The organism is Desulfocurvus vexinensis DSM 17965 (genome assembly GCF_000519125.1).
Classification (GTDB): Bacteria; Desulfobacterota; Desulfovibrionia; order Desulfovibrionales; family Desulfovibrionaceae; genus Desulfocurvus; species Desulfocurvus vexinensis.
The window spans coordinates 79,310-133,613 of record NZ_KI912583.1 but is presented as its reverse complement, the minus strand read 5'-3'; the positions used below and the strand labels follow the sequence as shown (position 1 = coordinate 133,613).

Annotated in this window: 47 protein-coding genes, 3 pseudogenes and 1 riboswitch (1 of these 51 only partly in view); of the genes and pseudogenes, 35 read left to right on the top strand and 15 right to left on the bottom strand. The window is 68.6% G+C overall.

Going from position 1 to position 54,304, the window contains the following annotated elements; translation table 11 throughout:
* A pseudogene (locus G495_RS23035) lies at positions 1–488 on the bottom strand (methyl-accepting chemotaxis protein); the annotation flags it as partial.
* 830 nt (positions 489–1,318) lie between these two features.
* On the opposite strand from G495_RS23035, the gene G495_RS19995 reads away from it, so the two are divergent.
* The 6 genes from G495_RS19995 (at position 1,319) to G495_RS22925 (ending at position 9,456) form a co-directional block, all read left to right on the top strand.
* Complete coding sequence (locus G495_RS19995; RefSeq protein WP_035252812.1) at positions 1,319–2,176, top strand: tetratricopeptide repeat protein; 858 nt, start codon at positions 1,319–1,321, stop codon at positions 2,174–2,176.
* Between the two features lie 39 nt (positions 2,177–2,215).
* Entirely contained in the window at positions 2,216–2,593 is a 378-nt protein-coding gene (locus G495_RS0116655) for a hypothetical protein (protein ID WP_028588681.1), read from the top strand.
* Positions 2,594–2,674: 81 nt separating this feature from the next.
* Positions 2,675–5,386, top strand: coding sequence for a TIGR03960 family B12-binding radical SAM protein (locus tag G495_RS0116650; protein ID WP_028588680.1), 2,712 nt, complete (start codon positions 2,675–2,677; stop codon positions 5,384–5,386).
* A gap of 116 nt (positions 5,387–5,502) precedes the next feature.
* Complete coding sequence (locus G495_RS19990) at positions 5,503–6,429, top strand: DMT family transporter (protein ID WP_051445509.1); 927 nt, start codon at positions 5,503–5,505, stop codon at positions 6,427–6,429.
* A complete protein-coding gene (locus G495_RS0116640; RefSeq protein ID WP_051445508.1) occupies positions 6,426–6,710 on the top strand; it encodes a hypothetical protein in 285 nt (94 codons plus the stop codon). Before G495_RS19990 ends, G495_RS0116640 begins: the two co-directional genes overlap by 4 nt.
* 46 nt (positions 6,711–6,756) lie before the next feature.
* Positions 6,757–9,456, top strand: a complete 2,700-nt coding sequence (locus G495_RS22925; protein WP_281171724.1) for a M16 family metallopeptidase — start codon at positions 6,757–6,759, stop codon at positions 9,454–9,456.
* A gap of 341 nt (positions 9,457–9,797) precedes the next feature.
* Here G495_RS22925 and G495_RS0116630 read toward each other — a convergent pair whose 3' ends face one another.
* Positions 9,798–10,778, bottom strand: a complete 981-nt coding sequence (locus G495_RS0116630) for a YheT family hydrolase (RefSeq protein WP_028588677.1) — start codon at positions 10,776–10,778, stop codon at positions 9,798–9,800.
* A 198-nt stretch (positions 10,779–10,976) separates the two neighbouring features.
* Between G495_RS0116630 and G495_RS0116625 the strand changes: the two genes are divergently transcribed.
* Positions 10,977–12,350, top strand: coding sequence for an L-serine ammonia-lyase (locus tag G495_RS0116625; protein WP_342667800.1), 1,374 nt, complete (start codon positions 10,977–10,979; stop codon positions 12,348–12,350).
* A 44-nt stretch (positions 12,351–12,394) separates the two neighbouring features.
* Entirely contained in the window at positions 12,395–12,979 is a 585-nt protein-coding gene (locus G495_RS21960) for a hypothetical protein (RefSeq protein WP_156939758.1), read from the top strand.
* 8 nt (positions 12,980–12,987) lie between these two features.
* Here the strand turns inward: G495_RS21960 and arfB are convergent, their stop codons facing one another.
* Positions 12,988–13,413, bottom strand: coding sequence for an alternative ribosome rescue aminoacyl-tRNA hydrolase ArfB (arfB, locus tag G495_RS0116620; RefSeq protein WP_028588675.1), 426 nt, complete (start codon positions 13,411–13,413; stop codon positions 12,988–12,990).
* 113 nt (positions 13,414–13,526) lie between these two features.
* Between arfB and G495_RS0116615 the strand changes: the two genes are divergently transcribed.
* The 3 genes from G495_RS0116615 (at position 13,527) to G495_RS19985 (ending at position 15,476) form a co-directional block, all read left to right on the top strand.
* Positions 13,527–13,916, top strand: a complete 390-nt coding sequence (locus G495_RS0116615; RefSeq protein WP_028588674.1) for a NifB/NifX family molybdenum-iron cluster-binding protein — start codon at positions 13,527–13,529, stop codon at positions 13,914–13,916.
* Positions 13,917–14,071: 155 nt separating this feature from the next.
* Positions 14,072–14,569 carry a YchJ family protein gene (locus G495_RS0116610; RefSeq protein WP_028588673.1) on the top strand — a complete coding sequence of 166 codons (498 nt, stop codon included), beginning with the start codon at positions 14,072–14,074 and terminating at the stop codon, positions 14,567–14,569.
* Positions 14,570–14,819: 250 nt separating this feature from the next.
* A complete protein-coding gene (locus tag G495_RS19985; RefSeq protein ID WP_051445507.1) occupies positions 14,820–15,476 on the top strand; it encodes a M48 family metallopeptidase in 657 nt (218 codons plus the stop codon).
* Here the strand turns inward: G495_RS19985 and G495_RS19980 are convergent.
* Positions 15,473–15,997: a chemotaxis protein CheX gene (locus tag G495_RS19980; RefSeq protein WP_245588476.1), complete on the bottom strand. Its 525-nt coding sequence runs from the start codon at positions 15,995–15,997 to the stop codon at positions 15,473–15,475. The genes G495_RS19985 and G495_RS19980 overlap by 4 nt on opposite strands.
* A gap of 71 nt (positions 15,998–16,068) precedes the next feature.
* Positions 16,069–16,144, bottom strand: a riboswitch (cyclic di-GMP riboswitch).
* Between the two features lie 123 nt (positions 16,145–16,267).
* On the opposite strand from G495_RS19980, the gene G495_RS0116595 reads away from it, so the two are divergent.
* The 8 genes from G495_RS0116595 to buk all read left to right on the top strand — a co-directional run bounded on the left by G495_RS0116595 (position 16,268) and on the right by buk (position 22,655).
* Complete coding sequence (locus G495_RS0116595) at positions 16,268–16,474, top strand: heavy-metal-associated domain-containing protein (protein ID WP_028588672.1); 207 nt, start codon at positions 16,268–16,270, stop codon at positions 16,472–16,474.
* An 82-nt stretch (positions 16,475–16,556) separates the two neighbouring features.
* A complete protein-coding gene (locus G495_RS0116590) occupies positions 16,557–17,744 on the top strand; it encodes a class I SAM-dependent rRNA methyltransferase (protein WP_028588671.1) in 1,188 nt (395 codons plus the stop codon).
* Positions 17,745–17,857: 113 nt separating this feature from the next.
* On the top strand, positions 17,858–18,304 hold the full coding sequence (locus tag G495_RS0116585; protein ID WP_028588670.1) for a hypothetical protein: 447 nt from the start codon (positions 17,858–17,860) through the stop codon (positions 18,302–18,304).
* A gap of 104 nt (positions 18,305–18,408) precedes the next feature.
* Complete coding sequence (locus tag G495_RS19975) at positions 18,409–19,917, top strand: sodium-dependent transporter (protein ID WP_051445506.1); 1,509 nt, start codon at positions 18,409–18,411, stop codon at positions 19,915–19,917.
* A complete protein-coding gene (locus G495_RS21955; protein WP_156939757.1) occupies positions 19,914–20,012 on the top strand; it encodes a MetS family NSS transporter small subunit in 99 nt (32 codons plus the stop codon). Before G495_RS19975 ends, G495_RS21955 begins: the two co-directional genes overlap by 4 nt.
* A 118-nt stretch (positions 20,013–20,130) precedes the next feature.
* Complete coding sequence (gene ilvN / locus G495_RS0116570) at positions 20,131–20,610, top strand: acetolactate synthase small subunit (RefSeq protein ID WP_028588669.1); 480 nt, start codon at positions 20,131–20,133, stop codon at positions 20,608–20,610.
* 9 nt (positions 20,611–20,619) lie between these two features.
* Positions 20,620–21,540 (top strand): bifunctional enoyl-CoA hydratase/phosphate acetyltransferase, encoded by a 921-nt coding sequence (locus G495_RS0116565; RefSeq protein WP_028588668.1) that lies wholly within the window; start codon positions 20,620–20,622, stop codon positions 21,538–21,540.
* Positions 21,537–22,655 (top strand): butyrate kinase, encoded by a 1,119-nt coding sequence (gene buk / locus G495_RS0116560; protein ID WP_028588667.1) that lies wholly within the window; start codon positions 21,537–21,539, stop codon positions 22,653–22,655. Before G495_RS0116565 ends, buk begins: the two co-directional genes overlap by 4 nt.
* 75 nt (positions 22,656–22,730) lie before the next feature.
* Here buk and G495_RS0116555 read toward each other — a convergent pair whose 3' ends face one another.
* On the bottom strand, positions 22,731–23,084 hold the full coding sequence (locus G495_RS0116555; protein ID WP_028588666.1) for a hypothetical protein: 354 nt from the start codon (positions 23,082–23,084) through the stop codon (positions 22,731–22,733).
* 291 nt (positions 23,085–23,375) lie between these two features.
* Here G495_RS0116555 and G495_RS0116550 point away from each other — a divergent pair, with 291 nt between their 5' ends.
* Entirely contained in the window at positions 23,376–23,789 is a 414-nt protein-coding gene (locus G495_RS0116550; RefSeq protein ID WP_028588665.1) for a hypothetical protein, read from the top strand.
* A 164-nt stretch (positions 23,790–23,953) separates the two neighbouring features.
* Here G495_RS0116550 and G495_RS19970 read toward each other — a convergent pair whose 3' ends face one another.
* Positions 23,954–24,385 (bottom strand): Fur family transcriptional regulator, encoded by a 432-nt coding sequence (locus tag G495_RS19970; RefSeq protein WP_051445505.1) that lies wholly within the window; start codon positions 24,383–24,385, stop codon positions 23,954–23,956.
* Between the two features lie 512 nt (positions 24,386–24,897).
* A complete protein-coding gene (locus G495_RS20735; RefSeq protein ID WP_156939756.1) occupies positions 24,898–26,907 on the bottom strand; it encodes a glycosyltransferase family 2 protein in 2,010 nt (669 codons plus the stop codon).
* Positions 26,908–27,211: 304 nt separating this feature from the next.
* Here G495_RS20735 and G495_RS20730 point away from each other — a divergent pair, with 304 nt between their 5' ends.
* The 4 genes from G495_RS20730 (at position 27,212) to G495_RS0116520 (ending at position 33,306) form a co-directional block, all read left to right on the top strand.
* The gene (locus tag G495_RS20730) at positions 27,212–29,614 is read left to right on the top strand and encodes a diguanylate cyclase (protein WP_051445503.1); all 2,403 of its coding nucleotides are present in this window, start codon (positions 27,212–27,214) and stop codon (positions 29,612–29,614) included.
* Between the two features lie 693 nt (positions 29,615–30,307).
* The gene (locus tag G495_RS0116530) at positions 30,308–31,306 is read left to right on the top strand and encodes a TRAP transporter substrate-binding protein (RefSeq protein WP_035252806.1); all 999 of its coding nucleotides are present in this window, start codon (positions 30,308–30,310) and stop codon (positions 31,304–31,306) included.
* A 12-nt stretch (positions 31,307–31,318) separates the two neighbouring features.
* Positions 31,319–31,909: a TRAP transporter small permease gene (locus G495_RS19960; protein WP_035252803.1), complete on the top strand. Its 591-nt coding sequence runs from the start codon at positions 31,319–31,321 to the stop codon at positions 31,907–31,909.
* The gene (locus tag G495_RS0116520) at positions 31,906–33,306 is read left to right on the top strand and encodes a TRAP transporter large permease (protein WP_028588662.1); all 1,401 of its coding nucleotides are present in this window, start codon (positions 31,906–31,908) and stop codon (positions 33,304–33,306) included. Before G495_RS19960 ends, G495_RS0116520 begins: the two co-directional genes overlap by 4 nt.
* Before the next feature lie 83 nt (positions 33,307–33,389).
* Here the strand turns inward: G495_RS0116520 and G495_RS0116515 are convergent, their stop codons facing one another.
* On the bottom strand, positions 33,390–33,680 hold the full coding sequence (locus G495_RS0116515; protein ID WP_028588661.1) for a peptidylprolyl isomerase: 291 nt from the start codon (positions 33,678–33,680) through the stop codon (positions 33,390–33,392).
* A gap of 192 nt (positions 33,681–33,872) precedes the next feature.
* Here G495_RS0116515 and G495_RS0116510 point away from each other — a divergent pair, with 192 nt between their 5' ends.
* Together G495_RS0116510 and G495_RS20725 are read left to right on the top strand one after the other, a co-directional pair.
* Complete coding sequence (locus G495_RS0116510) at positions 33,873–34,742, top strand: Tim44 domain-containing protein (RefSeq protein WP_035252800.1); 870 nt, start codon at positions 33,873–33,875, stop codon at positions 34,740–34,742.
* A 146-nt stretch (positions 34,743–34,888) separates the two neighbouring features.
* On the top strand, positions 34,889–35,947 hold the full coding sequence (locus tag G495_RS20725) for a radical SAM protein (protein WP_028588659.1): 1,059 nt from the start codon (positions 34,889–34,891) through the stop codon (positions 35,945–35,947).
* Between the two features lie 132 nt (positions 35,948–36,079).
* On the opposite strand, the gene G495_RS20720 is transcribed toward G495_RS20725, so the two are convergent.
* From G495_RS20720 to G495_RS0116480, 4 genes are all read right to left on the bottom strand, one after another.
* Positions 36,080–38,293 (bottom strand): sensor histidine kinase, encoded by a 2,214-nt coding sequence (locus G495_RS20720; RefSeq protein WP_051445502.1) that lies wholly within the window; start codon positions 38,291–38,293, stop codon positions 36,080–36,082.
* Complete coding sequence (locus tag G495_RS19945) at positions 38,290–39,426, bottom strand: ABC transporter substrate-binding protein (RefSeq protein ID WP_035252797.1); 1,137 nt, start codon at positions 39,424–39,426, stop codon at positions 38,290–38,292. The genes G495_RS20720 and G495_RS19945 overlap by 4 nt, the downstream gene beginning before the upstream one ends.
* 142 nt (positions 39,427–39,568) lie before the next feature.
* Positions 39,569–41,503, bottom strand: a complete 1,935-nt coding sequence (gene acs / locus G495_RS0116485; RefSeq protein ID WP_028588658.1) for an acetate--CoA ligase — start codon at positions 41,501–41,503, stop codon at positions 39,569–39,571.
* An 85-nt stretch (positions 41,504–41,588) separates the two neighbouring features.
* Positions 41,589–42,455 carry a LytR/AlgR family response regulator transcription factor gene (locus G495_RS0116480; protein WP_028588657.1) on the bottom strand — a complete coding sequence of 289 codons (867 nt, stop codon included), beginning with the start codon at positions 42,453–42,455 and terminating at the stop codon, positions 41,589–41,591.
* A gap of 221 nt (positions 42,456–42,676) precedes the next feature.
* Here G495_RS0116480 and lepA point away from each other — a divergent pair, with 221 nt between their 5' ends.
* Positions 42,677–44,482 carry a translation elongation factor 4 gene (lepA, locus tag G495_RS0116475; protein ID WP_028588656.1) on the top strand — a complete coding sequence of 602 codons (1,806 nt, stop codon included), beginning with the start codon at positions 42,677–42,679 and terminating at the stop codon, positions 44,480–44,482.
* A gap of 90 nt (positions 44,483–44,572) precedes the next feature.
* Positions 44,573–45,220, top strand: a complete 648-nt coding sequence (gene lepB / locus G495_RS19940; RefSeq protein ID WP_051445501.1) for a signal peptidase I — start codon at positions 44,573–44,575, stop codon at positions 45,218–45,220.
* Positions 45,221–45,310: 90 nt separating this feature from the next.
* On the opposite strand, the gene G495_RS0116465 is transcribed toward lepB, so the two are convergent.
* Complete coding sequence (locus tag G495_RS0116465; RefSeq protein WP_028588655.1) at positions 45,311–46,480, bottom strand: GGDEF domain-containing protein; 1,170 nt, start codon at positions 46,478–46,480, stop codon at positions 45,311–45,313.
* 153 nt (positions 46,481–46,633) lie between these two features.
* On the opposite strand from G495_RS0116465, the gene G495_RS19935 reads away from it, so the two are divergent.
* Complete coding sequence (locus tag G495_RS19935; protein ID WP_035252858.1) at positions 46,634–47,299, top strand: magnesium chelatase domain-containing protein; 666 nt, start codon at positions 46,634–46,636, stop codon at positions 47,297–47,299.
* A gap of 383 nt (positions 47,300–47,682) precedes the next feature.
* Here G495_RS19935 and G495_RS21475 read toward each other — a convergent pair whose 3' ends face one another.
* Positions 47,683–48,639 carry an integrase domain-containing protein gene (locus G495_RS21475; RefSeq protein ID WP_084458424.1) on the bottom strand — a complete coding sequence of 319 codons (957 nt, stop codon included), beginning with the start codon at positions 48,637–48,639 and terminating at the stop codon, positions 47,683–47,685.
* A gap of 464 nt (positions 48,640–49,103) precedes the next feature.
* Here G495_RS21475 and G495_RS22145 point away from each other — a divergent pair, with 464 nt between their 5' ends.
* From G495_RS22145 to tnpC, 5 genes and pseudogenes are all read left to right on the top strand, one after another.
* On the top strand, positions 49,104–49,403 hold the full coding sequence (locus G495_RS22145; protein WP_169734412.1) for a hypothetical protein: 300 nt from the start codon (positions 49,104–49,106) through the stop codon (positions 49,401–49,403).
* A 101-nt stretch (positions 49,404–49,504) separates the two neighbouring features.
* Positions 49,505–49,894, top strand: a pseudogene (locus G495_RS19930) (transposase); the annotation flags it as partial.
* 78 nt (positions 49,895–49,972) lie between these two features.
* On the top strand, positions 49,973–50,317 hold the full coding sequence (tnpA, locus tag G495_RS21950; protein WP_156939755.1) for an IS66 family insertion sequence element accessory protein TnpA: 345 nt from the start codon (positions 49,973–49,975) through the stop codon (positions 50,315–50,317).
* Positions 50,314–50,664, top strand: coding sequence for an IS66 family insertion sequence element accessory protein TnpB (gene tnpB / locus G495_RS0116450; protein WP_028588654.1), 351 nt, complete (start codon positions 50,314–50,316; stop codon positions 50,662–50,664). Before tnpA ends, tnpB begins: the two co-directional genes overlap by 4 nt.
* 43 nt (positions 50,665–50,707) lie before the next feature.
* Entirely contained in the window at positions 50,708–52,246 is a 1,539-nt protein-coding gene (gene tnpC / locus G495_RS0116445) for an IS66 family transposase (protein WP_028588653.1), read from the top strand.
* A 158-nt stretch (positions 52,247–52,404) separates the two neighbouring features.
* On the opposite strand, the gene G495_RS21945 is transcribed toward tnpC, so the two are convergent.
* Positions 52,405–54,024 carry a recombinase family protein gene (locus tag G495_RS21945; protein ID WP_156939754.1) on the bottom strand — a complete coding sequence of 540 codons (1,620 nt, stop codon included), beginning with the start codon at positions 54,022–54,024 and terminating at the stop codon, positions 52,405–52,407.
* 30 nt (positions 54,025–54,054) lie between these two features.
* On the opposite strand from G495_RS21945, the pseudogene G495_RS19925 reads away from it, so the two are divergent.
* Positions 54,055–54,304 (top strand): annotated as a pseudogene (locus G495_RS19925) (YifB family Mg chelatase-like AAA ATPase) (its annotated part continues 650 nt past the right edge of the window); the annotation flags it as partial.

Sequence of the window (54,304 nt, the reverse complement as noted above, 5' to 3'; positions counted from 1 at the left end):
TCGGCCAGCTTGCGCACCTCGTCGGCCACCACGGCGAAGCCCCGGCCCGCGTCGCCCGCGCGCGCGGCCTCGATGGCCGCGTTGAGCGCCAAAAGGTTCGTCTGGTCGGCGATGTCGGTGATCACGCCGGTGATGCGCCCGATCTCGGCGGCCTGGCGGTCCAGCCCGGCCAGGACTTCGGCCAGCTCCCGGGCCGACCCGGCCAGGACGTCCACGCCGCGCACGGCGCGGTGCACCAGGTCCACCCCGTCGCGGGCCACGTCGCGGGCCTGGTCCGCCGCCTGGGAGGTGCCTGCGGCGTTGGAGGCGATGTCCATCACCGCGCCCATCATGCGCTCGATGCTGTCGGTGACGGCCACGGTCTGCTCCTTCTGCCGGGCCGCGCCCTTGGCCTGGTCGTCGGCGTAGGCGCTCATCAGCTCCGAGGCCGAGGCCAGGCGCTGGGCCAGCTCGCCCACGGCCCGGGAGGTTTCGCGCAGGGCGTCCTGGCGCGCGGCGGCCTCGTCGGCCCGGGCGGCGTCGGCCCCCGGGGGCAGGAGCTGGACCACGCGCATGCCTCCCGGCCCCGGCGCGCTGTGCACCAGCACGGCCTGGCCCGGCGCGGGCATCTCGGCCAGGGTCGGGGCGCCGGCGGCGGCACGCGCCACCCCGGGGCCCGCCAGGGCTTCCAGGGGCACGCCCTTGGTGCGCCCGGCGGTGCCCAGGGCCGTCAGGCTGGACGAGGCGGCCAGCACGGTCATGTCCGGCCCGCACAGGGCCGTGGGCACGGGCATGGCCTCCAGGGCGCTGTGGAGCGCGGCCAGCTCGGCCTCGGCCCGCGCCAGCCCCGCCGCCACATGCCCGGCCTGCTGCGCGGCGCGGGCCCGCAGGCTGGCCTCGCGCCGGGCTGCGGCGGCGGTCAGCCCCAGGCCGGCGCCTGCGGCCAGGGCCGCGGCCCACCAGGGGCCCAGGAAGGGGGCGGCCAGGATCAGCGCGCACAGGGCGGCGCCCAGCGGCCAGACGGACGAAACGCCGGACGGGGCGTCTTGGGCGCCCTTGGGCGCGGCGGGAAGCGGCAGGGGCATGGCGGCTCCGGGTGCTGGCGCCCGGGCCGCCCGGAGGCGGGGCGCCGTTGCGTGGGCCAGCGCCCACGGCCCCGGCGTGTCGTGAGGGGATTCTGCGGGCCGGGGCCGCAGGAATCCGCCCATGACACATACGCCAAGACGCGCAACGGCGCAACCGGGCCCGCGCAAAAGGGAAAGCACTTTATTCCCCGGCGCGAATCCTGTATAGCTCCACGATGCGCCCCGCAGGGGCCGGACCAAGGGAGTGGGACTGCATGGCCAATCCGGTGCAGACGGTGATCCAGCATTTGAGCCGCGCCAAGGCGGCCTTCCTCAAGGGCGAGAGCCTGCGGCCTCTGGTATCCGTGGCCGAGGCGCTCAAGATCGTCATCACCACCAGGATCCATTCCCAGGACATGGCCAAGATCGCCAGCCTGCTGCGCGAAAATCTCCAGAACCTGGGCAAGATGGAGGCCGTGGCCTCGCGGCTTGCCGCGCCCCTGACCTACCAGCCCGGGGCCGAGAAGAAGGTCCTGGCCCAGCTCGTGCCGGTCATCAAGGCCATCCACGCCGACGCCCGGCGCGAGGGCATGGGCGCCGTGCGCGAGCGCAAGCTGAAGATCGACCACGCCATCATCCACGGCACCAAGGCCCTGCAGGGGGGCAAGCTCGACGAGGCCCAGGGCTATTTCCGCGAGGCCGTGGACAGCTACGTGGACGAGCACGCCATGTTCCTGATCATCGCCGACCGGCTCCAGGCCGCCGGGGCCTTCAAGGAATCCTTCGAATACCTGCGCAGCGCCCTGGGCGTGAACCCCGACGACCGCAAGGCCTGCGAGATGGTCGTCACCGCCGCCGACAAGGTGGCCAACCCCGACCGGGGCCTGACCCTGCTGCAAAAAATCGCCGAGAAGAAGGGCGCCGGGCCCAACCTGCACTTCGCCCTGGCCCGGCTGCTGGCCGTCAAGAAACAGTGGGCCGAGGCCGAGACCCACGCCCGGGCCGCCGTGCAGGCCAAGGACGACCTGCTGGACGCCCAGAAGTTCCTGCGCCGCCTGCAGGCCCGCGCCGCCAAGGCCGCCAGGGCCCCCCAGGCCGGGCCCGGCCTTGACAGCCAGGGCCCGAGTTCCTAGGTTCCCCTCTCCACACACCGCATCCAAGGAGCAGGTCCCATGGCGTACGATATCCGGCTCGTGAAGCTGGTCAACGGCGAGATGATCATCGGCAAGTACAAGGACGACGACCAGGGCAAGCGCCTGGAGGACGTGGCCGTGCTCCAGACCGTGCCGACCCAGCAGGGCGTGCAGATGATGCTGCTGCCCTTCGGCTACCCCTTCGACAACGAGATCGACGCGGTCATCGCCTACGCCCACGTGCTCTACGAGTACAAGAAGTTCCCCGAGGAACTGAAGACCAAGTACCTGGAGGCCGCCAGCAACCTGACCCTGACCGCCCCCGCCGGGGGCCTGGGCGGGCTGGGCGGCCTGGGCGGCGCCAAGGGCGCGCCCAAGGGCGGCGTGGCCGACCTGTCGCGGCTGCTCAAGAAGTAGCGGCGCCCCGCTTTTGTTCGGGAGGGCGGCCCGCTGGCCGCCCTTTTTTGTCTGCCACCCGTCCGCCCCGCGCGAGGGCCCATGAAAAAGCTTCTGCCCCTGTTCAACGGCCCCAGCCGCTACCTCGGCAACGAGCCGGGCTCGCTGCTCAAGGACCCGTCCGCCGTGGACGTGCGCCTGGCCCTGGCCTTTCCGGACCTCTACGAGGTCGGCATGTCCTACCTCGGGCAGAAGATCCTCTACGGCATCGTCAACGAGCGCCACCGGTTCTGGGCCGAGCGCGTTTTCGCGCCCGACCTGGAGGTGGCCGCCGTGCTGCGCGAACACGGCGAGCCCCTGTGCACCCTGGAGTCGGACACGCCCCTGGCGGCCATGGACGTGGTCGCCTTCCACGTGACCCACGAGCTGTGCTACACCAATATCCTCTATATGCTCGACCTGGGCGGCATCCCCCTGGAGGCCGCCGCGCGCGGCCCGCACGACCCGCTGGTCATGGCCGGGGGCGGTTGCACCTTCAACGCCGAGCCCATCGCCACGTTCATGGACCTGATGGTCCTTGGCGACGGCGAGGAGGTGTTGCCCGAGATATTGGAGCATGTGGCCCGGGCCCGGGCCGAGGGGCTGCCCCGCGCCGCGCTGCTGGAGCGGCTGCGCCATGTGCCGGGGGTCTACGTTCCGGCCCTCTTCGCCGAGGCGCCCGGGGGCGGCCTGCCCCTGGCGCCGCTCCTGGCCGACTATCCGCGCGTGGAAAAGCGCATCGTGCCCGACCTGGCCGACGCCCGGCGCGCGGCCTTCCCCACCGGGCACATCGTGCCCTTTGCCGACACGGTGCACGACCGGCTGGCCGTGGAGATCGCGCGCGGCTGCACCCGGGGCTGCCGCTTCTGCCAGGCGGGCATGGTCTACCGCCCGGCCCGCGAGCGCGGCCCCGAGGCCCTGGACGCGCTCATCGCCAAGGGCCTGGCCGAGACGGGCTTCGAGGACCTGTCCTTTTTGTCCCTGTCCACGGGCGACTATTCGGCCCTGGAAGAGCTGTTCGCCACGAGTTTTTCCCGCTGCCGCGAGGCCCAGGTGTCCATCTCGCTGCCGTCGTTGCGCGTGGGCTCGGTGAGCGAGGGCATCATGGGGCTGATGTCCACCATCCGCCGCACCGGGGCCACCCTGGCCCCCGAGGCGGGCAGCCAGCGCCTGCGCGACGTGATCAACAAGGGCGTGACCGAAGAGGCCCTGGTGGCCCATGTGCGCAAGCTCTTCGACAACGGCTGGCAGAACGTGAAGCTCTATTTCATGATCGGCCTGCCCACAGAAACCGACGCGGACCTGGACGCCATCGTGGACCTGTGCCTGAAGGTGCGCGACTGCGCCGGGCGTCACGTCAAGCGTTTGCAGGTCTCGGCGGCCATTTCGCCCTTCGTGCCCAAGGCGCACACGCCCTTCCAGTGGGAGCGCCAGCTGACCATGGAGGAGGTCCGCGCGCGGGTGGACCGCCTGCGCGCCGGGTTCGCCCCGCACAAGCGCATCAAGATGCGCTGGCACCAGCCGGAGATGAGCTTCCTGGAGGGCGTGTTCTCGCGCGGCGGGCGCGAGCTGGCCCCGGTGGTGCGCGCGGCCTACGCCAAGGGCGCGCTGTTCGCCAGCTGGATCGACCACCTGCGCCTGGGGCCCTGGCTCGAAGCCCTGGCCGAGCACGGGCTGGACCCGCTGCACTTCCTGCGCGAGCGCGCCCAGGACGAGCCCCTGCCCTGGGACCATCTGTCCAGCGGGGTGCACCGCCGTTTCCTGGCCGCCGAGCGCCGCCGGGCCCTGGAGGCCCGCCTGACCGACGACTGCCGCTACAACGCCTGCCGCAACTGCGGGGTCTGCAACTTCGAGGGCCGGACCTCGGAGCTGGCGCTCCAGGGGGCGCGCGAGGACATCCGGCCCCGCGTTGTCCACGCCGTGCGCGACCAGGCCGACGCCACGGGCGGCGCCGCCCACCAGACCGCCCCGCAGCCCCAGGCCCCGCCCGCGCCCTGCGCCGCCCCGGCGGCCCCCGAAGCGGCCCCGGAGAGCCCCCGGCCCGAGGCCCAGGCCGAGGCCCGGCCCGGGCAGGCCAAGGGCGCCCGCCCGCGCCCGCCGGACATCGGCGAGCTGGCCCACAAGGTCGCGCACTACCGCGTCTGGCACACCCGGCTGGCCGAGATGCGCTTCATCAGCCAGATCGAGCTGCAACGGCTCATCGAGCGCGTGCTGCGCCGGGCCGGGGTGCCCGTGAGCTTCTCCGCCGGGTTCCACCCCCTGGCGCGGCTGTCCTTCGGGCGCGCGCTGCCCGTGGGCGTGCAGAGCCGCCGCGAGTGGTTCGACGTGTTCCTGCGCCGCGAGATGGGCCCCGAGGAGCTTGCCCTGCGCCTGACGCCGCACCTGCCCCGGGGCATGGACCTGCTGTGCATCGAAACCCTGGACCTGGGCCGCAAGACGCAGCAGGCCGTGGCCGAGGACTTCCTGCTGACCTGGGAGGGCGACGCCGCCGAGGTGGCCGCGCGCCAGGCCCAGTGGGCCGCGGCCCTGGCCCTGGCCGAGCTGCCCTGGGCCCGCGAGACCAAGAAGGGCCCGCGCACCACCGACGTGCGGCCCTTTCTGGCCGGGGCCTGGCCCCGCGAGGGCGGAGTGGCCCTGCGCCTGGATTGGAGCACCGGCTACGTGAGCCCCCTGCGGCTGGTGGAGCTGGTCAACCCTGGGTTGCGGCCCGACCGCTTCGACCTGTGCAAGACCCGCCAGTGGATGCACGCCCCGGAGCCGGACGCGCCCTGCTGACGCCGCGCCCGCGCCGCCCCTGATTCCCCGCCGCCTGCCGGGCCCGCGCGCGGCCCTTGCGCCGGGCGCGTACTCGCGCTATCCCTGCCGCATTCTTGGGCATCGAAGGGGGCGCCGTGGCGCAGAGTTCCCGCGCGGCGGCGCTGCTGGCGCTGACCGCCCTGCTGTGGAGTTCCGGCGGGCTGGCCGTCAAGGCCATCGACCTGCACCCCATGGCCATCACCGGCGTGCGCAGCGCCCTGTCGGCGCTGACGCTGCTCGTGCTGCTGCGCGGGGCGGCCCGCCCGGCCCTGACCCCGGCGGGCCTGGGCGCGGCCCTGGGCTACGCGGGGCTGCTCGTCACCAACGTGGTGGCCACCAAGCTGACCACGGCGGCCAACGCCATCCTGCTGGCCTACACCGCGCCGCTGTATGTGGCCCTGCTGGCCCCGGCCCTGCTGGGCGAGCCCACCCGCAAGGCCGACTGGGCCCTGCTGGCCGCCGCCTTGGGCGGCATGGTGCTCTTCTTCCTCGACCGGCTCTCGCCCACGGGGCTGTGGGGCAACGTCATCGCCGTGGGCACGGGCCTGTGCTACGCGGCCTTCACCCTGTGCATGCGCGCCCAGAAGGACGCCTCCCCCGTGGGCTCGGTGGTCCTGGGCCACGCCATCGCGGCGGCGGTGGGCCTGCCTTTCCTGGCCCAGGGCCTGCCCGGCGCGGGCGGGGCCCTGGGGCTGGTCTATCTGGGCGTGGTCCAGCAGGGGCTGTCGCTGTTGCTCTACGTCTGGTGCATCCGCCGCCTGCCCGCCCTGACGGCCATCCTGATCATGACCCTGGAGCCGGTGCTCAACCCGCTGTGGGTGGCCCTGGGCGTGGGCGAGCTGCCCGGGCCGTGGGCCCTGGCGGGCGGGGCGGTGGTGCTGTGCGCCGTGACCCTGCGCGCCGTGGCCGGGGCAATGCCGCCCGGCGGTTTGCGGCGCCCGCGCGGCTGTGGTATGCTTGTTCCCAAACCGGCCCTCGGACCCGTCCGGGGCCAGGGCCGCAACAGCGGGAGGAAGCCATGACCACATCCGTGACCACAAACGCGCTGCTGGCGCGCATCAAGGAGTTCTACCCCGAGCTGGGGCGCCATGGCGTGGAGCTGTCCGCGCGGCTGGACGAGGCGTCCGGCGCCTGGATCGTGACCATGACCACGGGGGCCGCGGGCGAGCACAGCCTGTCCACCCATGTGGAGGCCCAGGACGCCGAAAAGTGCATGCAGGGCGTGGAGTGCCTGTACCTGGGCGTCCAGGTGGGCCGGTTCATCGAGAACCACTGCCTGGGCGGCGGGGCCTGCCCCAAGTAGCGGGCTTGCCAAATCCCGTCCGGAACCTATGATTGGAAAGCGGGGCGTGCCCCCGCTTTTTTTCATCCGCGCCGCGCGCGCCACCACCAAGGAGACCACGGAGTGCCTCATGCTGAAACGGATCATCGCCCTGGCGGGAGCCCTGCTCGTGGCCGCCGGGGTTAGCCTGGCCCACGCCGGGGACGCCCCCCCGGTGCTCACGCGCCTGGAAAACGGCCTGGACGTGCTGGTGCAGCCCGACACGCGCTTCCCCCTGGTTTCGCTGCGCCTGTACGTGCGCGCGGGGGCGGCCTACGAAACCCCGGCCCAGGCGGGCATCAGCCACCTGCTGGAGCATATGGTCTTCAAGGGCACCGCGCGCCGCGCCCCGGGGCAGGTGGCCGAGGAGATCGAGGGCGCGGGCGGCTACCTGAATGCCGCCACCAGCTTCGACTACACCGTCTACATCATCGACCTGCCCGCCGAGCGCTTGGAGCTGGGCCTGGACGTGCTGCGCGACATGATCTTCGGCGCGGCCCTGGACCCCGAAGAGCTGGAGCGCGAAAAGCAGGTCGTGCTCGCGGAGCTGGAGCGCGGCGAGGACACCCCCGGCAGCCGCCGCTTCCAGGCCCTGCAACCGCTGCTGTGGGGCGGCACGCCCTACGAGCGGCCCATCATCGGCCTGCGCGAGACCGTGTCGGCCTTCACCCGCCAGGATATCCTGGACTACATCGCCCGGTTCTACCAGCCGCAGTCCATGCTGGCCGTGGTGGTGGGCGACGTGGACCCGGAGCGGGCCCTGGAGCTGGTGCGCGCGCAGTTCGGCGACCTGAAGAACACCGCCCCGGTGGCCCCGCGCGGGCCGCTGCCCGCGCCGCGCTTCGAGGCGCCGCGCGTGGCCGTGCAGGCCGGGCCGTGGAACAAGGTCTATCTTTCCGTGGCCTTCCCGGCCCCGGCCCTGGGCTCGGCCCAGGCCCCGGGGCTGGACCTGCTGGCCCAGGTGCTGGGCGGCGACCGCTCCTCGCGCCTGTACCGCAAGTACCAGTACGAGCTGGGCCTTGTGGACTCCATTTCGGCCTATGCCATGGGCCTGGAGGGCACGGGCCTGTTCACCATCAGCGCCGAGCTGGACCGCGACAAGCTGCCCGCCTTCTGGAGCGCGCTGGCCGCCGACCTGGCCGGGCTGGACCCCGCGTCCTTCACCGACCGCGAGCTGGGCCGCGCCCGGCTGAACATCGAGGACGACCTCTATTCCTCCAAGGAGACCCTGGGCGGGCTGGCCTCCAAGATCGGCTACTTCCAGTTTTTCGAGAACGGCATGCGCGCCGAGGACAATTACCTGCACGCCCTGCGCCACGTGGGCACCGCCGAGCTGGGCGCCCTGGCGCGGGCCACCCTGACCCGCGAGGCCCTGGCCGCCGTGGTCCTGCTGCCCGAGGGCGGCCAGACCGACGCCCCGGCCCTGGAACGCGAGCTGCGCGAGGCCGTGGACGCGGCCTTCGGCCCCGGCGCCGGGGCCACGGCCCAGGCCGGACCCGCCGACGGCGCGGGCGCGCAGGCGCAGACCGTGGACCTGGGCGGGGGCCGGACCCTGGTGCTGCTGCCCGACGCGACCCTGCCCTACGCCTCGGTGACCATGGCCTTCCCCGGCGGCGACGCGCTGCTGTTCCCCGACGAGCAGGGGCTGGCCGAGCTTGCGGCCCGAACCCTGACCCGGGGCACCGCCGGGATGTCGGCCACCGAGTTCCGCGATTTCCTGGCCGACCGCGCCGCGTCCATCGGCGCCCGGGCCACCCGCGACATGTTCACCGTCAGCGCGCGCTTCCCCTCGCGCTTCGCCCCCGAGGTGCTGCCCCTGCTGGGGCAGACCCTGGCCGCCCCGGCCTTCGCCCCCGAGGAAGTCGCCCGCGTCGTCACCGAGCAGCAGGCCGCCATCCGCAGCCGCGAGGACGAGCCCACGGGCCTGGCCTTCCGCCACCTGTTCCCCATGGTCTTCGCCGACACCGGCTACGCCCACCTGCACGAGGGTACCGTGGACGGCGTGGCGGGCCTGGGCCCGGCCCAGGTGCGCGAGTTCTGGGAGCGCCAGCGCCGCCAGCCGTGGACCATGGCCGTGTGCGGCGACTTTGACCCCGGGGCCGTCACGGCCCTGGCCCGCGAGCTGGCCGCCGGGCCGCCCGCCGAGCCCTTCGCCTTCCCCGTGCCTGCCTGGGGCAAGGAGCGCTCCCGGGCCCTGACCCTGGCCGACCGCAACCAGTCGCACATCGTGGTGGCCTTCCCCGTGCCGGGGCTGCGCTCGGACGACAGCGTGGGGCTGGACGTGCTGCGCCAGGCCCTGGCCGGGCAGGGTGGGCTGCTGTTCCGCGAGCTGCGCGACCGCCAGGGCCTGGGCTACTCCGTCACCGCCCTGCTTTGGCAGGCGCCGGAAACGGGTTTTCTGGCCTTCTACATCGGCACCTCGCCCGACAAGACCGCCCAGGCCCTGGAAGGCTTCCGCCAGGCCGTGACCGGCCTGCGCGAGACGCCCCTGGCCCAGGCCGAGGTGGCCCGCGCCGCCAGCCTCATCGCCGGGGACTACCACCGCGACCACCAGAGCCTGTCGGCCCGCAGCGCCGAGGCCGCCGGGCTGCTGGCGCGCGGCTTCCCGGCGGACCACGACCGCCAGGGCGTGGCCCGGGCCGCCCTGGTCAGCCCTGCCGACCTGCAAGCCCTGGCCCGCGACTGGCTGGTCTGGGAGCGCGCCTATGTGCTGACCGTCGCGCCCTAGGCTGCGGCGCGCAACGAGCCTTGCACCGGGGCTGCCCTCGCTTGCGGGGGCAGCCCCGTTCTTTGGCGGGCCGGGCAGGGCGGGGGTGGGGCCGGGCAGGGCAGGGGCGGGTATCCGCTGCGGCGCGCGGGTCCGGGCGGGCTCCGGCCCTGTGCAGGGGGCCGCCGGAGGGGGCCTGTCCGGCGTGGTTCGGCGCGGCCGCTCCCGGGGCGCTGGGCTGCGCATCCGTTTCAGGCCCGCGCGCAGGAATATGCGCGCGGGCCTGCACTTTTTTTGCGCCGCCATGCGGGCGCCCGGGGCTGGCCTGCGGGAGGGGGGAGGCGAGGGCAGCCGGGCGGCCCTCAGGCGTGGCGCGCCAGGAATTCCACGGCCCGCGCCTCGGACCAGTAGGGCCCGCCATCGCCGGGCACGAAGCCCACATGGCCGCCGGTGGCGGGGGTTTCCAGGTGCAGGGTGGCGCTGGCCCGGGCCTGGGCGCGCGGGTAGCACTCCGGGGCCAGGAAGGGGTCATCGGCGGCGGAGAGCACCAGCAGCGGCAGGCCCACGCCCTCCAGCACGCGCACGGCGCCGTTGCGAGCGTAGTAGTCGGCGGCGTCGGCAAAACCGTTGAGCGGCGCGGTGTAGGCGTCGTCGAACTGGCGGAAGGTGCGCATGGCGTCCAGCCCGGCGGTGGACAGCGCCCCGGGCAGCAGGGCGGCCTTGGCGCGCATTTTCGCCTTGAGGCTGCGCATGAGGTAGCCCTGGTAGAGCCGCGCCGCGCCGCGCTCCAGGGCGCGCACCGAGGCCGCCAGGTCCAGCGGCGCGGACACGGCCACCGCCGCGCAGACCTGGGGCGGCACGCGCCCGGGGTCCTCGCCCAGGTACTTGGCCACCTGGTTGCCGCCCATGCTGAAGCCCACCAGGGCCGCGCGGCTGTAGCCCCCGGCGGCCAGGGCCCGGGTCAGGGCCGTGTGCAGGTCGGCGGTCTCGCCGCTGTGGTAGGTGCGCGCCAGGCGGTTGGGCTCGCCCGAGCAGCCGCGGTGGTTCATGGCGCACACGTCCCAGCCCGCGCGGTTCAGGGCCAGGGCCATGCCCGTGACGTATTTGCGCCGCGAGTGGCCCTCCAGGCCGTGGATGACCAGGGCCAGCCGCGAGGACTGCGCGCCGTCCGGCTCCGGGGCCGGGCTCCAGTCCAGGTCCAGGAAGTCGCCGTCGGGCAGCTCCAGGCGCTCGCGGCGGTACTCCACGGGCACGCGCGGGCGCAGGACGAAGGGGTACAGGGTCTGGACGTGCCCGCCGCGCAGCAGCGGCGGGGGGCAGAAGGCGGAAGGGACCAGGGGCACGGGCGTTCTCCTTGTTCGGGCGCGCAGGCTACCCCCGCCAGCCCCGGGGCGCAAGCTCACCGCGCGCCCGCCTGGCGCGGAGCCGGACCCCGGCCCCGGCCCGCCGGGCCGTCTTCCCGCCCGCCGCCGCCCGGCCCCCGGAGCCGGGAGCGGCCCTCCGGCGATCCGCCCTTGCCTCGGGGCGGCCAATGCGGCTACATGGCGCAAATGAGTGCCATCACCACCTCGGTCTTCGACCTCTTCAACATCGGCCCCGGCCCGTCGAGCTCGCACACCATCGGCCCCATGCGCGCGGCCTTCGACTTCCTGGAGCGCGTGCGCGCCCTGCCCGGCGAGGTCCGCGCCCGGGCCGACGGGCTGCGCTGCCACCTCTACGGGTCGCTGTCGGCCACCGGCGACGGCCACGGCACGGACAAGGCCGTGCTGGCCGGGCTGCTCGGCCACAGCCCCGAGACCGTGCCCCAGGCCCTGCTGGACGAGCTGCTGGAGCACCCCGGGCGGCGCCATCCGCTGCCCGTGGACGGCGCGCGGCTGGACCTGGGGCCGGACACGGTGGTCTTCGACGCCGTGGAGCACGGCTTTTCCTGCAACAACACGCTGGTGCTGCGGCTTTTGGCGGGCGGCGAGGCGCTTTTCGAGATGGAGTACCACTCCGTGGGCGGGGGGTTCATCCAGTGGCGCGGCTGGCAGGAGCCGGACCTGGGCCCGCCCCCGCACCCCTACGCGACCATGGCCGAGCTGCGCGCGCAGCTCGCGGCCACGGGCCTGGCCCTGCATGAGCTGATCCTGGCCAACGAGAAGGCGCTCTACCGCCGCAGCACCCGCGAAATCGAGGAGCAGCTCGACCGCGTGATGCGGCACATGGAAAACGCCGTGCGCCGGGGTTGCGAGACCGAGGGTGTGCTCCCGGGCTGCATCGGCCTGCGGCGCAAGGCGCCGACCCTGGTGCGCCGCGCGGGCGAGTCGCGCCACAGCTCCGACCGCTTCCTGATGCTCGTCAACGCCTACGCCATGGCCGCCGCCGAGGAGAACGCCGCCGGGCATGTGGTGGTCACGGCGCCGACCTCGGGCGCGTCGGGGGTCATCCCCAGCCTGCTCTATGTGCTGCACAACCATATGGAGCTGCCGCGCGAGGCCGTGCGCCGGGGCCTGCTGGCCGCCGCCGCCGTGGGCTTCCTGGTCAAGCGCAACGCCTCGCTGGCCGGGGCCGAGGTCGGCTGCCAGGGCGAGATCGGCACGGCCTCGGCCATGGCCGCCGCCATGCTGGCCTACGCCACGGGCCACCCGCTCCAGGTGGCCGAAAACGCGGCGGAAATCGCCCTGGAACACCACCTGGGCCTGACCTGCGACCCCGTGGGCGGCTATGTGCAGATCCCCTGCATCGAGCGCAACGCCATGGGCGCGGTCAAGGCCTACAACGCCTACCTCATGGCCACCCTCGGCGACCCCGCCACCCAGGTCATCGACCTGGACAAGGCCATCTGGACCATGAACCAAACCGGCCGCGACATGCATCGCAAGTACAAGGAAACAGCTTTGGGAGGATTGGCATTGCATATGCCGAGGTGTTGAGGGGGGAGGATATCGTCACCTATACAAGAGGAGGGTGCGTCAAGATGACAAATTTTATCTCAGTGATATCTTTAATTATTGCAATTTTCTCTGTGGTCTACACTGTTCGGTCAAATACAAAAACATATGAGCTGACAGTTAATTATCGAAATGACGTTCTCCGGTGGTATTCGGAAGTGGTCGAGAAAACAGTTTTATTGCGACATATTGTAGATATTCCCCAGTTTAGCGAAACTAAGAAATTAGAAATCCTGGCCTCTCTCTCTGCATTAATTGAAATTGGGAGGTTTTTCTACCCGAATGTAGACCTAGGCGATTCATATGGGAAACATAAGCCAGCAGCGTTCCAAGGATACAGAAATATCGTAATCGAATTCCTCGTCTATTTCTACAGAATAGCGCAGAAAAAGGATGCGGACAAATATACCGCTCACCTCTATTTTCTTGAGCGTCATTTCACATCATCCATATTTAGAGATCTCAACCCAGTAGAGCACAATAAAAATATGTGCAAAGTTACAAAAATGAAGATTGATACAAATAAAACGCTTGAAGATTTCTTGAACCAACAGCCGCTGATGGAAAACATATTTGTCCTGACTACAATGGGCGATACACCTAAATGGTGAGTCCCCCCTCACTCCTCCCCGCCCCCCACGCGCCCCCGGCCCTGCTTGACGGTGGCGCGTTGTTTTTTGGCTGTCAGGCGGCGTTGGCGTGAGGCTTTGGTGGGGCGGGTGGGGCGGCGGGGTTTGGGGCGGGCGAGGGCGGCGCGCAGCAGGGCCGTCAGGCGCTCCACGGCCAGCTCCTTGTTGGCGGCCTGGGAGCGTGTGTCCTGCACGCTGACGCGCAGGACGCCCTCGCGGGTCAGGCGCGGGGCCAGGCGTTCCAGCAGGCGCGCCCGCGCCGCCTCGGGCAGGCAGGGCGCCCCGGCCACGTCGAAGCTCACGGTCACGCAGGTGCTGACCTTGTTGACGTGCTGGCCCCCGGGCCCGGAGCTGCGCGTGGCGCTGAACTCCAGTTCGCTGTCGGGGATCGTTATTGAATCCAAGAGGATAGGCATCGGAAGAAAAAGAATGCCCCGTGGCGGTTGCTGTGCGGGAAGGAAGGCTTATACTCCACCCGGCCAAGGGTGCCAGACGCGGCGCCCGGCGTAAAGCGCACAGGAGAGAGCCCATGAAGATCGCCATCCCCAGCAAGGAGCAGGACGGGGCCCACGTCGTGGACGCCCACTTCGGCCATTGCCAGTTCTTCACCATCCTGACCGTCAACGACCAGACCCGCCAGATCGAGGTGGAAGAGCACATGGTGCCGCCGAGCGAGTGCGGCTGCAAGTCCAACCTGGCGCCGACCCTGGCCGCCAACGGCGTGAGCGTGCTGCTGGCGGGCAACATGGGCCAGGGCGCGGTGGACACCCTGGCGCGCGCGGGCATCCAGGCCCTGCGCGGCTACGAGGGCCAGGTGCGCCATGTGGCCGAGCACTGGCTGGCCGGCGGCGCCGTGCCCGCCTCGCCCATCTGCGACCACCACGGGCACGAGGACGGCTCGTGCGGACACCACCACTGAGCGCCGAGCGGCCCAATCATTCGCAGGCCGCCTGAAAACCGTCGGGCGCGACCCCCGGGCACCCCCGCGCGCAGCCGCGCCGGGGCGCCACGGGCAGGGTGCACGGCGGTTTCCGGACGGCCCGCCAAACGGCGCCCCGCGCCACAGGAGCCTTCGTGACCGAAACGAGCATTTGTCCCTGCGGGTCCGGCCTGGCCTTTGACGCCTGCTGCGGGCCGATCATCTCCGGCGCCACCCCGGCGCCCACCGCCCTGGCCCTGATGCGCTCGCGCTACAGCGCCTACGCCACCGGCGCCATCGAGCACGTTCGCAACACCCTGTGCGCCGCCCAGCGCGGGGACTTCGACCACGAGGCCGCCACAGCCTGGTCGCGCAATTCGCAGTGGCTGGGCCTGGAAATCCACGCCACCGAGGCGGGCGGCGAGGCCGACCAGCGCGGCACGGTGGATTTCACGGCCTCCTTCGCCCTGGACGGCGTGCCCCAGCAGCACCGCGAGCGGGCCGAATTCCGCCGCGAAGACGGGGCCTGGGTCTACGAGGACGGCCAGGTGCGCGGCAACCCCACCGTGCGCCGCGAGTCGCCCAAGGTGGGCCGCAACGATCCCTGCCCCTGCGGCAGCGGCAAGAAGTTCAAGAAATGCTGCGGCCAGTAGCCCCCGGGGGTGGGGGCCGCGCGTGACGCCGGGCCCGCACCCGGGCCCGGGCCAGGGCCAGGGCGAGGCTTCGGCCCACGCTGCGACCCCGGGCCTGGGCGAGGCTTCGGGCTTGGATTCAGGTCCGCACCCGGCCCCGAGGCCGTGCGAGGCTTCGGCCCCCGGCGCGGACGCGCCTCCAGACCTTGCCCCTGGCGCGGCCCCGGCCCTGCCGCCCTACACCGTACGCGAGAGCCCCCGCGCCCGGCGGGTGACGCTGCGCATCTCGCCGCGCGTGGGGTTCGAGGTGGTGGTGCCGCGCGGGTTCGACCATGCGCGCGTCCCGGCCATTGTCCAGGACCGGGCCCAGTGGGCCGCGCGGCACCTGGAGCGCATCGCGGGGCTGGGCTGGAGCCCGCAGGCCGCCCCGGCCCGGCCCGCAGCCCTGGCCCTGCGTGCCCAAGGCCGCGAAGTGGCCCTGCGCACGGCCCACGACGCGCGCAAGCCCCCGGCTCTGCGCCAGCTCGGGCCCGACGCGCTGCTGCTGGCGGGCGACACCGCCGACCAGGACGCCTGCCGGGCCCTGGTGCGCGCCTGGCTCAAGGCCCGGGCCCGCGAGGCCTTCGGCCCCCGGCTGCGCGCGCTGGCCGCCGCCCATGGCCTGCCCTGCGCGCGGCTGCACCTGCGCGCCCAGAAAACGCGCTGGGGCAGCTGCTCGGCCTCGGGCACCATCAGCCTCAACTGCACCCTGCTCTTCCTGCCGCCGGAGCTGGCCGACTACGTGCTGCTCCACGAGCTGTGCCACATCCGGCACCTGGACCACTCCCGCGAATACTGGGCGCTGCTGGAAACCCTGCTGCCCGGGGCCCGCGCCCTGGACGCCGCCCTGAACGCCTCGGCCCACGTGCCCGCCTGGCTGCGGCTCTAGGGCGCCGGGGCGGGCTCCTCGTCGCCGGTGGTCAGGCGGCAGCACTCGCCCTTGCCCGCGAAGCAGACCTCGACCATGATCGGCCCGTAGAGGGTCGAGAAGCTCAGGGCCAGCACCGGGCCGTCGCAGCAGTGGCGGATGTTGTGGCCCCGGCCCGTGATCACCGAGGGCGTGGCCGCGCGGAAGGTGCGCCCCGTGGCCTCCAGCCCCTGGCGGGCCTTGCCGGAGATCATGTTCGTCAGCTCGCCCACGGCGTCCACCACCGTGTCGTCGATGTCCGTCAGGCGCTCGGCGAGCATGTTGCCCACCACCGCCAGGGCGCAGCGCGCGCTGAAGGTCACGGAGATGGTGCCCGTGCATTCGCCGGTCAGGCCGATGATGCCGGAGATGTCGCCGCAGGCGGTGGCGCAGGTCTTGAGGGTGGGTTTGCCGGGCGTGGCGCGCACCTGGGCCATGGTGCCCAGCACCTCGATGACGGCATTGAGGAACGGATTGACGACGGTCACGTCGATGTGGCTCATGGCGGCGCCCCCTCGCGGGCCAGGCGGCTGTGCGGGCGCAGCACCGGCGGGGAACCCCGCCCGGCGTGGTCTGCGGCAACCCGGCTGTCTGCGGCCAGACCCGTGGCTTTCCGTCCCTGCCTCGCGGCAGGTTTGGCTTTATCGCCTGCCTTTGCTGTAGAGCGGTTTTCCCGCGCCAGTCAAGGCTATTTCGGGGCCGCCCGCCCGGGCCTTTTCCATACTCGGGCGGTATGTTATGCTTGGGGCGACACCAGCAGACAGGAGGCCCCCATGACGACCATCCGCGTGCAAGGCATGCGCTGCGAAGGCTGCGCCAAGAGCGTCACCCGGCGCCTGGAAACCACCGAGGGCGTGCGCGACGTGACCGTGAACCTGGCCACCGGCGAAATCACCTACACCGCCGAGGGCGCCGCCAGCTGCGAGCTGGTGCGCCGCCAGATCGAGGACCTGGGCTACCAGGTGGACAGCGCGGGCTAGCCCCGCCACCGCGCGCCCCGGGCCGGATTTTTCCGGGCCCGGGGCGGTTTCCCGGCGCGGGATTTGATGATACCACCTGCCCATGCAAGCCATCCGACTCAAGAAGGGCCGGGAGAAATCCCTGCTGCGCCGCCACCCCTGGATCTTCTCCGGCGCCGTGGACGCCGTGGAGGGCAAGCCCCGCCCCGGCGACACCGTGGACGTGCTGGGGGCCGATGGCCGCTGGCTGGCCCACGCGGGCTATTCCCCCAACTCGCAGATCGTGGCCCGGGCCTGGAGCTTCGCGCGCGAGGACGCCGTGGGTCCGGAGTTCTTCCTGGCCCGGGTGCGCGCCGCCGTGGGCGCCCGCGCGGCCCTGGCTCCGGCGGTGCCCCCGCGCGCCTGCCGCCTGATCCACGCCGAATCCGACGGGTTGCCCGGGGTGGTGGCCGACCGCTACGACGATTGGATCTCCTGCGAATTCCTGACCATGCCCGCCGAGCGCCACAAGCGCGACATCGCCCTGGCCCTGATGGCGGCCACCGGCGCCCGGGGCGTGTGGGAACGCTCGGACTCCGATGTGCGCGCCAAGGAAGGCCTCGTGCCCCTGGCCGGACACCTGACGGGCGAGGAGCCGCCGGACCGGGTAGTCATCGAGGAAGGCCCGGCGCGCCTGCTGGTGGACATCCGCACCGGCCACAAGACCGGCTACTACCTGGACCAGCGCGACAGCCGCCGCGCCGTCATGGAGCTGTGCGCCGGGCGCGACGTGCTCAACTGCTTCAGCTACACCGGCGGCTTCGGGGTCATGGCGCTTCTGGGCGGCGCCGCGCGCTGCACCAACATCGACACCTCCGCCCCGGCCCTGGACATCGCCCGGGCCAACATGGACCTCAACGCCCTGCCCCGCGAGGGCGCCGAGTTCCTCACCGAGGACGTGTTCGCCGCCCTGCGCCGCCTGCGCGACCAGGGCCGCACCTTCGGCGCCATCGTCCTGGACCCGCCGCGCTTCGTGGACTCGCGGGCCAATATCCAGCGCGGCTGCCGGGGCTACAAGGACATCAACCTGCTGGCCCTGCGCCTGCTCGAACCCGGCGGGCTGCTGTTCACCTTCTCCTGCTCCGGGCTCATGGACGAGGATCTTTTCCAGAAGGTCGTGGCCGGGGCGGCCCTGGACTCGGGCCGCGACGCGCGCATCGTGCGCCGCTTCGCCCAGGCCCCCGACCACCCCGTGGCCCTGAACTTCCCCGAGGGGCAGTACCTCAAGGGGTTCCTGGTGCAGGTGGTCTAGCGGGACGCATCCGGCGGGGGCGGAAACCCCCGTTTTCTTGAGGAAGCAAGAGGCCCCCGCGCCCACCCCTTGCCCTCGAAAGATCTTTTCCCTTGGAAGCATTTGGAGACGGCATGAGCACGACAGAAGACCCGCAGGACTACGCCCACAGCATCGCGGCGGACATTTTCACCATGCTGCGCACCGCGGGCGAGCAGGGCCTGAACCTGGACCAGGGCTTCCACAACGAGCCCCTGAGCACGCGCCAGTTCGCCCTGCGCTACCTGTTCTTCAGCAAGAGCCAGCTGCTGCGCATCCCGGGCACGCCCTCGGCCCTCAAGGGCCGCCTGCGCCGGGCCAACGTGCTGGCGGCGGTCATGGTCCAGGGCCGCATGACCGGGCTGCACCTGCTGTGCGCCTTTGCCAAGCCCTTTGGCGCCGTGGCCAGCCAGGACGAGGTGCTGGCGGCCATCGACCAGCGCGCCCTGGCCGCGTACACCGAACAGGTGCGCGCCCTGCTGGCCGACGACCTCGACCGCGCCGTGAACCAGGCCGACCCCGGCCCGGGCGCGGTGAACTGAACCCGCAGGCTGGACAGACCCTCCCCCGGGCGGTATGCAGGGCCCGCCGCGCGTCCGGCAAGGCGCGCGGCGGGAGCAGCAATCCATAACCGAGGGTTTTTTCCATGACACAACGCGAACAGTGGGGCTCGCGCCTGGGCTTCATCCTCGCCGCGGTGGGCTCGGCCATCGGGCTGGGCAACATCTGGCGCTTTCCCTACATGGCCTACGAGAACGGCGGCGGGGCCTTCCTGGTGCCCTACCTTTTCGCCATGCTCACCGCCGGCATCCCGTTCATGATTCTCGAATTCACCCTGGGGCACCGCTTCCGGGGCTCGGCGCCCAAGGCCTTCGCCTGCATCGCGCGCGGCTGGGAGTGGCTGGGCTGGGCCCAGGTCATGGTCGCCGCCGTGATCACCGTCTACTACGTGGCCGTCATCGGCTGGACCATCAGCTACGTGGGCTTCGCCTTCACCGGCGCCTGGGGCGCGGACCCCAAGGCCTTCTTCTTCGAGGACTTCCTGGGCCTGACCTCCGGGGCCCTGGAGCTGGGCGCCCTGCGCCCCACGGTGCTCGGCGCCGTGACCCTGGCCTGGGCCATCACCTGGCTGGCCTGCGTGTCGGGCGTGCGCGCGGGCATCGAGCGCGCGGGCAAGGTGCTCATGCCGGTGCTGTTCCTGCTCGTGCTGGCCTTCACCGCCCGGGTCGTCTGGCTCGAAGGCGCAATGGACGGCGTGAACTGGCTGTTCACCCCCGACTTCTCGCGCCTTGCCGACTACCGGGTCTGGGTGGCTGCCTACGGGCAGATCTTCTTCACCCTCTCGGTGGGCTTTGCCATCATGATCGCCTATTCCAGCTACCTGCCCGCCCGGTCGGACATCAGCAACAACGCCTTCATGACCGTGTTCATCAACTGCGGCTTCTCCATGCTCGCGGGCGTGATGGTCTTCTCCGTGCTGGGCTACATGGCCGCGCGGCAGGGCGTGCCCATCGCCGAGGTGGCCGGGGGCGGCGTGGGCCTGGCCTTCGTGACCATCCCCATGGCCATCAACCTCATGCCCATGCCCGTGTTCTTCGGCACGCTGTTCTTCCTGTCCCTGACCATGGCCGGGGTCAGCTCGCACATCTCCATCGTCGAGGCCTGCGTCAGCTCGTTCATGGACAAGTTCGGCTGGAGCCGCCGGGCCACGGCCAGCGCGCTGTGCGCCGGGGGCTTCGCGGTCTCGCTGGTCTTCTGCACGGGCGGCGGGCTCTACGTGCTGGACATCGTCGATCACTTCATCAACAACTTCGGGGTGCTCGGCGCGGCCCTGGCCGAGATCGTCCTCTTGGCCTGGCTGTGCCGCCTGGAGGTGGTGCGCGAGCACGCCAACGAGGTGTCCGAATTCGCCGTGGGCCGGTGGTGGTCCGTGTGCCTGCGCTATCTTACGCCGGGCATCCTGACGCTGCTGGTGGGCCTGAACCTGTACGGCGACCTGGGCACGCCCTACGGCGGCTACGGCACCGTCGAACTGCTGGCCTACGGCTGGGCCGTGGTCCTTGGCTGCGCGCTGCTGGGCCTGGCCCTGCGCGCGGCCCCGGGCCGGCCCGGCTTTGCCGCCCGGCCCGACACGACCCTGCGGAGGACCACATGAACACCAGCGCCATCATCATGCTGTGCATCGGCTTCGGCATCACCTGGGGCGGCGCGGCCCTGTGCCTGCGCATCGCCCTGCGCTCCCGGGGCTGAGGCCCTGCCGGGCGTTGCCCGGGCCCCGGGAACCGGCTATGCTCATCCCGGGGCCCGGACCGTCCGCGGCCCCCGCGAGCCCGCATCCAGGAGCCGCCAGGAGTCACCAGGAGCCACCATGACGCATACCATCTCCGCCCTGACCAGGAACCGCCCCGGCGTCCTGGCCGACATGGCCCAGGCCATCCGCAAGTACAACGTGAACATCCGGAGCCTCTCCGCCGGGGAGACCGAAGACCCGGAAATCTCGCGCCTGACCATCGGCCTGGACGGCTCCGAGGAGGACATCGGGCGCATCACCGCCGAGATGCAGGGCATGGACTGCATCATCGGTGTGGACGACCTGCGCCGCCGCGATTTCGTGGACCGCGAGCTGGTGCTCATCAAGGTCGCCATGGAGCCCGCCGCCACCACCCAGATCATGCAGGTCTTCGAGGTCTTCCGCGCCAACGTGGTGGGCATGGGCCAGAAAAGCATCACCGTGGAGATGAGCGGCGACAGCGGCAAGGTCGATGCCTTCATCGGCATGCTCAAGCCCCATGGCATCAAGAGCCTGTGCCGCTCGGGCATGATCGCCCTCAAGCGCGGCGACGAGTAGGAGGGCCCCATGCCCGTGGACAGCCTCCGGGCCCTGGTGCGCGAGGCCCTGCCTGAGGGGCCGCCGCCGCGCGTGGCCATCGCCCGCTCGGCCAACGGCTTCGTGCTCGCCGCCGCCGTGGCCGCCTGGCAGGCCGGGCTGGCCGAGCCCGTGCTCATCGGCGACATGGACGCCACCGCCCGCGTGGCCGCCGAGCGCGGGCTGGACATCACGCCCTTCGAGCAGATCGAAACCCCTGACGACGAAACCGCCGTGCGCCAGGCCGTGGACCTCTTCCGCCAGGGCCGCGCCGCGCTGATCATGAAAGGCCTGGTGCCCACGGCCACGCTCTTGCGCGCCGTGCTGGACAAGGAGCACGGCGCCGCGCCCAAGGGCATCCTGTCCCACGTCACGCTCTTCGAGGAGCCGCACTCGGGCCGCCTGATGCTGCTCACCGACCCCGCCGTGAACATCCGCCCCAACCTCCAGCGCAAGGTGGAGATCGTGCGCAACGCCGTGGGCGTGGCCCGGCGCCTGGGCATCCCCCGGCCCCGGGTGGCCATGCTCGCCGCCACCGAAAAGGTCAATTTTCCGGCCATGCCCGCCACCCTGGACGCCGACCTGCTGGCCAAGATGGGCGAGCAGGGCGAATTCGGCGACGCCCGCGTGGCCGGGCCCATGGCCCTGGACGTGGCCCTCTCGCCCCAGGCCGCGAGCCTCAAGCGCGTGCAGGGCGACGTGGCCGGGCAGGCCGACATCCTCGTCGCGCCGGACATCGAGAGCGGCAACGTGCTCTACAAGTGCCTGAACACCCTGCTGGACCTGGACATGGCCGGGGTGGTGGTGGGCAGCCGCGTGCCCATCGTCGTGCCCTCGCGGGGCGACTCGCCGCGCACCAAGTTCCTGTCCATCGCCCTGGCCGCCTTCCTGGCCCGCGAGGAGCCCGCGTGAGCCACCGCGTGCTGACCGTGAACCCCGGGTCCACCACCACCAAGGTCGTGCTGCTGGACGGCGACACCGCGCTGCTGGACCGCGAGCTGGAGCACCCGCGCGCCGAGCTGCGCGGCCTGCCCACGGTGTGGGACCAACTGCCCCTGCGCCGCCGGGCCGTGCACTCCGCCCTGGACGCAGCCCGGCCCCTGCTGGCCGGGCTGCATGCCGTGGTCGGGCGCGGCGGGTTGCTGGCCCCGCTGCCCGGGGGCACCTACGCCATCGGGGCGGCCATGCTCGCCGACCTGCGCGCCGCGCGCCACGGCGAGCACGCCTGCAACCTGGGCGCGCCCCTGGCCCGCGAGCTGGCCGACGAGCTGGGCGTGCCCGCCTTCGTGGTCGATCCCGTGGTCACCGACGAACTGTTGCCCGAGGCGCGGCCCACGGGCCTGCCCCAGGTCAGCCGCCGCAGCACATTCCACGCCCTGTCCCAGCGCGGGGCCGCCCGCGAGGCCGCCGCGCGCCACGGGCTGGACTACGCCGCCGCCAAGCTCCTGGTGGCCCACCTGGGCGGGGGCATCAGCGTCGGCGCCCACCTGCGCGGCCGCGTGGTGGACGTGACCAACGCCCTGGACGGCGAGGGGCCCTTCTCGCCGGAGCGCACCGGCACCCTGCCCGTGCTGGAGGTGCTGCGGCTGCTGGAGTCCGGGCAGTTCGACATCCCCGGGCTGCGCACCGCCGTGCTGCGCCGGGGCGGGCTGTTCGCCCACCTGGGCACCAACGATTTCCGCGAGGTGCAGCGCCGCGTGGCGGCGGACGACGAGGCCGCCCGCGCCCTGGCCGAGGCCCTGGCCTACAACGTGGCCAAGCACGCGGCCTCGCTGCTGCCCGCCCTGACAACCGCCGACGACCCCGCGCCCCTGGACCTGGTGGTGCTCACCGGCGGCCTGGCCCGCAGCCCGCTGCTGGTGGCCGGGCTGACCCGCCGCCTGGCGCCCCTGGCCCCGGTGGAGGTCGTTCTCGGGCTGACCGAGGCCCTGGTCATGGCCCGGGGCGCCGCCGCCGCCCTGGACGGGCGCTGCCCCGTGCAGGACTACCACGGCGCGGGCGGGCCGGGCGGCGTTTCCGGCCCCTGAAACGACAGAAACCGCCACGACGGCGGTTTCTGCGACACGGCGCAACCCCGGGAGGGCTGCGAAAAGGGGGCGGCGTCAGTTGACGCTGCGCGTGGGCGTGGGGGCGATGGCCAGCATGGCCTGCTCGTCCACGCTGGCGGACTCCTCGATAAGCAGGCGGCAGCGCTGGGCGCCGGTGCTCAGGCGGGCCAGGATGTGCTCGTAGGCCGAGGCGTCGGTATCGGCCAGGCTGGTGGCAAAGCCGTTTTTCCGCAACAGGTTCAGCAGGTCGTTGGTGGCGGTGGCCAGGGCGCCGTACTCCTCGATCATGGCGTCGCGGAAGCCGCCGCTGTGCAGCTCGCAGAGCACGTCCGGGCGCAGGCTTTCACGCAGCTTTTCGAACGTGGCGCGGATTTCTTCGGGGCTCGGGTCCATGTCGAGAACGCGCATCGGGGCCTCCTTGCGGCCCGCGCTGCGGGCCGGTGTGATCGTTTGCTTCGCGGAAGCAATGATCGGGCCAAAGCGCGGAAAATCTGAAAGCTCCTTTGATTGCGGTGTGTTGCCGTCTTAACTTGTCTTTACAGGGCAGGGATTGCCGCCCGTGGGGTCAAGGATTTGGCGCCGAAGAAGACAGGGCGGCACGGTAAGGTTTTCCGTCAGCTGGCCGATGAGAAGGTCAACGCCGCGCCGCACCGGGCCGGCGCGCTTCAAGGACCGCATCGCACCACGCAGGAGGCCGGCATGGGCACAGTCATCGCCCTGGACCAGTACCGCATGCGCAAAGACCCCGGCAGGGAGCTGCACACGCTGCTCGCCCCGCCGCCGCGCATCAACGACGGGCAGATATTCTCGCGCGACTACTCCAAGCTCGACGGCATCGTCTTCGCCGTGCTCAAGATCCGCGAAATCCTGCGCTACCACGTGCAGACCAACGAGGAATGGCAGTACCTGGCCTTGCAGGTGCTGGACGCGGCCTATCATTTCGACGCCGGGCACAGCGCGCTGCTGCGCGAGGCCACCGGCTCGCTCAAGGACTACATCCTCGAAGAAATGGACCAGGACAACGGCAAGGACATGACCGCCGCGCTGTTGCTGCTGGACCTCATCGAGAAGGCGCCGCGCTTTCGCGAGCGCCAGCCCGCCCAGGACGGCTGAGGCCGGGCGCGGCGGGCTCGTGGCCCGCAGGCGGCAGACAGGGGAACGCCCCCGGCGGGGAGCCGGGGGCGTTCTTGCGCGCCCGTGATGCGGATGGGGTTCTGCGGAGGGTCGTGTGGGACACCGGGCGCGCCGGGCCCGGCGGGTCGGGTCCGAAGCCGGGGCTACTGCCTTCCGGCGGGGCCCTGGGGTCTCGCCGGGGCCGCCTGTTCCTGGCAGCGGTCGCAGAGGCCGAAAAATTCGATGGTCCCCCCGGTGATCTCGAACCCGGGGGCGCTCAGGCCGCGCACGTCCACGTCCTGCACCTCGGCCATCACGTCGCCGACCCTGCCGCAGCGCAGGCAGCGCACATGGTAATGGGGGCTGATGTCCCCGTCGAAGCGCTTCTGGCTTCCGGCGGATTCGAGCTTGAGCACCTCGCCGTTTTCCTGGAGCACGTCCAGATTGCGGTACACCGTGCCCAGGCTGATGCGCGGCAGGCGCGCGCGCACGGCCTCGTACAGCTCGTCGGCGGTGGGGTGGGTCTTGAGCTTGCGCAGCTCTTCCAGGATGATCTTGCGCTGGCGGGTCATGCGCTGGGGGCGTTGCTCGGCCATAATGTCCTCCGTTTCCATTGATAACTATTACTGATAAGCAGAAAGGTCAAGGGGAACCCGGAAGTTTCCCTTGACCGGGCTTGCCGTTCTGCCCGCCTGCCCGTTCTGTCTGCCTATCTGCCTATCTGCCTATCTGCCTATCGGCCTGGCTGTGGGGTTACGCCTGCGGCGGGGGCAGGGCTGTGGCCGGTTGCGGACCCCGGGCTTCAGGCGGGACGGAAATGCCCGGCGGCTTGCGGCGTATCCTTTCCGGCGCCTTGTCCGTCTTGCACCCGCAAGTCCGGCGCTGCCTTCGCCTTCATGGCATCACTGCGGAAGAGGTGTTTCGGCCTCGTGGCGTGGCCTGCGCTGCGGGGCTGCGTTGTTTGCTGTTTGCCGAAGGAATCAAGGGGCTGCTGATCTGGTGCCGCGAGCCAAAATGCGCAGGCCGTTCCAAAACGGTGCGCTGCGCTGCGCAGGCCCAGGCGGTCCGGGCTTTTCCGCCGGTGCGGCGGGCCGCTTGGGGCGGCCTGCTAGCCCAGCAGGCGGTCCAGGTCGGCGGTCAGGGCGCTCGCCCCCAGGCGCGGGCGGTGGGCGGCGTAGAAGCGGCGGGCGGCTTCGCGGCCTTCGAGGGCGATGGTCGCGTCCAGCTCGGCCAGCAGGTTGTTGAGCACGGCCAGGGCCGCGCCGTCGGCGGCGTAGGCCGCGCGGTGGCGCTCGCGCAGGGTGCGCAGCTCGCCCTGGGTGTGCGACTCGTCGGACAGGGCCGAGGGCGACAGCCAGGCCAGCCCGGTGAACGCGGGGATGTGCCGCACGCGGCCCAGGCGGCCCAGGCGCATGAAGAAATCCTGGTCGGCCAGGGCCTTGTGGCGCTCGTCGAACAGGCCGTGGGCCTCGATGGCGCTGCGGCGCAGCATGGGGTGCGGCCCGCCGGTGCACGAGGCGAGGTTGTACTCGAAGGAGTATTGCGGCCAGACCCAGGCCCCGCCGGAGTGGGCCGAGGGCGTGTGCGCGGCGAAGGTCTGGTGCGGGGTGTCGGTGAGCCGGGTGTCGCCGAAGACCAGGTCGGCCCCCGGGGTGTTGTCCAGGGCGGCGGCCAGGGTGGCGTAGGCGTCGGGGGCCAGGCGGTCGTTGGTGCTGAAGGGCGTGAGGTAGCGGCCCGAGGCCAGCAGGGCCGCGTGGTTCCATGCGCGGTAGATGCCGATGCGCGCGGGCGTGCGCAGGAAGCGGATGCCGTGGTGGCGCTGCTGGAAGCGGCGGACCACGGCGGCTTCGTTTTCGGGCGAGGCCGCGTCGATGACGATGATCTCCAGGCGCTCGGCCACGGTCTGGGCCAGCAGGTCGGTCAGGCATTCCTCCATGAAGGCCTCGGAGGCGTAGGTGGAGACCAGGGCGCTGACCAGGAAGTCCCCGGGGCGGTAGCCGGTATCGTCGCGCAGGCTGGCGGCGGCCTCGCGGCCCAGGTCGCGCAGCCGGGCGGCGTGGAGCAGGGCGGCCACCTCGGCGTCGTCGGGGTACGAGTCCAGGTGGTGCTGGGCGGCGGCGATGCAGGCCGGATCGTCGCCCGCCCCGGCCAGGGCCTCCAGCAGGCCGAGCAGGGCCTCGCGGTGGTGGCGGTTGGCCCCCAGCGCGGCGTCGAAGGCGGCCACGGCCTGGCGCGGGCGCCCGGCGCGCAGGGCGGCCCGGGCCGGGGCCAGGTCCGGCGCCGGAGCGCCGGGGCGCACGGGCCAGGGCTGCCCGGCGCGGTGGGCCGTCAGGGCCTGGTCCGCCCCGGGCATGCCGGGCGGCAGGTAGAGCACGACGCCCTCCAGGACCAGGGGCAGTTGTGGGATGGCCAGCAGCGGGGCCGGGGCCGCGTCGGCGGCGAACAGGGCGTGGTGCGGCCCGAGCCACGCGGGTGCGGCGGGGGCCGGGTCGTGGTCGGGGTCGGCCTGGCGCAGGGCGCGGGCCATGCCCAGCACGGTGCGGGCGAAGGGCGCCAGGCGCCCGGCGAGCAGGTTGCGCGTGAGCGGCGCCGTGGCCTGGGCCTCGGGCACGAGGAAGCGTTGCATGATGAGCCGCGCCCCGGTGCAGTCCACGGCCTGGCCGGGCTGGGCCAGCCAGGGCTTGGCCGCCGGGGGCGGGGCCGTGGCCGCGCCGGGCACGGGGCGCCCCGCGGCCAGGGCCTCCAGGGCCGCGCGGCCCGCGGGGCCGGGGGCGAAGGCCGCGCGCACGGGCCCGCCGCCGCCGCCGAAGAGCAGGGCCGGGGCGCCGGAGGGCACGGCCAGCAGGGGCCGGGGGTCGTCGGGCACGATCACGCGCGGGTCGAGCAGCAGCACGGGAGCGTCCGCCGCCGCGCCCTCCAGGGCGGCCACGGCCTCGGCCAGGGGCTGGGGGCCCGTGGCGGGCAGGGCGTGCAGCCCGGGGTGCGACACGGCCCCCAGGGCGCGCAGGGCCGCGGGGTCCAGGCAGCCGCAGGCCACGGTCCAGCGCAGGCCCAGTTCGTCCAGGCGCTGGCGCAGGGCCAGGACAAAGGCCAGGTCGTCGCGGGCGGCGAGGGTCAAGAGGCAGAGGGGCGCTTGGGCGGGCATGGCTCTCTTGGGTTGCGGGTCGCGGGCTGGGGCGCCTTGGCAGCCATAGCGCAAATCGGCGCGCCTGCATACCGCCCGCGCGGGGCGGCGGCCGCAACCCGGGGGCTGGATGTGGGAAAAATCCTTCCGGGCCAAGGCGTTCCGGGGATGCGCTCCATCGCGCAAGAAGGGGTTGTCAAATTTTGCACAATCGTAATATAGCCCGGGAGTAAGGAAAAGAGGGGCAGGCCGTAGCGGGCGGTCGGCCCGGGGGAACGTTTCGCACGGGGAGGGGGGCATGGAAGAATCCAAGGCCGCGAACGGGCTCAAGGCCGCGCCCAAGGCCGAGAGGCGGCGGGGCGCAGGCTCTGCGGTGCAGCGGGCGCTGCGCATGGTGGACCCGGGGCGCTGGTCGCTCAAGGGGCGGTTCCTGTACGTCACCGGGGCGCTGCTGATCCTGGGCAACTTCATCCTCATCGGCTACCTGCATGTCATCCTGGAGGACAACATCGCGCGCACGGCGGCGGACCGGCTGCACCTGCTGCGCGAGGTGACCACGGGCGAGGTGCGCCGGATGCAGGACACCCTGCACGCCCAGGCCCTGGCCCTGGCCGAGGTCCAGCCGGTGCAGCGGGCCCTGGAGGAATACGACCAGGCCGCCCTGCGCGCCTTCCTGGTGCCCTACGAGAACAAGATCCGCCACGGGCTGCGCGCGGCCTCGGTGGAATTCCGCCTGTCGCCCGCCGATGCCCGGGGCGAGGGCGTGGACCCCGTCGCGGAGCGCGTGGGCCGGGAGCGGGCCCTGGTGGCCGGGGTGCGTGTGGAGCACGGGCAGCCCGTGGTCTACACCGCCGTGCCGGTGCTGGCTGGGTCGCGCGTGGCGGGCGTGGTGGTGGCCCTGGCTTCCCTGCGCGAGGCCCTGGCCGGGACGATCCTGCCCCCGGAGTACGGCTTGGCCCTGGTGGTGCCCGAGGGCGGCGACGCCCCCGCGCCGGACCAGGGGCTGGCCGTGACGGCCACCCTGGGCGGGGCCGGGCGCGACCTGCCCGCGCCCCAGGCCCTGCGCGCCCACGGCGTGGCGCGCAAGGGCCAGGTCTACGCCACCCTGGTGGAGCTGGCCGACTCGGAAGGCCAGCCCACGGCGGGGGTCGTGGTCAGCTACAACGCCTCGCTGCTCGGCCAGTCCAAGTGGAACCGCATCAACCTCTTCGCCTGGTTCTTCATCGGCGGCGCGCTGGTGCTGTGGTTCGTGCTCTATGCCAACGTCACGCGCATCGAGCGGTTTTTCAACCGCCTGAAGAAGATTATCATCTCCTCGCACTCCAACTACTTCGGGGAGCGCTTCGAGGCGGACCATCTGCACTGCCTCGACGTGATGCACTGCCACAACGAGGAGTGCCCCGTGTACCAGAACCCGTCCCTGGTCTGCTACCTGGAGACGGGCTCCGAGGCCATTTCGCCGCGCTGGCGCGACACCTGCATCTTCCTCAACAAGTACGACAGCTGCAAGGCCTGCCCGGTGTACGCCATGCGCCGGGGCGACGAGCTGACGGAGATGCGCAACGTGGTCAACACCAAGATGCGCCTGTGGAGCAACTTCCTGGGCCGCGTGGGGCACCTGATGGCCTACGTGCTGCGCAGCCAGGAGCACACCGGGCGCATGCCCTCCCTGGACGAGATCTCCGACCGCCTGGAGGAGATGGCCAAGCTGACCTTCTTCAGCCGCGACCTGCAGGGCGTGCTGGACAAGGAGGAGGTCCACGCCCAGCTCGGGCACGTGTTCGCCGACCATTTCAACCTGCGCCGGCTCATGCTCTACGAGGTGCGCGCCGACGACGGCACGGTGGAGGTGGTGCTCGACACCATGCCCGACCAGCCCCTGTGCCGCGAGGCCGTGCTGCGCAACGTCGAGGCCTGCCGCGCCTGTCGCACCGCCGAGGACGTGGTCTCCTTCTACAACCCCGTGCTGTGCCCGCACTTCAACTGCGACCAGGACAAGGACGTGCGCTGCTGCCTGCCCATGGTCATGGGCGGCAAGGTGGGCGGCGTGGCCACCTTCCTGGCGCCCCGGCGTGAGTGGGAGGGGCTGCGTAAGCAACTGCCCATCCTGCGCAAGTATCTGGACGAGGCCGCCCCGGTGCTCTCGTCGCTGCGCCTGCTGATGCTCTCCAAGGAGCAGGCCCTGCACGACCCGCTCACGCGCTGCCACAACCGGCGCTTCCTGGACGAGTTCATCACCACCTTCGAGCCCTTGGCCGACCGCGAGAACCGCACCACCGGCCTGCTGATGTGTGACATCGACTACTTCAAGCAGGTCAACGACGAATACGGCCACGAGGCGGGCGACGCGGTGCTCAAGCAACTGGTGACCATCATCCAGGCCACCATCCGCAAGACCGACCTGCTGGTGCGCTACGGGGGCGAGGAGTTCCTGGCGCTGCTGCAGAACGTGGAGCCCGGCACCTCCGAGCGCGTGGCCGAGAAGATCCGCGCCACCGTGGAGCAGACGGCCCTGCGCCTGCCCGGGGGCACGACCATCCGCAAGACCGTCAGCGTGGGCGTGGCCGAGTTTCCCCAGGACGCGCCGGGCATGTACAAGGCCATCAAGTTCGCCGACGTGGCCCTGTACGAGGCCAAGCGCAGCGGGCGCAACAAGGTCATGCGCTTCGCGCCGGGGATGTGGACGGAGCAGGAGTACTAGCGCCGCGTTCACGACGCGAAGGGGGCAGATGTCTGCCCCGCAGGGCCGCGCGCCGGGCGGCCGGAGGCACGATCTGGCGGCGCCAGCGGGAGCACCCGTGGTGCCGCCGTTTTTTGCGGACACCGCCGTGTGATATATTTTTCACAATCGGCGATTTCCTCCTGCGGCGGGGCGGGTGGATTTCGGGGGCTGTCCGGGTCCGTTCCGGCTCCCGGCCCTGGGGCTGCGCCGGAAGGCTTCCGGTGCTTCCAAGGTAATACCCTTTTATTCCAGTATGATAATCTTTTCGTCTTGGGCTTTCCTTTGGCCAGGGGCAGGCCTGGCGGCACAAAAACTCTTCGGTTTCCGCCAGTGGGCAGAAGGGGCCAGGGTCTCCCGGGGCGGAGCGCGGCAGCCCTCCGGGCGGCCCAGAGCGTTGTTTTTCGTCTTGGAAGGTGCGAAGGCGAAAAAACACTTTAAGGACCTTGAATAGCTAAATTTTATTACGAAAATAATCGGTCTGGACCAGCCTTGGGGAGGTCAAAGGCCCGGCCAGGATTTTTTGGCTTATCTTGATGAAATATAATTGATTTTTAGTTCAACGTGGCCAGGGCTGGCTATTGCGTGAAATCAGTAACGAACGTTGCAGTCCATTGCGGACTCCCCTAAGACGAAAAAGCTGGTTGAATACCCCTACCTTGGAGGACTGTACTCATGGAACTGCTGCGCAAAGTGCTGGTTGCCTGCTTCGTCATGGCGTTCGTGATCGCCCTGGCGGGCGCGGCCCAGGCCGGGCCCATCGTCATCAAGTATTCCCACGTCGTTGCCGAAAACACGCCCAAGGGCCAGATGGCCATCAAGCTCAAGGAGCTTGTGGATGAGCGCCTGGCCGGGAAGGTCGTGGTGGAAGTGTTCCCCAACTCCCAGCTCTTCGACGACGACAAGGTGCTCTCGGCCATGCTGCTGGGCGACGTGCAGCTGGCGGCCCCGGCCCTGTCCAAGTTCGAGAAGTTCACCAAGCGGCTGCAGATCTACGACCTGCCCTTCCTGTTCCGCGACATGGAAGCCATCGACCGCTTCCAGCAGGGCCCCCAGGGCCAGGAGCTGCTGAACTCCATGGCCGACAAGGGCCTCGTCGGCCTGGGCTACCTGCACAACGGCCTCAAGCAGATCAGCTCCAACATGCCCCTGCGCGTGCCTGCCGACGCCAAGGGCCGCAAGTTCCGCATCATGCAGTCCGACGTTCTGGCCGCGCAGTTCGAGGTCCTGGACGCCGTGCCCCTCAAGGCGCCCTTCTCCGAGGTCTTCACTCTGCTGCAGACCAAGGCCATCGACGGGCAGGAGAACTCCTGGTCGAACATCTATTCCAAGAAGTTCTACGAGGTGCAGCCCTATATCACCGAGACCGACCACGGCGTGCTGGACTACATGCTGGTGACCTCCGCCGAATTCTGGAACAGTCTGCCCGAAGACGTGCGCACCGTGCTCAAGGAGTGCATCGACGAAGCCATCGTGCACAACAACGTCGTCTCCGACGCCAAGTCCATCGAGGACAAGCAGAAGATCGCCGAGTCGGGCCGCACCGAGATCATCGAGCTGACCGACGCCGAGCGTGAGCAGTGGGTCGAGGCCATGAAGCCGGTGTGGAAGCAGTTCGAGGGCGACATCGGCACCGAAATGCTGGAGGCCGCCGTTGCCTCCAACAAGAAGTAGCCGGACCGGTCCATGGCCACCATACGCATGATTCTCAACCGCTTCGAGGAGGGGGTCATCTCCCTGCTGCTCGCGGCCATGACCCTGGAAGTCTTCGTCGAGGTCATCCTGCGCTACGGGTTCAACACGGGCCTGCTCTGGGGAACGGAGCTGACCCTGCACCTGGGCGCGTGGATGGTGCTCTTCGGGGCGTCCTACGGCATCAAGGTCGGCTCGCACATCGGGGTGGACGCGTTCTTGCGCGTCCAGCCCCCGGCGGCGCGCCGGGTGATCAGCACCCTGGCCGTGCTGGGTGCCATGTGCTACTGCGTCCTGGTGATGATCGGCGCCTGGGCCTATCTCGCCAAGATGTACGCCATCGGCATCGAGTTGCAGGATATCCCCGTCCCGCGCTGGATGGCCCACAGCATCCTGTTCATCGGCTACGTGATGCTGTTCGCGCGGCTGCTCGAGCTGCTGGTGCGTGTGGTCACGGGCAAGGCCGACGGCTTCAAGCTGCCCGACGAGGCCAAAGAGGGCATCAAGATGTACGTCAAGCGCGGCGCCGGGGGTGCAACTGCTCCCGGTGCCACGCCTGACGGCGGGGAGGTGCCCAGGCCATGACCACCGTCGCCCTGTTCCTCATCCTCTTCCTGTGCCTGCTCTCGGGCATGCCCATCGCCATGGGCCTGGGCCTGGCGAGCATCTCGACCATCCTGTTCTTCTCCAACGATTCGCTGGCGTCCGTCTCCCTGAAGCTCATGGCCAACCTGGGCGAACACTACACCCTGTTGGCCATTCCGTTCTTCATCCTCTCCTCGTCCTTCCTGTCCACGGGCGGGGTGGCCAACCGGCTGATCCGTTTTGCGGTGGACTGCGTGGGCTCCATCCGGGGCGGCCTGGCCATGGCCTCGGTGCTGGCCTGCATGCTCTTCGCCGCCGTGTCGGGCTCCTCGCCCGCCACCGTGGCGGCCATCGGCAGCATCGTCATCGCGGGCATGGTCCGCTCCGGGTATCCGGAGTCCATGGCTGCGGGCGTCATCTGCAACGCGGGCACCCTGGGCATCCTCATCCCGCCGTCCATCGTCATGCTCGTCTACGCGGCGGCCACCGAAGAGTCCGCCGCGCGGCTGTTCATGGCCGGTGTCGTGCCCGGGCTGATGATGGGCCTTATGCTCATGGCCGTGATCTACGTGGTGGCGCGGGTGAAGAATCTGCCCGCCCAGCCCTGGCCGGGCGTGCGGGCGCTGCTGCTCTCGTTCATCTCGGCCTCGGGCGGGCTGTTCCTGATCTTCATCGTGCTCGGGTCCATCTACCTCGGCGTGGCCAGCCCCACCGAGGCGGCGGCCCTGTCGGCGGTGTACGCCTATGTGGTGGCGGTGTTCATCTACCGCGACATGGGCCCGCTCAAGGGCGTGCCCTGGCGCACGTCCGGCGAGAGCCTGGGGGCGGCGGCCCTGCGCAACGTGGGCGGCATGCTCCTGGCCTTCCCCAGGAGCCTCTACCACCCCGAGGTGCGCAAGGTCGTGCTGGACGCCTCCAAGGTGTCCATCATGCTGCTGTTCATCATCGGCAACGCCATGCTCTTCGCCCACGTGCTGACCACCGAGCGCATCCCGCACCACATCGCCGAGCTCATCGTGCACTGGAACCTGCCCTCCTGGGGGTTCCTCATTGTCGTCAACATCCTGCTGCTCATCGCGGGCAACTTCATGGAGCCGTCGGCCATCCTGCTGATCATGGCGCCCATCCTGTTCCCCATCTCGCAGCAGCTGGGCATCGACGGCACCCACCTGGGCATCATCATGGTCGTGAACATGGAGATCGGCATGATCACGCCACCGGTGGGCCTGAACCTGTTCGTGACCTCGGGTATCACCGGCAAACCGCTGACCTGGGTGCTGCGCGCGGCGCTGCCCTGGCTCATGGTCCTGCTGGTCTTCCTGGTGCTGGTCACCTACATCCCGGAGATATCCCTGACCCTGCCCGACTACATCGACAAGATGCGCGGCTACAAGTAGCCCGGGCGGCCCCACCCGAAACCAAGGCCCCCGCCGGAGCGTTCCGGCGGGGGCCTTTCGTTGCGCGCAGGGGGCGGGCGCGGCTATTCGGCCTTGCCCTCGCGGCTGGTGATCAGGATCAGGTGGTAGCCGAACTGGGTGCGCACCGGGCCGTGGACCGTGCCCACCGCCTCGGTGAAACAGACCTTGTCGAATGCCTCGACCATCATCCCGGGGCGGAAGGTGCCCAGGTCACCGCCCTGGCGGCCCGAAGGGCACTTGGAATGCTCGCGGGCCATGGCCTCGAACTCGGCCCCGGCCTCGATCTTCTGCTTCAGCTCCAGGCAGGCTTCTTCCGTGGGCACCAGGATGTGCTTGGCGGTACAGGTCAGCATGGGGGGATCTCCTTGCGTTTGCGCGGTGATTTGGACGCCCGGCCCGGACGGGGCCACGGCGGGAGGGGCAGGGTCGCACAAGGGGCCGTCCTTGGCAAGGCCGGGCCCGCCCGCCCGGTCCGACTTTTCTTGACAGACGCTGCGGCGCACGGTACGGCTATGCTCCCAATCCCTTGAAGTCACGGAGAAGCGATGAGAATCATTGTGCAATTTTTTGCAGTTGCCCTCCTGGCCCTGGCCGTATGCGCCGTGGACGCAAGCCCCGCCGACGCAGCCCGCTTTGGCGGCGGCAAGTCCTTTGGCGGCAACAAATCCTTCAACCAGAACTATTCCAAGCCCGCGCCGACCCAGCGCCAGACCGGGCAGCAGCAGATGGGCGCCCCGGCCCGCCCGGGCATGGGCGCCATGGGCGGCATGCTCGGCGGCCTGCTGGCCGGCACCCTGCTGGGCTCGCTGTTCTTCGGCCAGCCCTTTGCCGGGGGCGGGATGCTCGACATCCTGCTCATCGGCGGAGTGTTGTTCCTGCTCTTCCGCCTGCTGCGCGGGCGCAGGCCCATGGCCCAGCCCGCCGGGGCGGGCATGGGCTACGGCGGGCCGCCCTCCGGCCCCATGACCCGCGACGCTGGGCCCGGCGCGGCCTGGGGCGGGCTGGCCAGCGCCGCCGATGCCCGGCCCGAGGTCAGCACTCCCCCGGGCTTCGACGAGGCTGAGTTCCTGCAGGGCGCCAAGGCCGCCTATGGCCGCCTGCAAACCTCGTGGGACGCCCGCGACCTGGACGACATCCGCCAGTTCACCACCGACGCTGTGTTCTCGGAAATCGGCGCCCAGGCCCAGGCCGACCCCGGCCCCTCGCGCACCGAGGTGCTGATGGTCGATGCCCGGCTGCTCGAAGCCCGCGCCGAGGGCCCGGCCACCCTGGCCACCGTGTACTTCGACGCCCTGCTGCGCGAAAACCAGGGCGGCACCACCGCCCAGGTCCGCGAGGTCTGGCATTTCCGCCGCCAGGACGACGTGTCCGGCGGCATGTGGCTGCTCGACGGCATCCAGCAGCTCGAGCAGTAGCCGGGGCGGCGCTCCGGTATTTCCGGCAGGCGGCGCGGGGCAGCCCCTGCGCCGCCTGCTGTGCTTGGCCCAGGCTCCGGAGCGGGCCATTGACAGGGCGTGGCGCAGTCGCTACCCGGGAAGCATCCGCCAAAAGAGGGGGGCGCATGGCCTGGCATTGGGTGAAGCGGCTGCTGGACCGGCTTGGCGCGCCGGAACTGGCCTGGGTGCAGGTGGAGATCACCACCCGCTGCAACGCGCGCTGCGGCTATTGCCCGCGCACGGCCCTGGGGCCGCGCTGGTCCAGCCGGGACATGCCGCTCGAACTCTTCCGCGAGTTGCTGCGCTGCCTTGGCCAGACCAGGCAGGCGCACCTGCAAGGCTGGGGCGAACCCCTGCTGCACCCGCAGTTTTTCGAAATGGTCCGGCTGTGCAAGGCCAGGGGCCTGGCCGTGAGCACCACCACCAACGGCATCGCCCTGGATGACGCCAGCCTGCTGCGCCTCGTCGAGCTGGAGGTGGACGTGCTGGGGGTCAGCCTCGCGGGCACCAGCCCGCAGGCCAACGACGCCCTGCGGGCCGGGACGAGCATGGAACGGCTCGCGCAGCGGCTGGGTCGCCTGGCCGAGCTGAAGGCGCGCCTGGGTAAGCCTCGCCCCGAGGTGCACTTGGCCTACCTGAACGTGGCGGACGGCCCGCAGGATCTGGCCTTGCTCCCGGAGCTGGCCCGCGACATGGGCGCCACCAAGATCATGGTCAGCGAACTGTCCCCGGTGGCGACGCCGGAAATGCCCGGCTTGGCCCAGGATCCACGCCGCCTGGGGCTGGACGGGGGTGAGGCGGCGTATCAGGCGCTGGCCGAGCGCGGCGCGGCCCTGGGGCTGGAGGTCTTCTGGGCCTCGCGCCTGCGCCGCGTGACGGGGCTGCCCTGCACGGAGAACCCCGAGACGGCCTGCGTGGTGGGGGTGCAGGGCCAGGTCACGCCCTGTGTCTCCTGCTGCCCCGTCCTGGCGGGCGAAGGAGAGGGGACCGGGCCCGCAGCGTTGCCCGCCGTCCGGCCCATGGTCTTTGGCGACCTGCGCCGCGACTCCCTGACCGACATCTGGCACAGCGAACCCTACGCCCGTTTCCGGGCCTTGTTCGACCCCCAGGCGCAGGAGCCCTTGTGGCCGCCGCAGTGCGCGAACTGCCCGCAACGCGGCGAGGTGCGGCCCCTGGAGAGCTGACGCAACGGCACGGCCTCTGCCCCTTGCATCTTCTTTTGCCCCTGTTCCGTTCCCTCCGGGCCCAGGCCCTTACGCCGAGGCGCCAGAAGGCGCGCGTCCCCTGGCCTGCGGGCCTTGCCGGGCCGGGCGGCCTCAGCCGGCCCGCTGCGCGGGCGGCGCCGTGCCCACAGGCAGGCGGATGATGAATTCGGCGCCGTGGCCGGGCTCGGAGTCCAGGGTGAAGGAGCCTTTGTGGTTGTTGGTGATGATGAAGTAGGACACGGACAGCCCCAGGCCCGTGCCTTCGCCCGGGGCCTTGGTGGTGAAGAAGGGCTCGAAGATGCGCTTGCGGTTTTCCGGGCCGATGCCCGGGCCGTTGTCGCGGATGCGGATCTCGGCGTAGCCCGCCTCGGCGCGGGTGGTGACGGTCAGGGTGGGCCGTGCGGGGGGCGGCCGCATGCCGCTCATGGCCTGGGCGGCGTTCTTGAAGACGTTGAGCAGCACCTGCTCGATCTCCGTGGGCGTGCAGGGCACCTGGGGCAGGGCGGGGTCGAAGGTGCGCTGGATGTGGATCTTGCGGAAATCGTAGCGCTTTTTCAGGTCGTAGTCGCTGGCGGCCAGGGCCAGCACGCGTTCGATGAGGGCGTGCAGGTCGGTGGGGACGTGGCGCGAGGAGCTGCGGCGGCTGAAGTTGAGCATGTTGGCGACGATGGCCGCCGCGCGCTGGCCCGATTCGCTGATGCCGTCGAGCATGCGCAGGACGCCGCGCTCGCGCATGTAGGCCTGGATGGTGTCCATGCTCGTGCCCAGGGCGGCGGCGGCCTCGCGGTTGGCGGGCAGCTCGGGGCTGGTGCGGCGACGGATGTTCTGGGCGCTTTGCAGGATGCCGCCCAGGGGGTTGTTGATCTCGTGGGCCATGCCCGCGGCCAGCCCGCCCACGCTCATCATCTTCTCGGTCTGGATCATGATCTCTTCGAGCTGGACGCGGGTGGTCACATCCTCGATGCGGATGACGGCGCCGCCGTCGCCCTCGCCGGACAGGGGGGCGAAGGCTAGGTCGTAGAAGGCGCTGCGCGCGTCGCTGGGCCCCGGCTGGTGCTCCAGCTTGCCCGCGCGGCCCATGGTCAGCGCGGCACTCAGGTGCTTGCGCGCGCCCTGCAGGATGGGGAAGAGCCGGTAGGCGTCCTGGCCCCGGGCCTGCGCGGGGTCCAGGCCGCACAGCCGGGCGGCGCCCGCGTTCATGAGCGTGACACGGGCCTGGGCGTCCACGGCGAGCACGGCGCTGGCCAGGGAATCGACGATGCTGCCCAGGTGCGCACGGCTGTGGCGCAGGTCGCGCTCGCGCCCGGCGATCATGGCGGCCATGGAGGTGAACTCGCGCTCCATGACGCCCAGCTCGGCGAAGGTGTCGGGCCCGGCGATGGCCGAGTCGCGGTAGTCGCCGCGTGCGGCGTGTTGCAGGGTGCCCGCGAAGGCCGACAGCGGGGCCACCACGCGGCGGTGCAGCTCGTAGCGGAAGCTGGCGGCGATGATGGTGAAAAAGGCCAGCAGGAAGACGATCAGCCCGGCCACGGTGCGCGACACCGGCACGAGAATCTCGCCCAGGGGGGTGAACAGGGCCAGGCGCCAGCCCAGCTCGGGCAGCACCTCCACGGCCCCGGCGTGCAGGACGCCCTCCTGGCGGAACACGGCGGCCAGTCGCTCCTGGTCGCCCAGCCTGGAAAACAGCTCCCAGCCGCCGACATTGGTCTGCTGGCGGACCTGGGTGTCGTCGGGATGCACGATGAGGTTGCCGTGGGCGTCGGTGAGCAGCAGCCGGGTGGCCTCGCCGGGCGGGGCGAAGTCGTTGAGGTGCGCGCGCAGGGCCTCCAGGCTCAGCTCGGCGACGATGCTCCAGCCGCCCCGGGCGGGGTGGGCGAGGTAGATGGTTAGGCCTCCGGCGCCGGGGGCGTAGACGGGCCGGGAGATGCCCTGGCCCTCGCCCGCCGGGTTGAACAGGAAGGGGAAGTCCTGCCCGACCATGCCCGAGGGGTAGGCCGCGGTGATGTCGCCGTCCTGGTTGAGCCACAGCAGGCGCTCGAAATGCGGGAATGAGGCATAGAGGTTGGCCAGCTCGGCGGTGAGCGCCCGCTCGGAAGCGGCGGGGACGTCCAGCGAAGCGTGGCGCAGGGCGTGGCGGGTGTCGTCCATGTAGGCCGCCACATAGCGCGCCAGGGACTGGGTCAGCATGGCGTTGCGTTCGACGAGCCCGGTGTACTGGCGGTAGGCGATGGCCGAGCCCAGCACCAGGGTGAAGACCAGGCTCGGAGCCAGGACCAGCACCAGGAGCTTGCGGTGGATGATGGCGTTGAGGGACGGGGCGTTCATGGCTCGGCGACGGTGGCGATGGTTGTGAACTCGCGCCCGGCCACGGCCACGATGAACGCGGGGCGCTGCACGTCGCCGAACTCGTCGAGGCGCAGGGGAGCGACGATGCCGGGCAGCTCGGTCAGCCCCGCCAGGGCGGCGGGCAGCCGGGCGGGGTCGCCGCCCGCGCCGCGCAGGGCCGCGGCCAGCACCAGGCCGCATTCGTAGCCGAAGGCGGCGGCGAAATTGGGCTCCCAGCCGAAGCGTTCGCGGTAGCGCGCGACGAAGCGCTGGAACTCGGGCCGGGGGGTGTCCGCGCTGTGGCTGACGGCGAACAGGATGCCCTCGGCGGCCTTGCCCCCGGCCTGGAGCAGCTCGCTGGTGCAGGCCCACATGGAGCTGTAGATGCGCAGGGTCTGGCCCTGGTGGCGGAGCTGGCGGGCCAGGGCGGCCAGGTCGCGGGCCGAGGTGGTGGCGTGCACCGCCGGGGCGCCCAGGGCGCGCAGCTGGCGGGCGGCGTCCTCCCAGTCCCCGGCCTGGGAGGAGTGGACCCGCAGGTCGGCCAGCACCGTGCCGCCTCCGGCGGTGAAGCGCTCGGCGAAGGCTGCGGTGTAGGGTGCGGCGTAGGGTTCGTTGTCCAGGTCGGTGATGGTGACCACGGCGCGCAGGCCGTCCTGCTCCAGGCAGTATCGGGCCATGGCGCGGGCCCAGGTGGTCGAGGCGGGGATGACGCGGAAGAAGCCGTCCTTTTTGCCCGAGAGCAGGGGCGTGGAGGTGGTGGGCGAGAGCAGCGGCACCCCGGCCTCTTCGGCCACGGGCAGGGCGGCCAGGGTCTGCACGCTGGTCATGGGGCCGACGATGGCGGCCACGCCCTCCTTGGCCAGGTCCAGCACGGCGGCCTGGGCCGTTTCGGGGGTCGGGCCATCGTCGCGGGCCAGCAGCAGGAGCGGGCGGCCCAGCACGCCGCCTGCGGCGTTGATGTCCTCCAGGGCCATGGTCAGGCCGTTGCGGCCCTGCACGCCCAAGTCGGAGAAGCGGCCCTCCAGGGGTCCGGCGAAGCCCACGCGCAGGGGCTCGGGCTCGCCGCATGTCGCCAGGGCGACACACAGCAGGATCGCGGAAAGGATCCTGGCGGCGGTGCGGGCGTGGCGCATGGGCGGGCCTCCGGCTGCGGTGGAAGGCCCGGTGATCCAGGGCCATCAGCCCCAGGCTAGCACAAGCGGCGGCAATGGCAAACGGGCAATGTCGTCCGGGCCGGGTTTGTCCGGCTGGTGTCCGCCCGGGTCCGGCCCGGGCTCAGTCCGGGTCCTCCAAGGCGGAGGTGTCGCCTGCGTCCTGGCCCAGCTCTTCGGCGCGCAGGATGCGGCGCATGATCTTGCCGCTTCTGGTGTGCGGCAGCGATTCGCGGAACTCGATGGACTTGACCACGGCCACGGGCCCCAGCTCGCGCCGGACGTGGGCACGCAGGGCGGCCACAAGGTCCTCGGCGGTCTCGAATTCCTTCTGCCAGCCGTCGTGCAGCACCAAAAAGGCTTTGGCCACCTCGCCCTTGATCTTGTCGGGGATGCCGATGACGGCGGCCTCGGCCACGCAGCGGTGGGCCACCAGGGCGCTTTCCACCTCGGCGGTGCCGATGCGGTGCCCGGCGATGTTCATCACGTCGTCGGCGCGGCCCTGGATCCAGTAGTAGCCGTCCTCGTCGCGCCGGGCCACGTCGCCCGCGTAGTACACGCCGGGGATCTTCTCCCAGTAGGATTTCTTGTAGCGCTCGGGGTCCTTGTAGATGGTGGTCATCATGGCCGGCCAGGGCCGCTTGAGCACCAGGAACCCGCCCTTGCCCGGGGGCACGGGGTTGCCGTGGGCGTCCACCACGTCGGCCTCGATGCCCGGCAGGGGCTTGTTCACCGAGCCGGGCTTGAGCAGCGAGATGGGCAGCGGGCTGATCATGAACATGCCCGTCTCGGTCTGCCACCAGGTGTCCATGATTGGGCACTCCGAGCGGCCGATGTACTTGTAGAGCCAGACCCAGGCCTCGGGGTTCATGGGCTCGCCCACGCTGCCCAGCAGGCGCAGGGTGCTGAGGTCCTTCTTGCGCGGGTACTGCACGCCAAAGCGCATGAGCATGCGCACCAGGGTCGGCGAGGTGTACAGGATGGTCACGCCGAAGCGGGCCACCACGTCCCACAGCCGGTCGGCCTGGGGGTAGAGGGGGTGGCCCTCGTACATCACCGTGGTCGTACCCGCCACCAGCGGGCCGTAGATGACGTAGCTGTGCCCGGTGATCCAGCCCGCGTCGGCGGTGCACCAGAAGATGTCCGTGGGCTTGATGTCGAAGACCCAGTCCAGGGTGCGGGCGATGCCGACCATGTAGCCGCCGTGGGCGTGCACGATGCCCTTGGGCTTGCCCGTGGCCCCCGAGGAGTAGAGCAGGAACAGCGGGTCCGTGGCCTCCATGACCTCGGTGGCGCACACGGGGCGCTCCTGGCGCACCAGGTCGTCGTACCACAGGTCGCGCGGCTCGTGCATCTCGGTGTCCACGTTCACGCGGTGGACCACCACGCACGTTTCCACGCACTCGGCCCCGGCCCCGGCCAGGGCCTCGTCCACCAGGGCCTTCAGGTTGATGATCCGTCCGTTGCGGTAGAAGCCGTCGGCGGTGATGACCACCTTGGCCTGGGCGTCGGCCACGCGCTCGCGCAGCACCTTGGCCGAAAAGCCGCCGTAGACCATGCTGTGGATGGCCCCGAGCTTGGCCACGGCGAGCATGGCGATGGCCGTTTCGGGCAGGATGGGCATGTAGAGCACCACGCGGTCGCCCTTGGCCACGCCCAGGGTGCGCAGGGCGTTGGCGAAGCGGTTCACCTCGCGGTAGAGCTCGTAGTAGGTGTATTTGCGCTGGTCGCCGGGCTCGCCCTCCCAGATGAGCGCCAGCTTGTTCTTGTTGGCGGTCTCGATGTGGCGGTCCAGGGCGTTGTAGACGATGTTGCAGCGCGCGCCGGGGAACCAGCGGTAGAACGGCGGGTTGGAGTCGTCGAGCACGCGGTCCCACTTCTTGAACCAGTCCAGCTCGTGGGCGGCGTCCTCCCAGTAGGCCAGGGGGTCCTGCTCGGCGCGGCGCTGGGCCTGTTCGAGCTGGTGGGGGTTGATGTTGGCCTCGATCACCAGTTGGGGCAGGGGGCGGAAAACCCGCTCCTCCTGCAAAAGGGCGTCCAGGGCTCCTGTCTGGTCCATGCTCGGGCTCCTTGCTTGTGGCCGCCGCGCGGGGCGGCGGGCCGTCGGTGCGCCCCGGGGGGCGCGGCGGACGCGGGCGCGTCCGCTACAATCCGAGAATGCGTTTGAGTTCGGTGATGCGCCGCCTGCTGATGGGCAGTTCGATGCGCGTCTTGCCCTGGGTGCGCAGCATGAAGTTGCTGCCGGGCAGCGAGGCGATCTCGGTGACCATCTCCAGGTTCACCAGGTACTTGCGGTGCACGCGGAAGAACCTGTACTGGCGCAGGCGGTCTTCCAGGACTTTGAGCCGGTAGGAGGTCAGGAACTTTTGCCCGGCGGTGTGCACATAGGAATAGTCCTCGTAGGCCTCGACGAAGATGATCTGGGTGTAGGGGATGAGCACCGTGCGCCCGTCCAGGGTGATGGGCAGCTTTTCGATCTCCACCGGGCGCGGGGTGGTGCCGTATGCCCAGGCCTGGGAGAGGGCCTTCATGAAGCGGTCCTCCTCCTCCTCGCCCAGGGGCAGCTGCACGGTCTGCTCGTCCTCGTCGGGGTCGTCCCCGTCGCCCCAGGGGGCGGGCGCCGGGATTTCCTTGAAATGCGCGCGGAACTGCGAGAGCCGGGCCACGGTGCGCGCAAAGCGCTCGCCCGAGGGCGGCCACAGCAGGTAGTCCGTGGCGCCCAGCTCGAAGGCAGCGAAGGCCTTGGACTCGTCCGCGGCCAGGAACACCAGGGCGGGCTTGTGCCTGCGCCCGGAGAGCATCTGGGCCAGCTCGAAGCCCGAGGCGTCGCCGGGCAGGTCCAGCCCGAGGAAGAAGATGCCGTAGGGCACGTGCTCCAAAAGCTCCAGGGCCTCGAAGGCCGTGACGGCCTCGCCCAGCACGCGCACGAAATCCACGCCCGCCAGGTGCTCGCGCAGGGCGGCGCGCACGGCGGGGTCGGGGTGCAGGAGCAGGGTGTTCAGGTAGCGCATGGGCCTGGCCGTGGTTGCTGTGGTTTTTGGGCCTCTTGGCGGAGCCTCTTCCGGACTACCGCGAAACGGGGGCCCGCGCAAGGGCGCCTTCGGCAGGCGGCGCCCAGCGCCCGGCGGACGGCGGCGCGAAGCATTAGACTTCCGGTCGCAAATGCCTTACAAGGTGCCCACGTCCCGGCCCGGCCCCCGGAGGCGAAGACTCCCCTGGCGGGTTCAAGCACATGACCAAGATCACCACCATTCGCAACTTCAGCATCATCGCGCACATCGACCACGGCAAGTCCACCCTGGCCGACCGCATCCTGGAGCTGACGGGCCTGGTGTCCGAGCGGGAGCGGCGCGAGCAGTACCTGGACCGCATGGAGCTCGAGCGCGAGCGCGGCATCACCATCAAGGCCCAGACCGTGCGCATCCCCTACCGCGCGGCGGACGGGCGCCAGTATATTTTGAACCTCATCGACACCCCCGGGCACGTGGACTTCTCCTACGAGGTCTCGCGGTCCCTGGCGGCCTGCGAGGGCGCGCTTTTGGTGGTGGACGCCACCCAGGGCGTGGAGGCCCAGACCCTGGCCAACGTGTACCTGGCCCTGGACCACAACCTGGAGATCGTCCCGGTCCTGAACAAGATCGACCTGCCCAGCGCGGACCCCGACGGCGTCAAGGCCCAGATCGAGGAGATCGTGGGCCTGGACTGCAAGGACGCCCTGGCCGTTTCGGCCAAGACGGGCCTGGGCGTGGACCAGGTGCTCGAAGCCATCGTCGCGCGCCTGCCCGCCCCCGAGGGCGACCCCGAGGCGCCCCTCAAGGCGTTGATCTTCGACTCGTGGTACGACACCTACCGCGGGGTCACGGTGCTCTTCCGCGTGCTCGACGGCGAGGTCTTCGTGGGCCAGAAGATCCAGATCTTCTCCACGGGCCGCCGCTTCGAGGTCACCAACGTCGGCGTGTTCTCCCCCGATGCCAAGGACGTGCAGCGCCTGGGCCCCGGGGAGGTCGGCTTCCTGTGCGCGAGCATGAAGGAGCTGTCCGACGCGCCCGTGGGCGACACCATCACCGACGCCAAGCGCCCCTGCGCCGAGCGCTTCCCGGGCTTCAAGACCATCAAGCCCATGGTCTTCTGCGGGCTGTACCCCGTGGAGCCCGCCGAATACGAAACCCTCAAGGCCGCCCTGGAGAAGCTCCAGCTGAACGACGCGGCCTTCTGGTACGAGCCCGAGACCTCCCAGGCCCTGGGCTTCGGCTTCCGGGCCGGGTTCCTGGGCCTTTTGCACATGGAGATCATCCAGGAGCGCCTGGAGCGCGAGTTCGAGGCCCGGTTGATCACCACCGCGCCGTCGGTGGCCTACAAGGTGACGACCCTCGCCGGCGAGGAGCTGCTCATCGACAACCCGAGCAAGCTGCCCGACGTGCAGAAGATCGCCAGCCTGGCCGAGCCCTACGCGCGCATGGAGATCCACGTGCCCAACGAATACGTGGGCGGCGTGCTCAAACTGTGCGAGGAGAAGCGCGGCATCCAGAAGGACATGCGCTACCTGACGGCCACGCGGGTGATGATCACCTACGAGCTGCCCTTTGCCGAGGTGGTCTTCGACTTTTTCGACAAGCTCAAGTCCATCACCAAGGGCTACGCCTCGCTGGACTACGAGGTCATCGACTTCCGCGAGGCGGACCTGGTGAAGCTGGACATGATGATCAACGGCGACCCCGTGGACGCCCTGTCGATCATCGTGCACCGCGAGCGGGCCACGCGCTATGGCCGCGCCGTGGCCCTCAAGCTCAAGCACGCCATTCCGCGCCAGTTGTTCGAGGTCATCGTGCAGGCCGCCATCGGCCAGCGCATCATCGCCCGCGAGCGCAACCCCCCCCTGCGCAAGAACGTCACCGCCAAGTGCTACGGCGGCGACATCACCAGAAAGCGCAAGCTGCTGGAAAAGCAGAAAGAGGGCAAGAAGCGCATGAAGCGCATGGGCAACGTGGAAATCCCCCAGGAAGCCTTCCTGGCGGCCCTGAAGGCCGGGGAAGACTAGAAACCGGAACCCTCCGCCCGGCGGTGCGTGCCGCCGGACGTGTTTGCGGGGCCGCCCGTCTGGGGCGCGCCCGGCATGGAGAAAGGACGCATGGAACCCAAATGGTCCAAAGTGTTGCGCGAGTGGGTTGAGGCACTGCTCTTTGCCCTGATCCTGGCCCTGTTCATCCGCTCCTTCGTGGTCCAGGCCTTCAAGATCCCGTCGGGCTCCATGCTGCAGACGTTGCAGATCGGCGACCACCTGCTGGTGAACAAGTTCATCTACGGCATCAAGGTGCCCTTCACGGACTGGACCCTGGTGCCCCTGTCCGACCCCGAGTTCGGCGACGTCATCGTCTTCGAGTACCCCAAGGACCCCAGCAAGGACTTCATCAAGCGCTGCATCGGCCTGCCCGGCGACACCATCGAGGTGCGCGACAACCACGTCATCCGCAACGGCCAGCCCGTGGACGAGCCCTACCTCTCCGGCCTGCCGGGCTCGGGGGGCTTCATGGCCCGCGACTTCGGGCCCGTCACCGTGCCCGAGGGCAAGTACTTCATGCTCGGCGACAACCGTAACAACTCGCAGGACTCGCGCTTCTGGGGCTTCGTGGACCGTCAGGCCATGGTCGGCAAGGCCTGGCGCATCTACTGGTCGTGGAAAACCAAGCCCGACCCGCGCCGCCCCGGCAGCTACGTCACCGACTGGAGCGGCTTCCCGCCCGTGCGCCTGGAGCGCCTGGGCAGGGCCGTGGAGTAGCGCGCCCCGCGCCGCGCGGCCCCGGCCAACGCAGGCGGCCTGCCTCCCCCGGGGGAGGCGGGCCGCCTGGCGTTGCGGGCCGGGGGCGGCTCAGGCCGGGGCGGCCCCGGCGCGGACCACGCGGTTCTTGCCGGCCTGCTTGGCCCGGTACAGGGCCCGGTCGGCGGCGACCACCAGCCCGTCCCAGTCCTCCTCGGGCTCGCCCAGGGAGGCCACCCCGCAGCTGGCCGCCACGGGCACGGGCTGCCCGCTCTCGGCCAGCCCCAGCCCGCGCAGGGCGCGGCGCAGGCGTTCGGCCAGCTCCGCAGCCCGGTCGCCGTCGGTGTCGGGCAGCAGCACCAGGAATTCCTCGCCCCCGTAGCGGGCCACGATGTCGTGGCCGCGCACGCCCTGGCCGATGGCCCGGGCCAGGGCCTGGAGCACCCGGTCCCCGGCCTTGTGGCCGTGGGTATCGTTGATGGCCTTGAAGTCGTCCACGTCGAAAAGCACGAGGGACAGGGGCCGCCCGGTGCGCTGGGCCAGGAGCACCTCGCGCCGGGCGCGCTCTTCCAGGGCCCGGCGGTTGAAGAGCCCGGTCAGCGGGTCGCGCTCGGCCAGCTCCAGCAGCCGGGCCTCGTAGCGCTGCACGCTCATCCAGGCGATGCCGAAGGCGCAGCCGAGCAGGAAGATCAGGTAGGCCAGGACGCTCAGGGTCTGGATGGGGCCCGCCAGCAGCAGGGAGTCGCCCGGGTGGTACAGCATGGTCAGCCCCGCGCGCAGCAGCGAACTCGCCGCAGTCAGCGTGCAGACCAGGGCCGTGAACCACTGCGAGGGCAGGCGGGGCCTGCCCCCGGAGTCGAGCACGCTGCGGGCGCACAGGACGCCCAGCACGGCCATGGCCAGGCTGAAGCTGACGATGCGGGCCTGCAGGTCGGGCTGGACGGCGCTGTAGTGATGGCTGATGGCCGCAGCCAGCAGGACGACCACGAGCCCGGTCCGGCGGTGCCCGGCGCGGCCCCGCACGAACTGCGACAGCCCTTCGTCCATGCAGGCCAGCCCGGCCACCAGCATGGCGTTGGGCAGGATGATGGAGGCCCAGTCCGGCACGGTTCCGCGCAGGGCCACCAGGGCCGAGCCGATGCCGAAGGCCAGGAACGACGCCCCGCAGCAGGGCAGGCCCCGGAAGGTCCGCTGTGCCGTCTGGAACAGGAACAGCCCCAGCCCGAACAGGGTGGCGGCGGACGCGGAGACGGCGATGAGGGTGTAGATATCCAGGCGCATGGGGCCTCTTGGGGGAGGAGATTGGTTCCCCATACGGCAACGGGGCCGTAAATGCAAAGCCCGCGCGGGCGCCGGGCGCGCAACCCTTGCGCCCGGGCCGCTTTGCGGATACACGGGTCGATACCAACCTGACGATATGCCCGGAGATTTCTCGTGCTCGCCGCCATCGCCACCGCCGCCCTGCACGGCATCGACGCCTACCGCGTGGACCTGGAAGTGGACTTCTCGCGCCAGGGCATGCCCGCCTTCAGCATGGTCGGGCTCGCTGAGGGCGCGGTGCGCGAGTCCAAGGAGCGCGTGTTCTCGGCGCTCAAGAACTCGGGCTTCCGCCTGCCGCCCGCGCGCATCACCGTGAACCTCGCCCCGGCGGACGTGCGCAAGGCGGGCAGCGGCTACGACCTGCCCCTGGCCGTGGGCCTGCTGGCGGGCGCCGGGGTGCTGGACGCGGCGCGCGCCTCGGGCTGGTTCCTGGCCGGGGAGCTTTCCCTGGCCGGGGAGCTCAAGGCCGTGCCCGGGGTGCTGCCCCTGGCGACCCTGGCCCGCGACGAGGGCGCGCGCGGCATCATCGTGCCCCGGGCCAACGCCGCCGAGGCCGCCGTGGTCGAGGGCGTGGCGGTCTACGGCCTGGGCACCCTGGCCGAGGCCGTGCGCTTTTTGGCTGGCGAGCAGCAGGCCGAGCCCGAGCCCGGCAACCTCGCCGCCCTGTGGGCCGCGCGCGAGGCCTTCCCCCTGGATTTCGCCGAGGTCAAGGGCCAGGAGCACGCCAAGCGGGCCATCGAGATCGCCGCCGCCGGGGGCCACAACCTGCTTTTGTTGTGATACATTTATTTTTTTAGTCCGATGAGAAATCCCCCAGCTTTGCTGGGGGATTTCAAAGAAAATGCAGGGCGACCCATTCGAACAAACCTTTGGGCACAAGCTCAAGAAAATGTCGGCTGAACGATACGGTAGCCGTTTCCCGGCTTCCATGTGCTTCGATGAGGTCATATCCCAACTCGACTACGGGGTGGACCTGTCTCACTTGGTAAAATCCAAATACGTTCCCCAATAAGCCTTGCTCATCTATCGCATAAGCCTTCCCGCTTGTCGGCCCCAAGCCGACGAGTGGGAAGGCGGTTCCAGGCAGGGCATAAATCAACGAGTTGATTTATGCCCTGCCTGGAACCTCATGACCCAAAAAACCCCGCCGAAGCGGGGTCTATTCACTGACTGCTGCCTAGGTAGGCATCGGATACATCACGCCGTCCGGCGGAATTCCCTGCGGTCACTTCGATTTCATCACGGGCTTCGGCATCGAGCCGGGGCCATTCTTCCCCTGCCGCGTTGTAGGCGGCTTGCTGGAAGGCTGCCACGGATTCATGCTGATTCGGTGGCTGGAAACCCGTATGGGCAACGTACATGGTGTAGAATCGTTCATGACGATTGCTGTGCAGGGTCCACCCGCTTTCCTTTTTGGTGAAACCGCACAACCTGGCCGCGTAGGACAACTTTTCTTGCCACTTGTCCCCCATACCTTCAGGCATCAGGTTGTGGATCCCCGGCCTGTCCGACAGGCTGACAAACAGTAATGCGCTCTGCAGAGCAGCCTGCTGCCTGTCTGACAAGTTGACCAACGTCCGTGGCCTTCCCCCCTTCGTCCCATACTGGACATGAAGGGTGCGCCCTTGGCGATCCCAATCGCTGACCAGATCGACCTTGGCCGATTCTTCCCGGCGCAACCCCAGTTCCCATTGCAAACGGATCTGAGCGGCGCACCGGGGGCCGTATTCATAACCATGCTCGTTTTCCAGCTTGTCGATTGCCCCCTGCACGAAACCGGGGGCAACCGCTTTGCTGTTGGCATTGGCTATGGTTCCACGGCGCACCCCGAACACGTCATTGGTCGGGCTGATGCTATCGTTGCCATAGGTCTCACACAGGGTACGGGCCGCCGAAAAGACTTCGGCAATGCGCCCGTCCCCTACGTTTTCGTCTTTCATCTGCGCGGCGACCGCTGCAAAATGTTTGTTAGAAATCTTGGACCATTTCTGAACACCAAAGCCCGCACGGCGAAGCCGCTTGGCAAAGGCTCGGGCATTCTGTCTGACCCGATGTTGTTTCGAGCGCGGACCGGACAATGTTGCCTTGTTCGTGCCCCATACCAGACTGATGGATTTCATATGGATCTCCTTCATGAAGTTCGGGGCAGTGCCCCGGGACAAAGCAGGTCGGACCTTTCCCGTTCGCCGGGAAATGACCTGCCCATGGCGCGAACGCGCCACACAACAACCGACACGGGACAAATCAATGTCCGTTTCCCACAGAAGGAAAAATCCTGAGAATCCATTCAATAAAGGGTGCCACCACGCAGGCTCGTTCGTCCTGCGCATAAGCGGTGGCCGTGGGGGAATTGCGACAACGACAGATTTCTAGATACCTGTCGTTTGTCCGGCGGGGGTGCTGTGTTCCAGCCTGGTGTTTGGATGTGAAAGCGTGCCGTTTGGAAATGAACGGCGAAGAAGTGTTTGGTGTTACGGCATGTTAGTGCCACTATAAGCGTTCATCAGTTTAGACTTCGTCAAAACTTATGAACGCGCCCTGGTTGCGTCATACCTCCTTTTGATTACCAAATTATCCAACGGATATGACCTACCATACGACGCCCCCAGATCAACGCGCAAGCTCCGGCGAAGGGATTTCTTCACCTCCCGCCGTTTTTTCCGCGAGCGTGACGCAAGCAGCCGAGACAGCAAGGCCAAGCCCTTCGGGCGACCGGCTTTGGCCGGTCGGCCTTGCCATCTCGACTTTGCTTGCGTCGTCATCCACACAGGCGACGGCGAGAGGGATGGCGGAGGCGGCTCCGGCTCAAGGGATTGAGGGCATGCTCGATCTGAATTGGCTGCACATAAATCTAGTCGGCCCTGAAAAACTCGCAATGCACTGAAAGAAATTGACAAAATGTCCTTATCAATGCAACATAGTCGACCAGAAACTGCAGTGATTCTGCAAGAAACCGGTCGCGCTGTCGCCGGGTCGGGAAGGATGATGAAGGCCAAACCCGCCAGAAAGGACAAGGGCAATTTCCTCTACGAAGACCTCATCGATCAGCTCAACCCCAAGCATCCGCTGCTTCAGTTGGGCAAGCGCATCCCCTGGGAGCGATTCGAGCAAGAGTTTTCCGGTCTCTACAGCGAGCATGGTCGCCCCGCAAAGCCCATCCGGCTCATGGTCGGCCTCATGATCCTCAAGCAACTCGAGAACCTGAGTGACGAACGCGTCATCGAGGCTTGGGTTCAGAATCCCTACTACCAGGCGTTCTGCGGCGAGACGCATTTCCAGTGGAAGTTTCCCTGCGACCCCACAGACTTGGTCTATTTCCGCAAGCGCATCGGCGAGGAAGGCGCACGGCTGATCTTTGAAGCTTCGGTCACATTGGTAAGCGCACGATAAACCCCTTCTTACAGCACCACTCCATCAATGCCATGATGCCCTTCAGATCAAGGAGGAGAATTCATGGCCAAGGCATCCCGACAACAGAAGAAGCACCGTTCAGCCGATTTTTGGCGTAAGCATGTCGATGGTTGGCGTGCGAGCAAGCTGACGCAAGCCGAATACTGCCGCAGACATAAGCTTTCGGCAGGCGCGTTTTATCACTGGAAGCGGCGTTTCCTAGAGCAAAGCGAAGATGTTTCCGGCAACACGCCGGACATCGTTGCGATTCCGGTTCAGCAGATCACGGTCAAGGAAATCCAGCAACCGATCATTTTGCATGCTTCAGGCTACCAGGTAGAGCTGGCAGGCGACTTTTGCCAGGGCACCCTCGTCAAGCTCCTTGAAACCCTTGGCCGGTTCGCATGATCCTGCATTCAAACACACGGGTCTACCTCGTGCTGGGCTCAACTGATTTGCGCAAGGCCGTCAACGGCCTGTCCCTCCTTGTCGCCGGTCTTCCAGAGATGGATGTTTTCAGCGGGCAGCTGTTCGTCTTTTGCAACAAAAGCCGGACGCTCATCAAAATCCTCTACTGGGATCGCAACGGGTTTTGTCTGTGGCAGAAGCGGTTGGAGAAGCATCGCTTCTTTTGGCCCGAGTCCAGGGAGCAGGCCCTGGAGCTTGGGGCACGTGAGCTTTCGTGGCTCCTTGAAGGACTCGACCCCACGCGGATGCAGGGCCATCCGAGTCTGAAATATTCGACTATTTTTTGACTATTATCTTTACATTTCAGTATATTATATGTAAAAAACCTCTATGAGCAACGCAGTCCTGCCAAATGATCCCAAGGCTTTGAAAGCCATCCTTGCCGACCGGGACGAATACATTTCCGAGTTGCAGGAGCAGGTCCGGTGGCTCAAGGCCGTCATTCATGCGGCGACTTCGGAACGTCGAGCCAAGCCCAATGCCAATGAACGGCAGTATTCGTTGTTTGACGAGGCGGAGGCTGTTGCTGCTGAGTTTCTGAAAGCCGACGACAGCACCGTCGCCGTGCCCAGCCATACCCGCAGGAAGAGAGGTCGGCGTCCCATTCCGCCAACTTTCCCCCGTGTGGAAGTTGTTCACGACCTGCCTGAAGAGGACAAGACGTGCCCCTGCGGCTCTCCTTTGACCCGCATCGGTGAAGAGGTCAGCGAAAAGGTGGACTTCATTCCGGCAAAGATTCAGGTGGTGCGCCACGTCCGGCCCAAGTACGCCTGCCGCGAGTGCGAGGGCGTGGAGGACGACAGCCCCACCGTGAAGATAGCCCCTATGCCGCCGCAGGTAATTCCCAAGGGCATCGCCACACCTGGTCTCCTGGCCTATGTCCTGGCTTCCAAGTTTGTGGACGGGCTGCCGTTTTATCGCCAAGAGCGCATGTTCGCCAGGTTGGGCCTGGATGTTTCCCGGAGCACCATGTGCGGCTGGGCTCTGCGGGTCGCCGAGGCTTGTGAGCCGATCATGGGCCTTCTGCACGAAGAGATTCTGTCTGGGCCGGTCTTGAATCTGGATGAAACCACGGTGCAGGTGTTGAAAGAACCTGGCCGGAAGAACACGAGCAAATCGTATATGTGGCTCGCCCGAGGCGGACCTCCTGGAAAACCCGGCGTACTCTTTCATTATTCGCCCTCGCGTTCCGGCAAGATTGCCGAGGAGTTGGTGCGCGATTTTTCAGGCTACCTGCAAACCGACGGTTATGCGGGGTACAACGCACTGGGAGAGCGGGAGGGCATCATCCATGTGGGCTGCATGGCGCACGTGCGACGCAAATTCATGGACGTGCTCAAGGCCGGGACAAAGAAACGCGGCACGGCTCAGGAGGTGGTCGATCTTATTGCTCAACTCTACGGCCTGGAAAAACAGGCCCGGCAAGCGGGCTTTGATGCGGATCGCATCCAGGCCATGCGTCAGAACCAGTCCCGTCAGATCATGGACACCATAAAGGCCTTGCTTCTGGAGCGGGGACAGCCCACGCCGCCCAAAAGCCTTCTCGGGCGGGCTATAGCCTATGCCTTGGGACAGTGGGAACGAGTTGAAACGTATCTTGAAGACGGAATCTTGCTGCCAGATAACAATTTGGCCGAAAACGCCATCCGTCCCTTTGCGGTTGGTCGGAAGAACTGGCTCTTTTCAGGTTCACCCAGAGGCGCTGCAGCAAGCGCGGCCTTGTACAGCTTGGTCGAGACGGCGAAGGCCAATGGACTGGAACCATTGCGATATCTGCACTTTCTCTTTGAAGAGCTGCCGGGCGTGAAGTCGGATGATGAGAGAAGAAGCTTGTTGCCGCAGTATCTTGCCCCTGAAGAACTGGTGTGATAGCTAGATGGTGAAGATTGGAAGAGGCTAAGAAAAGCCATTTCCCGCACAGGGCAAGGAGGGTTGAACGCCTCAAGGGCCTTTCTGCGGAAAATTTAGCCGGTTTTTACAGATAGGCCTACCACATTGGTGGTCAGCAGAACAAGTCAAGTTGCACACTAGTCATTTTTTAACGCAAATCGCATCCATTCCTTTCGGCCTTTTCGAACATCATATGCATACATAGCCCCATCTGCATCAGGTATACATGTTCCCTCACCGCCGATATATGCCGTCAAGGAGCCGTCTGGCTTGAAGACAATCCGTTGAACAACTTGCCGGATTTCTTGAGCAATGGCTGCGCGGATTTTATATAGTTCATTGTCATTTGAGGATGCCATTTTATGGCGTAACTTTTCAATGTGATTTAGTCTTTCTTCTATTGGTGTATGATGTTCTTGTTCACGGATACTTTTTGAAAGTTGTAACTTACGTTTTTTTAGTTCAGATATTTCTAAATGAAGAGCAGTTATTTTTTCTTTTACAACTTCAATCGAGTCTGCATCAAATGACTCTAATAGTAGTTCCGCTTGTGTTGTTTTTTCCTTTATCTTAAATGAAACTAAATCACGTTCAATTTTCAAGTCCGGGCGTAGTTCATTTTCTCTTACAATACTTGCTAAGTCAATTTCACGAAAAAGCCCATTCAACATATTTTTTTCTAAAAAACCATATCGATGATAGGTGTTGTGAGTGCAGCCCAGACCACGGAGTTTTCCATCACAGACAAGATATTTTTGCCCTTTTGGAGGGGTGCCCTTATCACGGAAACGCATTCTACCGCCACACACTGCGCAAAAAACAACTTTTGAAAAAAGATTTCCGAACGTTGCACCCCTTCTGCCCGCCACGCCTTGGACCCGCCGTTTGTCGATAATCACTTGAGCCAAATCAAAAGTTTCCCGGTTGATCGCAGGAGGGAAGTAACCGTCAATCGGCTCACCGAGAGGCACACGGTTAGGGTGCTTCCCAGTCATTGGCTGATAACGACCATATGTGGCTGGATTAGTTAAAATTTTAGCAATGTAGCTAGGTTGCCACCCGTTTGATTTTCCCCAAGGTTTTACCCCAGCTTCGTTAAGCTGAATAGCGATCCTTCTTTTGCCCAAACCGGAAATAGCATCATCAAAAACCTGTTGTATGACTTCTGAACGAGTAGGCATTAGCACATAATGAAGTTTATCATCAGACAACGAAAGCCATGCGGGAGCCTTGCTTGTCACCGGTTTTTTGTTTTCACGAGCCTGACGCTGCTTTTCACGCCATACTCGGGTTAACCTTTCAGATTTTATTGCCGACTCTTCATGGGCGCGGATCATTGATCCTAGTGAAACAAATAAAGACCCGTGGTCCCTGTTCAGGCTTTCTTCAGTGTATTCTTGTTTGTCATGGAGTGTAACAATGGTTAATCCATGTTCGACTATTTCACTGAACAACCGAAAAGCCGAAAGCGGTTTTGCCCGGGACAGCCGGTCAAGGCTTTCAATAATCAAAAATGAGCCAGCAGGTATTTCCCCGATGCGGACGAGTTCCATGAACTTGCCCAATGCGCCTGTTTCAAGGTTGTCTTGCGTGTATCCTGATTTACCAATGTCGGTGAGTTCTTCGTCTAGTTCCAACCCCCGCCCTTGAGCGTATGTGCGGGTTGCTTCAAGTTGACGTCTTAAACTATCGCCCTTTAGCTGGATTTCAGTCGACATTCGTATGTAGCTGTAAGCTTGGGGTTTTTTGTTCTTCATGAGCAGACTATAGTTGAAAAATAAATGTAACACAACCTGCTGTTCATCGGCCCGCCCGGCTCGGGCAAGACCATGCTCGCCAGCCGCATCCCCTCGGTGCTGCCGCCGCTGTGCTTCGAGGAGGCCCTGGAGGTGACCAAGGTCTACTCCGTGGCCGGGCTGCTGGACGGCGAGGCCCTGAAGGTGGCGCGGCCCTTCCGCAGCCCGCATCATACCATTTCCGACGCCGGGCTCATCGGCGGCGGGGCCTACCCGCGCCCGGGCGAGGTCAGCCTGGCCC

What these genes read in the sequence shown, in the direction of transcription:
- G495_RS19995 (WP_035252812.1), top strand. Translation starts at nt 1,319, where the DNA reads ATGGCCAATCCGGTGCAGACGGTGATCCAGCATTTGAGCCGCGCCAAG.
- G495_RS0116655 (WP_028588681.1), top strand. Translation starts at nt 2,216, where the DNA reads ATGGCGTACGATATCCGGCTCGTGAAGCTGGTCAACGGCGAGATGATC.
- G495_RS0116650 (WP_028588680.1), top strand. Translation starts at nt 2,675, where the DNA reads ATGAAAAAGCTTCTGCCCCTGTTCAACGGCCCCAGCCGCTACCTCGGC.
- G495_RS0116640 (WP_051445508.1), top strand. Translation starts at nt 6,426, where the DNA reads ATGACCACATCCGTGACCACAAACGCGCTGCTGGCGCGCATCAAGGAG.
- G495_RS0116625 (WP_342667800.1), top strand. Translation starts at nt 10,977, where the DNA reads ATGGCGCAAATGAGTGCCATCACCACCTCGGTCTTCGACCTCTTCAAC.
- G495_RS21960 (WP_156939758.1), top strand. Translation starts at nt 12,395, where the DNA reads ATGACAAATTTTATCTCAGTGATATCTTTAATTATTGCAATTTTCTCT.
- arfB (WP_028588675.1), bottom strand. Translation starts at nt 13,413, where the DNA reads ATGCCTATCCTCTTGGATTCAATAACGATCCCCGACAGCGAACTGGAG.
- G495_RS0116615 (WP_028588674.1), top strand. Translation starts at nt 13,527, where the DNA reads ATGAAGATCGCCATCCCCAGCAAGGAGCAGGACGGGGCCCACGTCGTG.
- G495_RS19980 (WP_245588476.1), bottom strand. Translation starts at nt 15,997, where the DNA reads ATGAGCCACATCGACGTGACCGTCGTCAATCCGTTCCTCAATGCCGTC.
- G495_RS0116595 (WP_028588672.1), top strand. Translation starts at nt 16,268, where the DNA reads ATGACGACCATCCGCGTGCAAGGCATGCGCTGCGAAGGCTGCGCCAAG.
- G495_RS0116590 (WP_028588671.1), top strand. Translation starts at nt 16,557, where the DNA reads ATGCAAGCCATCCGACTCAAGAAGGGCCGGGAGAAATCCCTGCTGCGC.
- G495_RS0116585 (WP_028588670.1), top strand. Translation starts at nt 17,858, where the DNA reads ATGAGCACGACAGAAGACCCGCAGGACTACGCCCACAGCATCGCGGCG.
- G495_RS19975 (WP_051445506.1), top strand. Translation starts at nt 18,409, where the DNA reads ATGACACAACGCGAACAGTGGGGCTCGCGCCTGGGCTTCATCCTCGCC.
- G495_RS21955 (WP_156939757.1), top strand. Translation starts at nt 19,914, where the DNA reads ATGAACACCAGCGCCATCATCATGCTGTGCATCGGCTTCGGCATCACC.
- ilvN (WP_028588669.1), top strand. Translation starts at nt 20,131, where the DNA reads ATGACGCATACCATCTCCGCCCTGACCAGGAACCGCCCCGGCGTCCTG.
- G495_RS0116565 (WP_028588668.1), top strand. Translation starts at nt 20,620, where the DNA reads ATGCCCGTGGACAGCCTCCGGGCCCTGGTGCGCGAGGCCCTGCCTGAG.
- G495_RS0116555 (WP_028588666.1), bottom strand. Translation starts at nt 23,084, where the DNA reads ATGCGCGTTCTCGACATGGACCCGAGCCCCGAAGAAATCCGCGCCACG.
- G495_RS0116550 (WP_028588665.1), top strand. Translation starts at nt 23,376, where the DNA reads ATGGGCACAGTCATCGCCCTGGACCAGTACCGCATGCGCAAAGACCCC.
- G495_RS19970 (WP_051445505.1), bottom strand. Translation starts at nt 24,385, where the DNA reads ATGGCCGAGCAACGCCCCCAGCGCATGACCCGCCAGCGCAAGATCATC.
- G495_RS20730 (WP_051445503.1), top strand. Translation starts at nt 27,212, where the DNA reads ATGGAAGAATCCAAGGCCGCGAACGGGCTCAAGGCCGCGCCCAAGGCC.
- G495_RS0116530 (WP_035252806.1), top strand. Translation starts at nt 30,308, where the DNA reads ATGGAACTGCTGCGCAAAGTGCTGGTTGCCTGCTTCGTCATGGCGTTC.
- G495_RS19960 (WP_035252803.1), top strand. Translation starts at nt 31,319, where the DNA reads ATGGCCACCATACGCATGATTCTCAACCGCTTCGAGGAGGGGGTCATC.
- G495_RS0116520 (WP_028588662.1), top strand. Translation starts at nt 31,906, where the DNA reads ATGACCACCGTCGCCCTGTTCCTCATCCTCTTCCTGTGCCTGCTCTCG.
- G495_RS0116515 (WP_028588661.1), bottom strand. Translation starts at nt 33,680, where the DNA reads ATGCTGACCTGTACCGCCAAGCACATCCTGGTGCCCACGGAAGAAGCC.
- G495_RS0116510 (WP_035252800.1), top strand. Translation starts at nt 33,873, where the DNA reads ATGAGAATCATTGTGCAATTTTTTGCAGTTGCCCTCCTGGCCCTGGCC.
- G495_RS20725 (WP_028588659.1), top strand. Translation starts at nt 34,889, where the DNA reads ATGGCCTGGCATTGGGTGAAGCGGCTGCTGGACCGGCTTGGCGCGCCG.
- G495_RS20720 (WP_051445502.1), bottom strand. Translation starts at nt 38,293, where the DNA reads ATGAACGCCCCGTCCCTCAACGCCATCATCCACCGCAAGCTCCTGGTG.
- G495_RS19945 (WP_035252797.1), bottom strand. Translation starts at nt 39,426, where the DNA reads ATGCGCCACGCCCGCACCGCCGCCAGGATCCTTTCCGCGATCCTGCTG.
- acs (WP_028588658.1), bottom strand. Translation starts at nt 41,503, where the DNA reads ATGGACCAGACAGGAGCCCTGGACGCCCTTTTGCAGGAGGAGCGGGTT.
- G495_RS0116480 (WP_028588657.1), bottom strand. Translation starts at nt 42,455, where the DNA reads ATGCGCTACCTGAACACCCTGCTCCTGCACCCCGACCCCGCCGTGCGC.
- lepA (WP_028588656.1), top strand. Translation starts at nt 42,677, where the DNA reads ATGACCAAGATCACCACCATTCGCAACTTCAGCATCATCGCGCACATC.
- lepB (WP_051445501.1), top strand. Translation starts at nt 44,573, where the DNA reads ATGGAACCCAAATGGTCCAAAGTGTTGCGCGAGTGGGTTGAGGCACTG.
- G495_RS0116465 (WP_028588655.1), bottom strand. Translation starts at nt 46,480, where the DNA reads ATGCGCCTGGATATCTACACCCTCATCGCCGTCTCCGCGTCCGCCGCC.
- G495_RS21475 (WP_084458424.1), bottom strand. Translation starts at nt 48,639, where the DNA reads ATGAAATCCATCAGTCTGGTATGGGGCACGAACAAGGCAACATTGTCC.
- G495_RS22145 (WP_169734412.1), top strand. Translation starts at nt 49,104, where the DNA reads ATGACCTACCATACGACGCCCCCAGATCAACGCGCAAGCTCCGGCGAA.
- tnpA (WP_156939755.1), top strand. Translation starts at nt 49,973, where the DNA reads ATGGCCAAGGCATCCCGACAACAGAAGAAGCACCGTTCAGCCGATTTT.
- tnpB (WP_028588654.1), top strand. Translation starts at nt 50,314, where the DNA reads ATGATCCTGCATTCAAACACACGGGTCTACCTCGTGCTGGGCTCAACT.
- tnpC (WP_028588653.1), top strand. Translation starts at nt 50,708, where the DNA reads ATGAGCAACGCAGTCCTGCCAAATGATCCCAAGGCTTTGAAAGCCATC.
- G495_RS21945 (WP_156939754.1), bottom strand. Translation starts at nt 54,024, where the DNA reads ATGAAGAACAAAAAACCCCAAGCTTACAGCTACATACGAATGTCGACT.